Genomic DNA, 54,033 nt, shown 5'->3' on the forward strand with positions numbered 1-54,033 from the left:
TCGCGACAGGTGTGGGCTTCTTAATATCATCAATAAAAACGTTTTCAAAAGTCCCGTACTTTTTAAATAAGGCTGCTTTCATAATCGTATATCCTTAATTCTTGCAAAAAATCCATTAGTGGGGAAGCACCAACTGGTATTACATCGTGATTGATGTTACCGAAGGTGCACACACCTATAAGTGGGAAGTCGAAGCCACGCAAAGCGGTCGACCGTCGGTTTACTTGGATGACGTCTCGTTCAGTTACACCACACCGGTAAGCGGTCCGGGTCCTTATGGTTTTGAGGACGGCTTTCTGCCACCAGAATTTAGCGGCGACTGGGAAGTAGACAATATGGCTAAATTTTCCGGCAGCTTCAGTTTGCATCCCCCCCTGTTAGCTACTGCGGGAATCACTGCCACTGAACTGGTGTATAGCAACACACATACCCAAATCGCTTTCCGTTTGTACACGCGTTATAACAACACGACGTTGTATATCGATGGCGTGCCATATAACACCTACAGCGGCAGCACCAACTGGCACTACATCGTCATCAACGTCGACGCAGGTGCTCACACCTATAGATGGGAAGTCGAAGCCACGCAAAGTGGTCGGCCGTCGGTCTACTTGGATGACATCTCGTTCAGCAACACCGCACCGGTGAGTGGTCCGGGTCCTTATGGTTTTGAGGACGGCTTCCTGCCGCCAGAGTTTACCGGCGGCTGGGAAGTCGATAATCTAGCCAAATTCTCTGGCAGCTTCAGTCTGCATCCGCCCCTGTTAGCTACTGCGGGAACCACTGCTACGGAGTTAGTCTACAGCGGCACGCATACTCAGATCGCGTTCCGTTTGTACACGCGTTATAACAACACGACGCTGTATATCGATGGCGTGCCTTATAACACCTACAGCGGCAGCACCAACTGGCATTACATCGTGATTGATGTTACCGAAGGTGCACACACCTATGAGTGGGAAGTCGAAGCCACTCAAGGTGGTAGACCTTCTGTATATCTTGATGATGTAACTCTAAATTAAAAACGAATTGAGCGACTCGCGAAACGCGGGTCGCTCATTTTTCCAAGGAAACAAAACCTGACGCTATCAAATGAAAGCCGAAAGGCTACATTTATGGAGGAGAAAAAACTGCACCAAGAAATTCGAAAAGGTATTTTTCTAGTAAGCGTTCATGGCGTTGCGCGACAGCGGCAATCGATGCGCCGGGTTGGTTGAACTCTTCCAACACTTGGACCTTAAAGACAACAGAGTGATGGCAACGTTTAATCGATATTTTGGTCTCACTTATTTGGTCTATATTAGTGTCCACATAATTATAAGTGGACACCTAAAATATTGCGGACAGTGAATGGATCAAGATGGGTTTGCCGGACGTTTTCGTCTCTACGCTGTCGCACCACTAACAAAGCAGTTTTCTTGATAGGATGCACACTAAATTCCTTTCGATCCTTCTTCGAGATATTTCCGCCTTAAAAATACAATAAGAATAAAAATAACAAGGGTGTTCCAGCTAAAGCTAAGAAACCACGATTTTTTGTTTTTAGTTGTAGAGCTAGATGCATCGCCGACGCCTGATGGTTCAGAGTCAGTTACTTCTTCGTCCATCTCTACACTAGGACTCTCTACTGTTGCTGACAGACTAAAATCAAAGTCATTTGAAATAGCAAATTCACCATCACTAAGGTCTACTGTTACTCTCAGATTCCGAACATCACCACCTATCCCGGTTATGCGTACTTTTCTTTCGCTACCAATACCGTCTACGGTAGCGATGCCTTCTTTCGAATTTACTTGGACTAATAGGTCGTTCGAGTTGGTATCCAGGTCAACTAAGCGCAGATCAAACTCCGCGAATCCACTAGCTGAATCAAAGTCTGTCAACTTAAGTGATGCAATTTGTGGCGGTTCGTTTACGTTTAGCACGTCGATTAGAAAATGCTTGGTAACGTCTTCTTGGCCTGGAACGATTAGTTTTACATCGAACTCTAAATGCGACTGAGTTTCTGTATCGAGTTCAATTCCTGAAGACAGATAGAGCATATTCCCTTTTAAAAAAAGCAAGTCTGCATGGGAACCCGACACAACAAGTAGGTATTCATCATGTTCTTTAATACCAATTAGTACAAACTTACCGAGAACCTTTTCCGATTCACTGTATCCTTCGAAGATCGTTTCACTACTAAATTCAAAATTAGCCTCAACTGTTACTACTTCATCCAAAGTTAGCGTAATAACTTTTGTTACTGTAATACCACCTCGATCGACGATTTTTACGCTAACTTCATGTGATCGGGCCGTTTCAACGTCTAACAAATAGTCCTCTGCGAGTAATAATGTATTGTCTTCGATTGTGAACAAGGGGCCTGAGTAATCTTCGTTAGTGGAACTCTCGATATAGAACTGATGAGTATCCGCGTTATCTTGGTCAATGGCCGTTAGGTGCCCAATTACCGAAAATCTTGGATAAAATCCTTCAGGTAAATGGTTTGGGGAAAGTAGCAGACCAGTAGGAGCTTCGTTGACGTCGTCTACAAAAATTTCTAGTGTCTTGGAAAGAGATTGGTTATGTGAATCTGTAGCCGTAACCTCAATATGTAGTATCGGCGTTGTTTCGTAGTCGAACATAGCGTCCGCTTTGGCCCAAAGTAGATATTCCCCGTCAACGATACTCGTCAATTTGAAATATCCTAGATCTCCGCCTGTTAGCGCTAGCATAGGAACGTCGCCATACTCACTATCTATCCCGACTAGCTTGCCTAGGAGTCTCTCGCTATTGTTCCCTTCTATGTCGACAACATTTTCAGGAATTCGATTGTTCGATAAGTTGACATCGACTGGCGGACCATTTGATTCAATAGCCTTAATGGTGAAAGTAGTATTTGTACGTTTGCGAAGCTCATCGATAGACTCAATCGTCAAGGTAAATGAAGATAGCGAGTCCAAGGTGTTTGGATTGCCAATGAAACGCAACATATCTCCTTCAATTGCGAATTGCGTGCTATCAGTTCCTTCTAGTATTGAGTATGTATAAGTTCTCGCTGCAGCGCCTGCATTATCATCGTCATCCGTGGTCAATCGTCCTACATCAATATAGGAAGAATATCCCTCGCCGCCCCAGGTTTTTACTTCCGCGCCTTTCCAAAGGTTGAGATTGGATAGATTGATATCCAGTGGCTGACTGTTTACCACAACGTTAAAGACGAGTTCTGTCGATGAGATCCCATCGCTCGCTGTTATGACAATCTTACTGCATCCAAAATCGTCGGCACCAGGTGTACCATAGATGGTTTGCGTCTGTGATTCGTAATGCATCCAGACAGGCAACTCGCCAAGGGTATATTCGACCAAGTGACCATCCGGGTCTTCAGCGTTAAACGAGTAACTAAATAGTTGGTTCGGGGGAGTATCCACCAATGCGGCTGTATTTTCGCAACTAAACTTACTGATATGCTCTATATCACGTGGATGTGGCGTATCCCAAAAAACAGGCTTCGTCTGCCAAAGAGGAGCTTCGTTTAATCGTCCCGGCGATTTAGCAGGCACGCCGTTACCTAGCTGGCCGTGCATTCCGTTACCCCATGACCAAAGGCTACCATTGGACTTTATTGCAACAGAAAATTCATCACCCGCAGCGATTTTCACCCAATCGGCGTCGTTACTAATTTTTACGGGATTGTGATTATCAGTAATGTCGTTATCAACTTCTCCGTTACCAAGTTGCCCGACACTGTTATCCCCCCATGCCCACAACGTCTGGTCGCTCTTCCTGGCAAGCGTATGCTTTTTACCAAAAGCAAGACCATCCCAATCATTGTCTGTTCCAACCTGTCTTGGTTCCGGAATCATACTAAAGCTTTCAAACCCTAACTGACCGTGCGCATTTTCTCCCCATGTCCACAGCGTACCGTCCTGCTTTATCGCGGCGGACTGATTATATCCGGCAAACACGGTTTTCCAATTCGAATCCTGACCGACTTGTTGAACACTGAACACAAAATCCACATTGGAACCAGCGGCCACTTGACCATATTGATTATTGCCCCACGCCCAAAGTGTACCGTCATCCTTTACACCAAGAATATGCGTTTTAGACATCGCGAAGGAACGCCATTTGGTTCCCGCACTAATTTCAACCATTTCACTAAAATGCTGATCTAAATTTTCTTCACCGAGACCAAGATAGCCCTCTTTGTCTGGCCAGCCGTATCGCCCCCATCCCCATAGCGTATTGTCATTGCGCAAAGCGAAGAAATAGTGATCACCTGAATAGATCGCTTTCCAATCTGATGTGCCTGAGATAAGAAGGTTTCGTTTTAGGCCCTCATAATATACCGTCGTGTCATCTTGCCAGCGATAGGTCCCGTTTAGGCGAATATTATGGTTGTTATCAATGAAGACCACATGTTCAAATCCGACATCAATAGCACTAACGCCAGTAAAACTTTGCTTTGGTAAAGAGGTAAGCATAAATTCCGGGCTCCACACTAAGCCAGGGACAGTATAGTAGCCCCAACGCCAGACACTTTTGTCCGCCTTTCCTGCGAGAACTGACTCTTTAGTGGTAACAAGATATTGCCAATCGACGTCATTACCGATTTGTTGTGGTGAAGCTACTGGATAGGGAAGAGATGGGTAGTTGGCAGGAAATATTTCTGATATTCGAGGTGAGTCTGTATCGAATTGTTTAGCCCAAAGTGTATTGTCCCATCCGTAATAGAAGTCAGTTGACGTTTTAATGGTGCGCCAGTCTCCTATATACTGTGGTGCAATACTAGTTTGCGTTACTGCCCAACTTGTTTGGTCCTCTCTATGCATAAATAGAGTCTCTACTGAGAATCTCTTTATATATTCCGCGTAACTCCAGTTTCGATCGTTGCCTACCTGATGCGGTGTCGTCATAAAGCCGTCTTCACCGATGTTTTTACCCCAAACCCATAGCGTGCCATCATTTTTAATAGCCAAAGAACGTTGACTACCCGCATCTATAAATTGCCAGTCAGACTCATTGCCTATACGAACAGGCGCATTTCGTTGCAACGTATCTCCGTCTCCGATCGCACCAAACTCACCTTTACCCCATGCCCACAAATAACCATTTTCGTCTATTGCCAATGCATGATAGCTACCTGCTGAAATCATTTTCCATTTTGCTGTGGAGGGCAATTGGCGGGGCGCAATTGGCCTCACTTCGCCGTCATCAAATCCTAAAACACCAAATTCATTCGTACCCCACGTCCAAAGATTTCCGTCGTAGTCTAGGGCCATGGCATATGTCAGCCCGGCTTCAATTTCTTTAAACTTCTTATCTGTCGCGGTCACTATTCGAAAGTCTAAATAAGAACCCAAACCTCCTGCCGGATCGAGCAAACCGTATTTGTTATCTCCTCGGCCCCAAAGATATCCGTCATCAGATATCCCGATATATTCCCTGCCGGTAAAGGCAAGATCTCTCCACATACGGTCACCCATATTTTTGTGGTGCTTTTGAGCTTTTTCTGGATATTGATACGTACCATCTGATCGAAGGATCAGGCCGGAATTATCAAACCGTGGTTCTATTGCAAACGTGTTAACCGACATGCAGATCAACCCACTAATGCAAGAGAACTTAATGAAAAGTTTTACTAGGTCGCGAATAATTGGGACGGTACTCACTTAGTATACATTCCTTCTAGTTTGTCGCTGTCTACCCTTACGAACCAATATTCATGTTAACTGCGCGAATTCGAATACGGTGTTATTTGACTTTTCCGAACCATATTCTCTCATGGCTTAAACTACATGCTATCGGCTTCGTACCAATCTTACCGCCTGTTTCGAGTCTATCGAGCTGATTTTGGCTCCCAGACTCGGATGGGCGAAGGCCATCGCGTAGGCTGAATTGACATAAACAAAATTGCCTGAATCAGTTGGTAATTTGATTGCCTTACGGCTTGGTGTCGATGTCCAATATCGTGAGGGAGATGAATCGAAAATAGCAATGTCAATTGCCAGGAAAGAACTGGAATCTAAGCACGCTGGGTCATAAATCGAACCGATCTCTTTCACGTTTGGTAGTCGCCAATCATTATTCGAGGAAAAAGAATCTTGCTGTGCTCGCGCCAATGCTTCCTTCCACGTGAACATATCGACAATTCGGTATCCAAATTCGTTTATCTCCGCATCGCAGAGCCCTGTTTGTTCATTCCAGGTAGTACCAAGCGTACATTTTTGCCACATCAGATTGGTCATTTTATCCGTAATCGTGCCATTCTTATTGTCGATAAAGCGGTTTAAATAATGACCAGGTATTGCGCCATTGCAGGCGAACGTCGTGGTGTGTATGCAAACGGTAGCGATAAAAAAAAGCAAACCAATAAACTGTCTATTGTGTATCAATTTCGGGAAATGACTACGACTAGAATTTCTGTTTTTCATATTTAATTTTTAATCCTCGCCTATCTAGTCGTCGCTCGTCACGAAAGAAAGTGAAGATTTGACCGAACCACGCACAAGCATAACAGCATTGGTAAACCCCCTGTTAAGCTCGCACTTCTTCGGATGTGACTCGGAAGTACCTTCGGCAAAATGAAAGCCAAATGCTCTGTTGCTGGATATTCCATCGGTGATCGAAGTCCATTGATGGCGTCGAACAATATTCGGAAAATATTTTGGATCCAGCAAAAAGTAGACGCCTGAGACCTGCGTATCTATTCCGTAGTCGACAATTGATCTCAGCTCTTCAATTGTCGGTAATCGCCAATCGAAAAATCCACACCATTGTTCGCTATTCGCAAGTTGTATGTGTTGAAGAGTGTTACCTTCTAAATAGGGAATATCACATGCTGATGGATCCTCCATTCCGGAATCTCCCCCGTTGCTGATCTCCTTAGGATCGAACCAAGTGAAGAGCGAGGTGGATGATCTCGGTCCGGAAAGGGTTTTCACTTCCCAATGCAGGCCCGTATTATTATCACGTGTACAATTCCAAGTGCTTGTGTCCGTGTGAGTGTCTGGTAAGTCGGCGCCAGACGTATCCAGTTTTGTGAAGCTAAAGCTTGTACCTACCGCGTTCGATTGATTCGTGCCATCTTGTCCCTTATACGACCCGGGCTCCTCTGAAAATATTTTTACGCCTACCGTTCCGTCCTGTTTCGTAATTTGAGCGTCGGTAATAAAATATTTGACACCGGTTTTATTAAGAGGTGCTTCTACAGCCGGATGATAGAACGCCGACTGAACTTTGATTCCAACCGAGGGAGAACTGTCACCTTTGGAATTTGTCGCAACCAGGTAGTAATAGATATTCGACAGAGGAGTTACGTTTTGATGCGCGTAGGAGTCGCTTTCGGATTCACCGATCAATTCTGCCGATTCAAAGGAGTCGGAATCTTGAGACATATAAATCTTGTAAGACGTCACCGAATTATTTGATGTCCAGGTAACAACATTCTCACCGCTAAGTGTCTTGATTTCTTTGATTTCAGGCTTTTTAGGAAGTTCCGCGCTGTCGACGTCGAGTGCCTCTGACGGAAAACTGCTACCGGATTGATTCAATGCAACAAGATAATAACGAATCTTAGAAGATGCCTCTGCATTTGTATGAGTAAGGCTTCGCTCCTCAGTTTCACCCACCAGGCTTGCGTCTGCAAAAGTTTGATCGACTGATGATGAGAAGATTTGATAAGACGTCGATGACGCTACTGCGTTCCAGGAAAGTGTGTTTTCGTTTCCCGCGATATCCGCGTCTGCAAATTCCGGTTTGGCAGGGACAAACAAGACGGTTTTCTCGTCGGATATGGCGGTATGTTTTTTGTTCGACGCCTCAACAGAAATGGCGATGTTTTGACCGAAAATAGGTTCAAGCACAAAAGGCGATTTAACGCCGTCAATTCTATTTATCTCTGAATCGTCGCTTCGATGCCAGCGTATGGAATACCTTTCCGCACCACCCACTGCTCCCCACGACAACGACACACCCTTATCGTCCGTAAAGTCACCTACGACTAAGGTTGGTGAACTCAATACGTCGTCATGAATACACGCCGACACCAGGGAAAACAATATTATGCAGAAAAGAAGAACGACTAGCCCTTTGGTATTAGAATTCACAGCCATTATTAAAGTTATTTTGATAATAAGACCGTTATCTTAGCTCAACAGAGCGTGTTTGACTATTCTTTTGAATAATAAATGGAAACAGGTTGGCAAGAGGTGATGGCTGGACGCTTACTAGCAGACAGTGAATGGATCAAGATGGTTTTGCCGGACGGTTACTACTATTTTACAAGTCTCAAAGGCGTCACGAAATGAAGAGAATGTACACCATTCTGTGTAACTGCAGTTGTTAAACATAGTTGATCAACCGATCTTCGAACTCAATCGTAAACCGATTCAGCGCCGATTTCCAATTTCTAATTGGCATTGTCCATTTTGATGATGCCTGCTGTATCGCCAGGTAAACGACTTTTCTGGCGGAGTCATCTGATGGGAATTGTAATCCCCCCAAAACCAAGAGAGCCCACGAGTAGAATAGTCGTTTGAGACAAATTACCCAGAGTAATTAGAATACGTGACCATAAGATCAGAAAAAGCTAAGGGAGTAAGAAGTATGAAACTAAGCAGGACGCGCCTTTTAAAAATTGCCGCTATTATCTTTTCCGCTTTCGGGGTATGTAGCGCCGCCCGCTATTTTATTTCGACATCTCCGGGCATCGCTGATCTTGAACTTGACTTCACGTCCGCCTATCCATTTTTAGCCGGAGATGGCGTTACGCCACTAAGTGGTATAACGTTAACACCGGGGGTGGTACAAGTTGTTCCAGAAATGGAAACCTGGGCAATGATGATTGCGGAGTTAGGTTTTATTGGGTGGAAGTTGCGACGTCGTCAGCAAAGATCCTCCTGAACCGAAACTCACATAGTGATGCATGTCGCCGGGTAGCGCGGCTTGTGCTTTAGCGCATGAACATCAAATTATAACGGAAACTCGGTTTGGTCCAGGTGGTTGCCTGACCGCAACCAGTGCCAAGCACCTGCGTGAGATTGCAGCCGTGGTCGTCGAGTGCTCCGTCGCTATCAACCCAGCTCCAATAAACAGTATCATCTCTTGTAGCGGTACAACTTGACGTTGAAGCATTTGAAAAGGTCGCGCCGGTTCTACCGAAGTTGGTCCAGAAAGCACCATCGCCCGTTACTACTGCGCGGTCCCCCAAATCTCCACCACCATCAGATATCCCCAGGTTTTCACCATTCCGCCTATAGGTAATGATAGCGTTTACACCGCAAATACCTGTCCCGTCTTCATCGGCCTCAATATTCCATAAGTTGCCAGGATTGGCTTTTACTTCGGCAATGATATCGATAATTCTCCCTCTTCCCCAATTACTGTCACGATCGGTACCGGCACTGAGGATTTGCGTCGCGCCGTTAGCAATCAAGGTCCGACAATCCTGAGAGGCCTGAAAGTCAGTGAATTGTGATATCGATTTTAAATCACCAACATTAACCTGCGCCCTTGCAAAAGGACTTTCCAGCGCGGTCTTCGATACCGCGTTGTCTCTATCGAATTTACCGCACAGCGTCCAACCACCACCGTTGGTGTCCATATCACAATAGACCTTGAACGCATCCGCGTTGTCGCCGCCATTGGGATCGATAAAGTAACTACCGGAACCAAAGCTATCACCGGCATCCAGTATCGCCTTGCAACTTGCGGCGGCGGTGTGGCGGAACATGCCGAGGCGACTGCCAGTGCTGTTGTCCTCACACACGACTTTACCATCCGTGCCGATACCGGTTACCACCTGGCCCACACTACAGGTATTACTCGCGGTTAACCTACCAACGGCGGACTCGTTCTGCGTCATCCTACCTTGGAGGTTGGTAATTGTGTTCGCACTATCGCCGCTGCTGGATTCGAGCGCGGTAATACGGTTGTTATTGTCGTTAACCCCTTCCTTCAGCACATCGAAGTTTGCATTCACATCGGCGGCCTTGGCAGTCGTCTTCGCTTCGAACTGGTGGGGAATAGAAACCTCGCTGGCATCTATGGGGGAAGTAATCGCGAGAGTTACAATCGTGAACAGGCCAGACAGTTTAAGAAGCTTCATAAGATAATCCCTTTACTCTTTCATACTTGGATATTTTCTGGTTTTTCGCACTCCTATAGTCGAGCATAGCGAAAAACGGTAGAGGGTTATAGTAACGCAATACTGACCACAATCGAAAACTAAACTCTCACCCTAATTGACCAGCTAAATAGCGTAGCGTTGGAGCAAATTTTCGTACTGAATAAGTACAGCATTCCAAGTAAACTCCTGTTCAAACCTCTGCTGGGAAGCTTTCTTTAGTTCACTCACAAACTCGTCATCACTCAGCAGCCTATCTATCTGTGACTCACACTCGTTGGTGTCTTTAAAATAGACAGCCCCACCCTGGACCACCCATCGATTATATTTGTTATCGTGTGCAAGCACTGCTGAACCGGCTCCCATTGCTTCCACCAACGAAGGATTCGTACCACCTACTTGATGACCATGTATATAAAAACGTGCACCGTGGCGCAAGGCTTGTACGGTTGGCTTATCGTAAATAGCTCCAAGGAATACCACATCATCATTTGCGGCAGTTATCACTTGTTGATGGTAAGAATTGTCATCGTCAAAGCGACCTAATATGACTAACTTACATGCACGCTCCTTGCGAGAAAATGCCGTCACAATTTCGAGAATAGAATTCTCCGGCTCGGGTCGAGCAATTACTATAGCGTAAGGAATATTATCGAGCCCGCAGTGTCTGAGCACTTCTGGATCGCTTGTATTAATAGATTCCGCACCATAGGCAATAGTCGTAATCTTTGAAGCACTCACATTGCGCTGTAAGTGCCTATTGATTTCTGGATGGTCCGCAATCAAATGTGTACCAAACCAACTACCGAATTTCTCATTTAACCAGAACCATGTCTTAATCGGTGTCGACCACTTCGAACGCCGCCATTCGATGCCGTCCATATTGATAAGATTGGGAATCCCTTTGATGCGATAGAGGAGATTAAAAATGGCAGTGTTATAACCCAACGTCAGGACAAGTTGACTCTGTTTCAGACTATGCAAGACACATTTGAAATCAAATATCACCGTACCGAGCGCGCCACCTTGCTTTACGGGGATATGGATAAGATGGATGCCGTTCCATTCGGATTCCCGGTAATCGCCGCTGTCCTCTTGACAGTAGACGGTTACGGCCCACCCTTTGTTTACAAGATAGAGTGCGAGATATTCTGCGAAGGTTTCGAAGCCGCCGTGGGCAGCGGGGATGCCGCGGATTCCGCTGACAATTATAGTTCGTGACACGGACTCAGCGCCTTACTAATTCGCATAAGCCAATTAATTGTCATTTCTCTTGCCCCCCCCCAATCAACAACTCACACATTCTCGAAAATCTCTTTTCTATAAACGCCCATTAATTTTCTGTAAAACACTTCCTCGCTATAATTCTGTTCCACCTTTTCTATTGCCTTTTTCTCCATCACTTCTACCTCACTCTGATTATTAACAACCCATGTCATCTTTTCGAGAATTTCCTTAGAATTTCGGCCGTCAACAAGAAACCCATCCTCACCATCCGCCACTATCTCGGTAATACCGCCCCTTTTGCTAGCAATTGGAATTGTTCCTCTTGCCATCGACTCTACCACCGATAAGCCAAATGGTTCTTCCCAACGGCTGAGTATAATACTTGCCTTAGCGTTTCGAATAAGCTCGTCGAGATCATTACCAGACTTGAACCCCACTATCTCCAAATTATCAAGGACCTCTTTTTGCTTAACTTCTTCCATTTTTTTCTTTTCGCTTCCCTCTCCTACGACTAATATCCGATATCTACTTTCTCTAGCCAAATCGAGAATTTCACTGGTTCCCTTTTCCCTTTCTACCCGACCAAAAAATAGAAAATAGTCACTCTTTCTTCTTTCCTGCCTCCCCAATGAAGATGTAAAATTCGGCACGACAGTGATTCTCTCAGCCTCGATTCCTGCCTCAACATGTTTCATCTTTACATATTTGCTTATCGCAATAAATCGATCTATTCCAGTATTAGAACCTAAATATCTCGATATCATTGATTCAACCACTGAAAGAAGCGATCGTACAACCGATCCTCGATTACATCTATGATAGAGACAATAGAAATAATTCCCTGTTATACACTTATCGCAATAACTCTCATTTCTATATAAACGATACACCGGGCAAAGCAACTTGTATTCATGTAACGTCTGCACAATTGGTATTTTTCTACTTTTTACTTCTCTAATGATAGATGACGTCAGCTGGCCGTAGTAAATATTAAGATGAACTATGTCTATCTTTTCATCCCTAAGCAAACGGTTTATAGAGGTTCTCGCGGAAAAAGAATAGCAGTAGTTAACAACATCTCTTATACGAGGATTTTCAAAGTTAACTCTTTTTGGGAAATACTTTTCGTACTTCGTCTTCAGATTTTGCTCATGCTCAGCAACGAAAGGTATAGGATTATGACCGTTTTTTTTAAGTAATTCGCACAGCTCTACAAGATACCTATCAGACCCACCTACAATCCGATAATTTTGCCCCACCACTAACACGTTCATATGCTATTTTCTTATCCCTTTTTCAAACAACATTCACATCAATCTTTTGCTAACGGATTAAAATCACTCTTAATCTCACTCAAATGCAACTAAATATTAACTAGGGTGAATATCCAAGTCTTACCATAGTCCGCTCAAACAACGCTTCCACTTCACGATTTAGCTTTGGAATTGGTCTCGGATTGTTTAAGTAAACACTTTCGCTTGCATATTTCAACACATTTACATCCATTTCTAGCTCGCAAAATTCCATGATTTTGTTTAAAACCACCTCTGGGTTCAATGTCAATTCCTCATATCTAACCCTCATGATTAAACCGGGATACTTTTCAAAATAATTCAATCCCTCATTCATTGTAACTATCCACTCGATAGCGGCCTTATCTACATCTTTCAAGTCTTCATCCTTCAAGCTAGCCAGAGTTTTATACTCTATTCTTGAATCTATCAATTGACTTCTTAGATAGTTCCATTTTGCATCATTAACACCCCACCAATTTTCTTTCTTTTCACTCGTTAGACTACCCTTTTCTACGGACCATTTTTCAATTGACTTAATCGCATCAATTCCATTTCTCTCTATAAAAAGAAACTTCGCGTTCGGGAATATATTTAACAGGTATTCCACCCTAAATATCATTTCTGGATACTTATCTACTATCCTCGAGGAACGCACTATATATGAATACCATCCATATAGTCTTTTAGCCTTGATTCGCTTACTGTCAGTTAGATCGTCTTCACGTAGTACATATTTTGCACCACATGAAGAATAATTCGAATTTACGTCCTGTCTTTTATCCACCCTCTGCCAGATGGCTTTTGGCTCGTTCAAGAATCCCACATCGCGATGCAACGACAACATCACCCCTAGCAATGTTGTTCCTGATCTCCCTAACCCCGTTATGAAAATTGGATTTTCAATGTAATTAGATATTTCCTTTTTAGACAACACCCAGAGAACTAAATTGACAACAGGATTAAACCATCTTCCTTTTGTCGTGAGTGGCCGTCCCTCGAAAAAAGCATAGCTAACCAACCGTCGTAACACCGCCCGCCATCCATATTTAACATAATTTCTATCTACTTGTGCTACCATTTACTAATTTTCCATATTTATGAGCAATTCAATAGATAAGATTTGATGGGATAACTTATATCGATCACCAATCTAGAGTAACGCACTTAATTATTTACCGACTGCCCCTTAAACCTTATTATGGCTTTCAATGTCGCCAATTGTGCATTATCGAAATACTTCATTCTCCACAAAACCAACAGAGAAGAAATACTACACACGGCCGCAACAATTATGTCAATAATCATGTTCCCCTTTACTAACTCTATTGTCGTTAACACTAAGAATGTAACCAACACCAACTTTGAACTTCCACTCCAGTCACATCTATACTTCGTGCCGTAATTGGAAACCATCTTCATAGAAAAATAGTTGGATATCACAAGTCCCACAACATTAGCCACTACTACACTCATCGCCCCATACTTATTAATAAAAGGTATTGCTAATAAAATAGACAATGAAAGCGCAACATTGGTATACACAAATATCTTATAGCGCTCCAGAATCTGAGCAGCCATTTCAACTAAAATTCGTTTTGTTTCAAACAATAAAACCAATAGAAATAGTAAAAGCAAATTTATCGCGTCAGATCCGTATTTACCTTCCGTCAAACTATAGACAATTGATTCACCAATGGACGAAATCCAAATTGCCAGAATCAGCAGAACAATAGAATTAATTTTTAACAAAATATTAGAAGTATTCACTACATTACTCATATCTCTATCTTTTACATAGCACGCAATTGAATATGTGCGAATAACACCAAAGAGAAACTGCACCGGGAGATATCTTCGAAAAATATCAACTATCGCTTGCGAAAGCCCTAAACTTGCAACTGATTCACCATTGCTATAATGTGAGAAAACCAACCGGTTAGATGAACTTCCATACATCAAGACAAGTACATTCTGTAAGTATGCGGTTAACATAAAATAAAGCATTCTCTTAATGTTACTAAAAAACCAATAGAACTCCATTTTTTTGTTTCTATTTTTTGGATATAAAACGAAAGCCAGCCCTCCTATCATAACGATCATCGATATCGTATCACCTATGATATCAGCAACTATAACGTCTAGAAGACCTACTTCCCCAGACTTTAGAAAATACAAGAAACACAATATCTTTATTAACGCCCCTAAAAAATAGCCTAGCTGCGCTATACCTTGCGCTAAAAGTGTTTCAAGTATTTGAAACACCATCTGTTGAATTACACGCAAAACAATAACCAGTATATAGATTCTAAATTCTTCCTCAAAGGCACCAAACGTGAATTTTTCAGTAAATTCGCCCGCATAATAAAGAGCTACAAGAGCAAATGCGACAAGAGTTGTAATTCGAAAAACTCCGAGCAACAAAAGCACGCCTCGAAGTTCGCCGTCTTTTTTTATCGAATACAACTCAGGAACGTAACGCAGGAAGGCATGAGCTATACCGAATCCGGAAATAACAGCAATCACCTCGATCAACGCATTAAATACGGTATACGCGCCATATTCCGCCAGCGACAACTCTCTTACAAGCAGCAGAATTAACAACAAACCCAATGATGCGGACAAAACTCTACCGAATAAAAGGAATCTGGCACTTTTAAGCACATCGGATTTTTTATACCTATCGAAATCTTGCATTTGGAATGTATTTCGTGCCCTTACCGGATTTTTAATTAAACTTATTTGTATATATTTTCGTATATATTTTCCCACGTGAACTTGTTTACCCATTCGGATGCACGTTTACTCAACTTATCAAGTTCACTCGGGTCATCCATAAGATCGCTCAGATGTTGAGCAATATTCCTGGTAACTTCTTCCTCCGACATATTCTTTATGTCGATTAGTCTTCCTACACTCTCATTCACCGTCACTCCTGGCCCTCCTGAGTCAAACGCGATTACCGGCAATCCGTGAGACATACCCTCCAGAATTACAAGCCCCCCCGAATCTCTCAAGGCCGGGACAACCATGAGATGACTTTCCCTATAGATCTCATATAGCTCCCTTCTACTCTTCCATCCTAAAAACAAAACTTCTTTACTAAGGTCTCTTGATAACACCAACTCCTTCAGGCGATCCATAGACAATCCTTCACCGACAATATTTAGTACAAACGGCAAACCACTCTTCTTTAGCTGATACATGGCATCGATCAGCAGGTGAACTCCCTTACAATCAATTAATCTTCCTGCATAAATCAGTCGAAGGTTACCTCCGCTTCTATATCTCGACTCTCCAGAGTTCCGAGCATCCAGACCTTCAGAATTAATGGCCAACTGAATTTTTGCCTTTGAGCGATATCTCCTAGGTAATGCATCCATACACTCTTTCGATGTGACAATTATCTTATCTGCAGAAGCAAAAGTTAGATGCATAAGCGGATCAACTTTTACAGTGAATATTGCAATGTCTCGAAACGCTTCCAGTAATTTCTGCTTCATGCCGAAAGACAATCTAAGTTTTCTCGGTATTCGGTCCGCGCCACCAACTGGCCCGAAATAGAATGGTTTACCTAGCAACCCTAAGAAGCTTGGCTGCCTAAGCGAAACCCATGTAACGTGGTGAACGATATCGAAATCTCTCGTTTTGTCTATGCGATACGCATGTATCAGCGCAAGTAATTGCCAAAAGTAGTAGTATAGATGATTCCTTTTGCTTATCTTAGAGGTAACTTTTGCCACGAAGGGAAAATCTACATATTGAAAAATGAGTCTTTCTGATAGCGCTGGATCTATGAATCGGTCAATTCGACTACGTTCTGTAGTTCGCGTTAATACGACAACGTCATGACCTTGCTTTGCAAGATTCACGGCCCACTGCCATCCGACCTCCCTGTCAGAACCATAATTTGGCGCACATGCGAAGGCAGAGACCAGAACTTTCATTTGACTAGCCCTTCTCCGACCTTAAACAAATAGGTAGTAAACGAATTCGCAGGAAGAACTATTGACGCCTGACCTTGTGAGCCAAACTCCAATATTGATTGTTCATCTCGCATGATTACACGATTTTTCTTTTGAAAAGAATTCTCGTCATACGGATTTTTTGAACTTACAAAATATTTTTTTGCTTCCAGCTTCATTTTCACCAATTCAGGCATCACTAGAGATATTCTTGCCGGCGAGTTCTTTCGATTCACAAACATTACACTAATTTCGCCTAATTCGTTTCCCATTGATACAGCGTTTATATCGTACCCACCTTTGTATATTGGTATCGAATTTTGTTTAATACTTGTTTTGTGGAGTTTGACGAATAGACCCTTCTGAAAAACTCGATATACCCAATACACAACGTTTGGATAGATCTCATCGGATAATTCATCTAATGGAAAGAGCTGCCAAGGGCCTTCAGCACCGAGAGAATGCCACATCGCAGCTTTAATTCCTGCGATGGGGAGCAGTGAAAGCAGAAAGTCGGCCGTAGAAATACCACCTCTTAGATTACCTGTATTCGGCCAATACTTTTCCCAATTCTTAGTTTTTTCTCCTTCTGGATAACGTGCATGCTCGGTGATATATAGACTGGCCGGCACAATTCGTTCTTCTATTCTACTCATGGATGTAACAACCGAGTTAATCTCACGCATAATTATTGGAACAGTGAGCCCATCGTAATATGTGTGCAATGAAAAGTTTTTCGTTTCTTGATCAACTAACTTTCGCAGATTGTAATTGAACTCTTTTGCTCGGCTTTCACCTCGCAACATGTCGTTCCAAGGCGATGTAGCTGTATGCACAATTAAAGTTACTTCCCCGTATTTTTTGCTAATTGACTTTCTAATTCTGTTAACTCGAGAAGCATATTCATCTGCCCTCCATGCGTTTTCACCATGATCTGTTTCATTCCCTAATTCAAATAGCCTTGTTTTACCACAATATTCATTGTTGCAGTTGTACGGAGTTCTTGATTTGTGCAAATATTCTAAAAGTGACACATTAACGTTTTCCGCCTCCTCAGCGCTCCAATCCCTTTTTCTAGTTCCAGTGATATTTAGATTTATGATTGATTCGCCCCCAACTGTCGCCACAAACTCTTCGAATTCGCCTATTCCAAATAAACATTTTTCGTAGATATGAAATTTTGCATGTTGAAACTTTCTCTTTTTCCGATCACCAATTGCCAGATACCACTCATATGAATTATCTCCACCTGAATAGCGGTAGACAGCGCCGGGAAAATGACTAAGATAATCTATAAGCGACTGCCTTACCCTATCCTTTCTCCAGTATGCCTTTTGAAAATTGTACCAAGAAATGCTAAATCCGATAAATGCATTAGGGTTATCAACGGTTTGATAGTTTGCTCTAGATACTGCTACTATTGCATCGACAGAGCCACCAACTTCATTTGAAAAAACTGCTTTGGAGTGAAATATGCTTCCCAACAATATACCTAGCGCCGAAACAACAGAGACTATTCTTTTAACAAAATATTTCGCGCTGTTCATAAATGAACACCAACACCACCTGTTTGTTTAGCGTCCTTTTTGAAGGCAATTCCGAAAAGTATCCCAGGCAAAAAGAATAAACCTGGATCCTGAAACGATGGCGAAGTCGCAGACAAAACGAGCATGAACGTTAGTCCAAAAAATGACAAAAACCACCACATTTTCGATTCATCTTTTCTTTTGCTGGAAAATAGCCTTTTTGCAGAGTAGAAAGTTGGATAAAGAACTATGACCAACATTAATATAAACCCAACAAAACCTGTCTCAGCTACGAAATTCGGCCAGTATGTATCCATCGAGACATTGTCATCATAAAACCACGGATATGAAGTTATTCCTCTTTCTATATACATAGATATATCGTACTTCAGTGCACCGGCGCTACCGAATGTACCGAGCCCGCTCCCCAACGGGGAATATTCATTTGCAATATTGAATGATTCAATGTACATGACTGGTCTTGGGTGACTAATTTCTCCGTACCCCGAAAAGCCCCACATAACAGATTCCTTATCAAACATCTCAACGACTTGTTCCTCATAAATAGCCAGCATACCTAAAATGGGCACTAACAGTACTATAGTTGTAACAGCAAAATACCTTAAGCGGTGATAAACCAAAAAAGTAACTAGTAATGAGAAAACCGCCGCTATAATCTCCTGCCTTTCAGTTGATGCTACCAAAATTAAGAAATATATCGCTGATAAGTATATAAACTTTTTCATTCTGGCCAGAACATACCAAGCCAAACAAAAGCCTAAACAGACAGCCGCGAATAGTGCTAAAAAAGAGGGGTGTTGAAAGACACCCAGGGCTCTCGCAGGAAAGATTCCCATCGGATCAAATCCGGGCTTTGCATATGAAAACACTTCACTGTAGCTATCGGGAAAAACCCATTGCCACAAAATGAAAACAAGAATCGGCAACCAAAACCAACCAACAAATTTCATGAAATTCCGATTCGTTTTTTCTGACCACAACAAATAGAACCCCAACATAAAAACTATGAAAATTTTTAAATTTGTAAAAAACTGATAGATAGACGCCATAAAAGTAGACCGTCCAAAAACCGAACTAATTAACGACAGCACGATAAACACCACAATAATATATGTCCAGTGACGCAGAAAGCTAGATTCGTTGACGCAACGGTAATAATTCGCGATAAGGAAGGGAGAGATGACCAATAAAATAAATTCAAGAAAGAAAAAAACCGAAATCCCAAGAGTTTTTTGAATATTAGATGTAAGCAGCAATGAAATGAGAAAAACCCAAAAAACACCGTCCCTTAGTGACTCATTCCTGTTTGACATTAGCGCCATATACAAAACGAGAATAAAGCTAATTGCGATTAGAGAAATACTAACAAAGTAAACTCCGACTGCCAGCGATAATCCGCAAAGTACAGATAAAGCAACGACAACTAGGTAGCTCGCATTTTTTCTAATTTCTACCATACTATAGAAAACACATCACTCTATTTGAACTAGAAGAAACATCGGCTTTTCTGAACATGCTAAACACCTCCAAAAATTATACTCCTTTCAAAATCCCCCATATTGCTATACATGTCTTCAATAAACTTATCATGGATTGCATATTGTCCGCTCTGACTAACTTTACTGTTCGAAAAAGAAGAAACTCGAAAAAGCAGACCGTCTGGAATATCACCTTTTAGTCCGTTTTTGAAAATAGCAAGCTTCATCTTTACGCTATCATTTACTCTGTCGTTACCGATCCTAATAAAGTAGGTTACAGGCTCAATTCGAAGATTATTCTTTGTTAACATCTTTCTGACCGGCACGTTTATGCTATCGATAAGCAGGGATTCCTCCTCCATAGCTAATACTTTAAATCCTTGTGCTGTGTAGCATGATTCCGGCCTATGAATCAACAAATCGGGCGTTTGAAGTCGACCATATGCGATAGCGAGCGTAATTACTTGCCCGTCCTCATTGCTATAATTCCTAAAAAATGTTTGATCATATAGCTTATCTACATCCTTATTTTGATCGGTATTCAGTAGACCGATTGTCAAGTCATTAATCGTGATTTCTCGCCAGCCATCAAACTTACTCGGGATTAATTCCTCAAGCTTAAATGAATTACCGTAGTCTTTTGTGGAAGGGGTTGGCTTTAGTATAAAAGATGAAATTAAAGACAGAAGAAGAAATATTGAAACTGAATATATCCTTAAACGCAAGTTTCCACTATTCACTGTATGGCACTCCTCTCAGGGCAACATCTTTGCTAGAAAACGATCCACTAGAAAAATAAAAAATAATGCGGAGAAAAACTCTATAATAGCCGCAGCATCGTGGACCACCATTCCAGCGCCATCACCGAAGTGATAGGTAACCATCGCTAATACTAGTACCCTAATAATGTTAGCGGCGAATGCAACTGGAAGAATGCTAAGAAGGAGCAACAAAACATGAATGCGATTATTTATAGACGACATAGCAATATAGATGATTCCTAGGCCGCTCAACGCAAACATTGAATTCAACCCAGAACACGCGTCAGCAATTAGTAACTGATATCCTCCTAATTGCAATACAACCCCATTTCGGCTAATAGGATACCCAAAAGAATAAAGGATAGCGTCAACCAAATAAGAAACCGTTTCTTTTAACTCGGAAGTTAACGGATCGATCAAAAAGCTAGGAAGTGGTACAACAAATGCAAAAAACAGTGTTGGCCAAAACATTTTTTTTAGCGTTTGGTTGCCAAACACTATCAAATATATCCCAAACAGAATAGGGATTTGGGACCCGACATCAAACACATAAATCCCAAACATTCTACCCGGAAGATACAAGAGAAAACCTAAAAGCAGAAATATAGCGCCAACAACATAGTTCGGTTTTGAATCCTTAGGACTTTTCTCATGGATTTTTTTGTAGTAAAGCCATAGCACCATCACAAAAACAATTGGACCATGACTACCTTCTGGCTTGACCCACACATTTTCCAAAAGGTTTAAATACGTCGGAAAATACATAAGAAAAAGAGCAAGCATGATCGGCCAAAGTTCTCTTTTTCCCGGCCGGACACTTTCCACATTTCCTAAAATCGCCCCCACAGGTTCGCTCATAAATTTTCTTCTATGCCCTGAATACAAAACATAAATCGTCTGAAACATGCATGAAATTTGTCAGATGGGTAGAATGTGATCACAACAGTCTATTTGGGACGAAAAGGGCAAAAGACTTGTTCAATTCGCAAAAACAAATTTTCATGCGGATTTTTTATTACCTTTGTCGTCTCAGGGCCGTAGCTGCAACTCTCAACTCGGCTGAAAAAAGAAATTTTCCCAGCTGCTATTTGGCCAAACCACACCGGCCACGCATGCCTATACTGCTGCCATTCGTTGTTGTCGTTGTTGTTGTGGGCAATGGCTTCCATCATTACGGCCTAGATACGATTGAGCACGCCGCCAAGTATGTTGATGTCAACAGACTGGAGGTCTTCCTGCATTTCCTTGAGTTGTTCGATATTGGTTTTGTCTTTTCTGCCCACAACAATGGCATTGCGCGCCATCGAGGAAATAATCTTGGTTTCCGAAGAACCGACTGCATTCGGTGTATCGATAATGATGACATCGAAGTTCTTTTGATACTTGTCGAGGGTGTTACGGAAATTGGCGTTGCTGAACAACTCAATCGGATTCGGCGGTATTGGCCCCGCAGGCAGGAGTGACAGGTTGTCGATACATTCCATTTCGAATACGAGTTTGTTGAGGTGTTCATCAGTCAGCAAATTGGACAGGCCGAGGCGGTTGCCGATATTAAAAATCTGATGTTGACGCGGGTTGTGCAGATTGGCGTCGATGAGCAAGGTGTTCTTGCCGATTTGCGCGAGAGAAACCGCCAGATTCGCCGCGAGATAACTTTTGCCGTCACCTTGCGCGGGACTGACGATGGCCAGGGTTGGGTGTTCCATTTTGTCCCACTGGAATAACAACTGTGTACGGATGCCGCGTATGGCGTTCGCTTCCGCATCAAAGGGTTTGTGGGCGATCACCAGATCCGGGCCGAGGCCGTTCTTTTTGACATCGATATACGGGAAGGAAAACTGTGTCGACAGTGCCTGTTCCACATCGCTCTTGCTCACCAGCTTGAGCCTGACTGCCGCCTCACCAAACAGCATCGGTTTCTTTTGCTGAAACTCGCATATTTTGAAGGCGTCTGTTTCTTTCAGTTTGCCCTGTCGCACCAGTACAGAACCGAGTTTTTCGTTTTCGCCAAATGCGTTAAATGTGTTGTTAGGCGTGTCATGTGGTTGGTACATATCGTTTACCTTCTGATCATCCATAATGTTGTCATGCTGGTTTGGGTTGGTTCTTTCTCAGATCCTTGAGTGAAAACCGTTTCTTTTCGCGCTGACTGATTTCTCTATCATCCAGCACGACACCGAGCAGTTTAATCCCTAATGCCTCTTCCAGGTCTTTAACGGAACGTATGCGTCGGTCGAGCATTTCCAGCAAAAATGCCGCGCCCAGTCCGAGCAGACCGCCCATAAAAACGGCTAGCAAGATATTGAGCAACACCTTGGGACGCGAAGGCTCCAATGGTTGTGTTGCCTCTGTCAGTACGCTGATATTGGTCAGATTGAACTGACTTTCCATATTGATCTGATTGGAGCGTTGCAAGGCGGCGTCGTACACCCGTTGCGCGGTCTCCAGTTCGCGCGACAACACGTTGAGTTCATCACGCCCTTCCTTGATCGACATGACCTTGCGCTTTTGTTCAGCCAGGGCCTCAAGCGTACGCTCTTCACGCTCACGCGCCAGACGCGCGGCGTTGTTTATGCCATCGGCGATATTACGAATCTCGGATTTGTATTTTTTGCGCAGGCTTTGTATCTCGGTGACCGCGCTCTTGTATTGCGGATGATTCTCGCCAACCTTTTTCGATAATTCATCGAGCTTGGCCTGTTGCTTGAGGATCTCGGACTTGAGGTTTTGGATAAAGGCGTTGGAGATTACCTCAGGGATGGATTCCAGTTCTTTATTGCCTGATGTACGTAAACGGTTGGCCTGCATTAATCGGGAGTTGGCATCAACGGCTGCGGCTTCGGCGGCGACCAGTTCCTTGGTCAGGGCATTGAGTTTGGCGGTTTCACTGTCGATGCGCTCGTCGATGGTGACGATGCCGTGTTCCGATTGATATTGGGTGAGTCGGGTTTGTGCCTCTTCGACATTGGTGCGCAATACCTTGAGTTGTTCTTCAAACCAGGCGGTGCCGCGCTTGGCCGGGTCGAGACTCAATTCCAGATTGATATCGACATAGGCCTGGGCAAAGGCATTGGCAATAATCTTGGCAAAGCGCGGCTCGGGCGAGGAATACTCCAGGCGAATAATACGGCTGTCGCGCGAGGGAATCACATCGAGGCGTTTGGAAATCACTTCGCCCAACCAGTCACGGATATCGCCCGCGCCATCAGTATCGTCAATAAACTCGGTAATCGCGGTTTGATTCTTGTCGAGCTTGAGCATGTCGACGACTTTCAGCGCCACGCGATGACTCTTGAGGATGTCGACCTGGGTGGCCATATAGGTGGACGATAATTGCACCGGCAGATTATTGGCGCCGAAAGGATCACTGCCTTTGAAATCGACGACGAGTGAGGTGCTGGCGGTATAGGTTTTGGGAATAATGAGGCTGATGATTGTTGTGGTCAGGACGGTGATACTGAACACCACCAGGATGACCCACTTTCTTGCTTTTATTATGCTCAACAGCTGATCAATGTTCATAACTCGGTTCCCTGATGTTTTCGCCTGTGCAATCCCGTGCATTGGGCGTTTTTTGGCCAACCATTATATTGGAATTCAGGTGGCTTGGTAAGCGGCAAAACAGGCGTGTAAGGCCCGTCAATACTCGCACTTATGTACTAGTGACGGCCTTGTCTGGCATTACCCAACACTTTTGCCACACCGACTTCACTAAATTCAGATAACTTGCTGTGCTCGGTGTGATTCGGCAACTTATTTGCTTCGTCGTTCTTCTCAAACCTGATTTCGTCACGGAAGGACTACATGCGGCCCATACAAACTTCTTTCTTCAACAGCCTGTCGGTATCCATTTTTTGTTTGCTGTTGTCGGGCCTTAGCCTCGGCTTTGCATCAAGTGTCTTAGCTGCCGAGAGCGCGGCGGAGCGATCACACCGCGAAATGGATCGGGAAACCGGGCACGAAACCACGGATATTGAACGCGAAGAGGCGGAACAACGACGCCAGGCCGAACAAAGGCGGGCCGCCGGTCGGCGCCCTTCCCCTGCTCCCAGTCGCGCGCAAAACAGATCGAGCGACGAACCCGAAAGCTGGTACATGATGTGGGGCATGGGTGCGGCGTTGCCGCAATATCCTGCGGCAGACCAGGCGACCATCGATGGCTATAGTAATTCGGGTAGTCGCCAAGGGGTGAACATGGACATGTTAGGTTTTTACTGGCCGACGACAGACTGGATGATTACCGGTTTTATCGTCAATGCAGCAGCTGATAATTTTAAATTGGATAACGGTGATACCTTTTTGAGTTCCCGCGGCATCCTCGGCGCGAGCACCATGATTTTTCTCGGTGGCAAGATTGGCAGTGGCTTGTTTATTCGTGCAGACGCCGGTTTTGGCAGTATCGCTGAGAAATTGAACGGCATCGACCAAAAAACCGGCCAGGGCTTTGGCGCCCTGGGTGGCCTCGGTTGGGGTTTTCCCGTTTCAAACGAATCACGGGTGATGATTGGTTTGAACTATGCGAGTATTTACACCAGGAACACCTTGTACTCGGCGCCGTCTTTGAGTGTTTATGGCTTGTGGTGAGTTGGCTGAATAGCGACGGTAGCAACATAATGCTCCGCACGATCACGATATCGCCGCAGCAACAACTGGGCTGAAACATATCGTGACGTGCCAAACAATTTGAGTATCTATTGCACTTTGAACTAAGTCCTCGCAAACAAACAAGCACAGAGCGCCACACACCTTTCAGATAACACAAACATTCATATCACCGAAAAACAAACGCTGCATAGCAGAATGAAGAAAACTATCCTCCTGAATGTATAGAACAGTACCATCCGTCGTTTGGGCAATGCTGGGGCCGAGCGGCCAAACGCATAGCGCAACAGTACCTGCTAATTGTACCGTTTGGGCATATAGGTGGCTGTTAAATACCTGTTTCTACAATTGCTGTCAGGTGGCGCATTTGCATTAACGGTGCGCGTTCGCAGATAAAAAGTTAGACTAGTAACATCAAGTGGCTTCGTAAAAATTCGACTGGGAGATAAGTTTCCAACGGCCACAAACCCCCCTGCAACATCAACAACGGCATAGCCATCTCCCGCGCTGATACCACCAGTCGCACTGTCAGTTATATAGACTTGAAGGTATGCATCCCCGCCAACACTGTCATTGACTACACATAAAGCACTTGCATTGACCAGCACGTATCCTGCCTTGCTTGGCAACCCGTTCAGCGTAACACTACCTAAACTCATCACTTGCGCGCCAATAGTTACTTTATCACTGTTGGAAAAAATATTGGCTCCTGTGCTGTCATCGTCTCCGTCAGTAATATCAATCGGTTTTTCGGTAACTTCAGTCCATGAGACGCCGTCTTTGACACTCGCGAGAACGGTCGGATCAAGCTCGGACGTTAAACCGACATTATCTGTATTGTCTGCAAATCCGGGCGGGATGCCGGATAGTTCAGACCAGTCGACACCGTCCTTAATGCGAACGTCGGTTATCGTCGGATCGCTCTCAACAGTCAAACCGACATTATCTGTATTGTCTGCAAATCCGGGCGGGATGCCGGATAGTTCAGACCAGTCGACACCGTCCTTAATGCGATTGTCGGTTATCGTCGGATCGCTCTCCGCTACAATTCCATCATCCGTGCCATCAGCAAATCCAGCCGGCACATTACTCAGTTTCCCCCACGTTACATCAGATATCTTGGCATCATTGACACCGTTGTCTGCGATGGATATCGCGCCGGAATTGAGTGATATTCCGGCACCGGCTGTATACTGGTCACCATTATCAGTCTCACAGGTGACATTGCCATCGTCGTCTATGGCGCGAATACTTGAACCCACATCACACGATCCGACGCGAGCCTGCACTTCAGCCTTGTTAATTTTTGTTGCGCCGACTGCACCGTCGGCAAGTGCATTGGTTGTAACTCCACCGGCAACGATATTTGTGGCATTGTCTGCGTTCACTGCTCTATCAGCGTTATTCGCTTTCTCGGCGCGATAGGCATAGGGCACGCTCACCAGTTGGCGATCGTTTGTCAGTTGCTGTGAACCGTTAGTGCCATCATCAAACCAGGTACGCAGATAGGTAAATTCGTGACTGAAAACGCTAGCGGGAATGGCTGTCATAGTGCTCAAAGAGGTATCCCCCAGCTTGACCTGAAAATCGCCGTCGGAAACGACTATCTGTACCGCACCAGTAGGCTCGGCACCTTTAACCGACGAGCCATCGTTAGACCACAAGGTGACACACTGATCCTGCTCAGCGTTTACGGTACAACTACGATTGACAATGGCAAACTTGAATAAGCCAGTACCATCGAATTCTTCACCACCCACACTGACTTCACCTGCATAAGGGATCATGAGAGGTATGTCTTCGGCAGACGAGACGGTAGGTAGCAAAACCATACCGACCAAAAGAATGAAACTCTTGACGACCGTGTTTTTCATCGTTTCTCTCCTTGGTGTAAAGCTAATTTACTTCATATTATATTTAGGGCTGGCGACCGTACCGAGTACTGCATTATCACCAATCATCTTGTCTTTTATTGCATACAGAGACGAACCGTGCAGACCATGTGAGGCCGGTACGCTTAATGTATCCAGGTAATTTGTTCCCATCTCCAGTTCAGCAATATTGGTAATTCCATCGGCATCGTCATCGCTGTATATAAATGCTTGATAGTCTATGTCGAGCAATTCGCGATCCCCCACATCAATGAGAATTGTGCCACGCGCTATGCTTACATCGACGCCTTGTTCCACTATTAAATATTCAACGACCAGGGTATGCCGTCCTCTTGAGATAGAATTTATTTTCCCGGTTACGAGTTTTTGCTGCGGAAACACATTCAGCGCATATACATCACGATTATCAACCGTGAGATTCGCCTTGATCACCATTCCATCCGTCACGTGCTTACTCAGCGAAGCCGGAAAAAGAATGAGCAACTGACCACTGCCAACATTCAGTTGACTGGTACTGGTACCCCCACCGCAAGCGGATAACACGATCATTACACCGAGCGCTATTAGCGCACCGCCATTAGAGCTTAGCCACTTAATTAACGTTTTCATTTTCATATTCCAATTCATTTTCAGATTGAATTCCCTAACGCTGGATTAGAAAATTTTTGTGACGCCGATACTAAGTCCGGTATCAATGCTGTCCAATGCGCCACCGGTGAAGTAGTCTGCCCTGGTAAATTGCAAACGGTAACTCAGACTAAAATTGACACCGTCACGCCAGCGATAAAGTGTACCGAGGCTGGTGCCGCCACTATATCCGGAACCGCTGTTCGACAAGGTATCGCTTTCATAATAATTTGTCAGGTAATAGGCGAAAACATCTGCCCTGAGCAACCACTGCTTATCAAGTGGGTAATTTATTGAGCCGCCTATACCGTAGTGATTGAATTGCTCTGTTGCCGCCAACTGGTTTGCGCCCCTTCGCATAAAATCAAAATTGCGGAAGCGATAGCCCACGTAGGCTGACAACATGGGCGTGACACGATAACCGGAAATAATCTCGAAGCCATTGACATCCTGACTGGCGTCAGACGATCCGCTAAAGACTTCACCGCCAACGCCCAGTTTCAGGGATGTAAAAAAGCGATCCACACCATACCCCAACATCACGTCAGCGGATAATCCCTGAGCGTCACCCTGAGTTTTATCGCTCTCAAAAGAGTAGATAGCGTCGGCACTGATACCCGCGTAGTAATATGCGTAAACGGGATTTACGCCGACGAGTAATAACGCTATCAATATTCTGCCGCATGCTTTCACGATAACCTCCTTCAACGATGAAATCCCAGGCATCCAAACCTTTAGAAAATCGAGTGATCCTGGTTGAGTTTCTCGCGCATGTTTTGTCTTCCAAATCTGGAGCAGCCGCCTTGGCCAAGGTTTACATATCACACACCAACGCATGCGATTATGGCTTCAACGTAACTCGAAAAATCCTCTGCTCTCATATTAACTATAAGACAAATATCCTACGGATGAAATGTTGCATTAAAATTTTTGTCTCTACGTTTCTCTTACTTATACGCTTAGTTTTTTAGTATTACTTTTGCATTGAAAGCGCGAATGGATGTACGCATAGAATGATATTTCTTCCCCTGTTTTCTTCGCGGCAGCACAGCAATTCTTCACCGAACCATTCATGTATACGGACACAAGCGAAAGAAAACGATGAAAAGCAAGTTACCAATGCAGCTTGCTGGAGAACGGTGAATGACGTGAAATCACAAAGCGGAGGCTGCTCAAGAAATTTAAGACAAGACAGTCATTTGACATTGATACGATTTAAGGACGCCAGTAGGCGCCCCGCGACATCTAAAAGAAACTTTCCTTCACATAGATAACGTCATTCGCTTTCATGCGCGTTGTCGGTTCAGCGGCGTAATTTTTTACTTCGCCATTTTCGACGCGACGTTTGAGGATGATGCCGCTTTCGGTACCTTTTGGCGTGACGCCACCACCAACGGCGATGCCCTGCATCACCGTCATGTCACGTTCGAGACGATAGACACCAGGGCGGTGTACGTTGCCGTAGATGTAAAAACGATCCATGAGTGGGACATAGATAATGTCGTCGTTGCTGATTTCAACATTGAATTGACTCTGCCCTTCATTGAGCAAGCCGTAGACATCGATGACTTGTTGTTGTTCTTTACCGCCTTCCTGACGTACCAGACGCAGATAATCAGCGGCTTCATTACGCAGACCACCGGCCAAAGCCAATATGTCGATCAAGCGCGAGGGACCGTCGATGGAATATTTACCCGGCTTGTTCACCTGCCCCAATATCGATACCTGTCGGCTGCGATATTGTTCGACGATGAGGGTGACTTGTGGTGAACGTACAAAGCCGCCCTTCTTTAGCGCCTCAGCAATTGCGGCTTCGGCTTGGCTCGCCGTAAGACCGCCGATTTTTATTTCGCCGACGAGGGGGAAATTGATTTTGTCGATTTCATTGATACGTGCAACATTGTCGAGATCTTTTTGCCCGTACACAGACAGGCGCACGATATCGCCTGTGCCTAATACATATTCCGGCGCTGCATTGACGATCCCCATCGTCAGACACAGCCATACGATGACTATAAACTTCTTCATTGTTATTCGACCTTCCTTGATTGACTGCTGTTAACGCAAGACTCGCGCTACTTAAGCCCGGACACTCCTTTGTCCATAATATTGTCACCCGGCTCTTCGGTATTTTCTTCCGGTGCAACAACGCCATCGCGCAACAGACCTTCGTCGGCCGCCGCGCCAGTTGTGCCGGCAAAACTGCCGAGATACTGAACGTGTGCGGCCTTTCTCAGGGCGCTGATTTCTTCATTGGCGCGTTTGTCACGCACAGACTTCACCAGAAACTGTTGAATAAAGGGTTTGGCCTGTTCGAAATTCAGCGGCATGCTCTTCGATGCCAGTCGCCAGACAACCAACGTGCCTTGCGGACGCAACATGACGATCCCTTTGCCATCTTCTATCTTGGCCAGTACGGGCAGAAACGCCATCGGTATGCGTTCTGATGGACTGGTAAGCGATTGCGCGCGCACGGGCACTTTATCTTTCTTTAACCAGTCGGTGAATTCATTGATGTTCTTGCTGCCTTCAACCTTTTTTGTGATCAGGTCGCTGTCGGCATCTGAGGGGAAGGCAAATTGCTGCAATTGGAAAAAGCGGCGTTCGGTGAACAACAAGGGATTTTTTTCAAAAAAAGACGCAATCTGCTGATCTGACGGTGGCGTGAGCGTGTTGTATATGTTTTCGAGATAGGCCTGAGCCAATACCTGACGTTTCGCGCGCTCCATCGCCAGAATGATATTGGGATTGCGATCAAGTTTTTGTTCCTGCGCCTTTTGTAAAAGTAATTCCTGGTTGATGAGTTTCTCCAGTAATGGACGGGCGGCGTTGTCAGCGTTGACGCTGGGATTTTTTCCGGCGGCCACTCCCAGCTCATAGTTGACTTGATGCACGGTGACTTCACCACTATTGACCTTGGCCGCGACTTGCGTCGATCCATTCTGATTGCCACAGGCTGCCAACACCCATACCAGAGTCGCAGCAGAAAGCGTTGCAATTTGTCTGTTCATCAAACCATCCTTTACTTATAAATCAGTGAAACGTTCAAACCAGCAACAGCCGATTCATAGTTGTGATTCTGCGTATTCGTCGTCGTGGAAAACCGACGTTCAAACTTAATATAACTACCAAGCTGGAGATATGTCCGAAACACATATAATAGTTCAAACTGACCACTTCCCACAAAATCCTGGCGGTTTCCCGTCTGCGACGATGCGCCATCAAAACGATGCCAACGTGCGTTGCTCAGCAATCGCAGCTCGAAATTGTGTAGCATTTTGAGTTCGCTGACGAGTACTGTTTCATTTATGGTCGCATAATCCGCGTCGTGATACTCCACGGCATCCCGGTCGTGTCGGTAGACGGCAGAGAATCGGTATTTTTCCGTTGGGGCCCAGATGGCGCGAACTTCACCCACCAGTCCAAGCACATTTGCGCGCGTGCTGGCGGGAAATTCCCGGTAGCGTCCGCCCAGGCGCATGTCGATACCGGTATGTCCGGCTATCGCCCATTTAATACGCGTGTAGACGTCATAGACCTGGGAATCTCTATCCTTGTTCGTGTCTGTGTCTTGCTGAAACCGGAGGCTGCCCACGCTCGTTACCAGACTGATTTCCCGCTGTTCACCGCGAATAAAATCCAGTGAGATACTGGAGCTCAGAAATTGTCGATTAGACAACTGGCTGCCTGGCTTAACGTTGGGAATGTTAACACGATAGTCCTGCCGAAATGCGGTATCGCTACCACTGATGCGCGAGCCGAGGCGCCACGAACCGCCTAACTCCACCTGTAATTGCGCAGCGATATTGTTTTGTTGTCGCATGAAACGTATGTCGCGAAATTCATCCAATTCGGCGTAGTCCGCGAGTTCATCACGCAGGCTGTAGTCGATCTTGCCGACGAGCGGCCCGTATACCTGGCCGCGCCACCGCGTAGAGATTCGAAGCGCGTCATTGTCGAGAAAGGAAAATCGAGAATATTGCAGACGGTCCCAGCCCAGCTCAAATTGGGCGTTTTGCTGTTGATAATCGAGTTCTGCATCCAGACTGGCGCCCCGCATCCACAGATAGTCGTCCATGGTGTTTGCGCCAAGTATGTCTTGGGCTTCATTTTCGTCGGCCAGCTTAAAGACATTGTTGTGGTAGAAATACGCCGAATGCAGGTCTGAGCCCCACCGACTGACGGCATGAGCGGTAGGCAGGTATACCGATAAAAGCAACAAAACAGCGATGATTTTGTAGTTATTCTGCTCCATTTCCCCAAACACTTCCCGATGTTACCGTCCCCGATATTCCTTGCGAGGTGCCGGTTAGTCTACCATGATTACAGCGGGATGGAATTGCGCCCCTGATAACAGATTTGGGAGTTTACCTGTAACACCGGTTCCGCTTTCACGTCTGGAGGGTTCAACGCGTTTTTTTATGCAATAAAGGAGTTATCCATGACACACAGGCGTCTGGCAGTTGCCGCCTTTTTGACGTTTCTAAGCATGTCTTGTTTTTCTGTCGCGATGGCGCATGACAATGGCACGCATCGTATCGAGAGTAAGAACTCACCTGCAGACACCATGAACAAGCTGGAGGCCATGGTAAAAGAAAAAGGCTTTCACGTGTTTGCCCGTATCGATCATGCAGCCGGGGCGAAGTCGATAGATAAAGACTTACGTCCGACTGAGTTGTTGATATTCGGCAATCCAAAGGGTGGAACCGTTTTGATGAGCTGTGACCAGCAAATCGGCCTCGATCTGCCGCTGAAATTTCTGGTGTGGCAGGATGAGCAAGGTAAAACCTGGATTAGCTATAACGAAATGGAACATTTCGCCAAGCGCTATGGCTTGAAGGGCTGCGGCGCGCCGGTAGTTAAAAACGTGGAAAACATATTGGAGCTGATGGCGACTGTGGCATCAAAATAACCCGAAAGGGCATGTGTCACATGCCCTATTTGAGTTCGATTTCTTTCCATGTAACGGCAGTACCGTTGTCTTCACCTTTTAGTTCGACGGTATTGCCGATCTGGCCTTGAGCAAGTACCGCAGTTCCGCCCTCAATATCACTCGCATCGATTTGCAAACCGGCAATCGTGATTAGGGGATTGTTGATCGCATCGAGCTTGCCTTCGATAAGGACATCTTCTTCTGCGTAGCTGTTTTTGAAATCCAGACGGCTAATGACCAGATTGCCCGCGTTTTGCGCCAGTCGCACTTCCACATGATCGCCAACTGAGAGACTACTCAGATTCACTATGCCGTTATAGTCGGTCGCATCGGTGACAGCGTATTGTCCACCGTAGCTGAGTTTCAGCGTTTGCGCGACGGTATCGACTGCTGCAATATTGGCGCGCAGGCGCGCGACTTCACTTATACTCAAATTACTGTCGTTGTCCGATACTTCGCTGCCGCTATCCTCACTATTGTCGTCATTACCGTTGCTCTCACTACCGTCGCCACTTTCATCGGATTCATTTTCTGAACCCGATGATTGCTGAGATACACCGCTCTTGATTTCGACTTCCGACGCGACCAGCGCACCAGCGCTATCACGACGCGCATGTATCTGAACCTTTTTGCCCAGCGTCACATCAGCTTTATTGCCGTGTTCATAACGGGTGTTGGCATTGAGCTGTATCGTCACGCCATTGACCACAATTTGGGTTTCATTGATCGCGGAGACGATACCTTCCAGCTCCAGCTGTTCTTGCTGTTTGAGGTTGGTGTAGCGGTCTTCGATCTCGATCTTTTGCGCAGCCAACAGATTGAGCGTCGCGTCGAATACGCCCTCTACTTCCACCAGCAGGCCGTTTTGCAAATCCTGTTCGCTACCATGTTCGAAGCTCGCAGACTGATAATCAACGGCCAGTAAACCAAGATTGAAACGCTGTGTATTGCTGTCCAGATCTTTTATGAAACCTTTGACGTGGGTTTCGCCCGTACCGTTGTCATCATCGTTTTCGACATAGGTTGCGTAGATCTTGCCGTCTTCGCCGATGTATCCATTGATGACGATGATCTTGTCTTTAATAAAGCTGTCGTCTTTGACGGTGTTGAAAAACACGGTAGCGTCGTCAACATGAACACGCTGCCCCATGACGATGACGGTGTTACTGTCTTCGATGGCGGTGACCGGACCTGAAATCAGATCTTTGACCTGTACGCTACTGGCGGTACCGTTCGCGCCATCGTCGTTGACCTTGCCGGTAACCGTCGCAACCATGCCCACATTAAGCGCGTCATTGCTGACGCTGCTCTTGTTGCGCGTTATCGCTGCCTGAGCGGTATCGTACTTCACGTTGTTAACGGTTATCTGATTGGCACTGCGAGATTGAATCACACCGACAGAAACCGTTTCTGTCGCACCTGTTCCTATGACGCCTCCCTCTCCACACGCGCTTAACCACACTGCGCTGAAGAAAAACACGCCCAGCAATTTAATGGCGGATACTGTATTAGTCCTCATTTTCCACTTCCTGAAAATAAAATAGTGTTAGCCCTGCTGTTACGCGACCGGAGCCTTCCTGGTCGGGATTGTTGTCACGGTCATAACGGGAGATGTACTGATCGAGTGTCTCCAGTAATGACTGGCCGTTTTCGCGTACAAGCGCCTGAAACTTTGGGATCACTTCTACGGGCAAGTTGTCGTAATACACCTTGCGATGGAAGCGTGGCGCTTCTTCTTTCGCGTAAATGTTGTGATCTATGGTCTCCAACAGCAAAGTCGTATCGGTGCCAAGTATGGCGAGTTTTTCGTCTATGTTTTTTGAAGGAACGTAACCACGGCTGAGTAGTTTGACGGTATTACCGTCGCGTTCCACGACACCGGAATTCAGTAATTCGTCTAGCACTGCGCGTGGCGGTACATCGCCACTGTATGAGAACACCAGATCGGAAAAAGTGTGTTCTCCTTTGTCATAGGGTAACTCGGCCGGGTCGCCGTCTTTGTCGGTAAAGCGATAGTCTCTTACCCATCCGGATACGACGCGGGCTGCGCGATTAAAGCGGGTCACCAGTTCTTCATTGTCGTATTCGGAAACACCTTTGAGGCGCACCACTTCGCGGCGAGTCAAACCGGTAATGGTGGCGATGCGCGACTTGGTCTGCATTTTTCCTTCAACCGTGAATTCGCTTTCGGCAACGTCCACATAGGTTTTTTTAACCAATTCGGAAAAGGCGCCGTAGGGGACGCCGTTGCGCAACATGATGCGCACCAGTGGCCGAAGCAGGCGTAGGACCGCAGCAAAGAGTACTTGTTGTGACTGGCTCATCGGAATGTTAGCTCCCCCGGTTCTTACCCATGGGTTTTACCCTAAATTCATTGTCTTACGCTTTAGAACAAGACGCCATCCCTGCCCGAACACCGCTCCTTGTGGTCTCTCTTACACGTCGTCATATTATATTTTTGTGACGAATTTCTCAAATTACTATTGTGTAAGATAGACCAGACGGGTGAAAGTTCCAGCCGGTGTCCGCTGGATGGACAAATCTTCATGTTTTTCCGCGTGCGTTTTTACACAGATTTTATTTCTTTAAATCAATAAGATAAAGCTGTTGCACAAGAGTTTCATCCTCTCGCACTCCTTGCCATGATGTCGGAATTGCCCTCCGCATCATGGCTTTTTTAGTCTGTTTCAGGGCATAGGCGTGACGCGGTAAACCGATATACCGGGAAGCTTGACCAGATCAGGGAGTGGCTACCAGCGGGCAGGCAGTTTTTTTAACAGGCGTGTCGCGTTATCCGTAGTTTGTATGTACTCACCTTTGCTCAGGTCGCTCATGATGCGGCTAACCATTTCACGGCGACACCCGACCATAGAGGCCAGATCAGCGTGGGTGATTTTGGGCTTTATAGTCATGACGCCATCTACTGGTTCGGCCATGCGCAATAGTGTCAGCGCGACCCGCTCGTATACAGTCATCAATGCTAAACCGCGGGATTTGTCGGTAAGCTGACGCAACAGGCGCGACATACCCTGGATGATGCGCAGTGAAACTTCAGGGTGTTGCTTGAGAAATTGCTCAAAATACGGTTTGTGGATGATGAGTAATTTGCTTTCTTCGGTAGTAATTGCCGAGGAGGAACGGGGGCCGCCATCGATCAAGGCCAGTTCTCCAAAATAGTCACCTGGCCCGAGCAGGTTAAGGGTGAACTCCTTACCGTCTTCGTCACTGACAAAGATCTTCACCTTGCCCGATTCAATAATGTAGAGACTGTCCGACTCATCGCCTTCATTCATAATGAGGCTGTTTTTTTTGTAGTTCCTGGTCGTTGCGCGTTCGGTGAGCTTTGCGACCTCTTCGGCCGACAGACTTTCCAGTAATTTGATTTCTTCAACGTCTACAGTTTGTTCCATGCTGGTCTCTGACTCCCTGTTTAATACAACGACCTGTCGCGGCAAAGCAATATACCGCGATTGATCAGGTGAACTCAAGAATCCGGAAGTTTGTGAACGCTAATAAACCGCACAGCATCCGATTACATGCGGGTTCGTATGGCCGCTATTCGCTTTCAAGCAATAATTGAAACGCATTCACCTTCTGCTCTTTTCCTTTTAATTGTAGCTGGCCAGCGTGCTTGAACCGAAAATAACCCGAGAGCAGACGCGCGGTATCTTCGGCGACCAGTATCCGACAAGGGAAGTCCATGGGTTGGTCTTGCTCCGGAAGGTTAAAGCTCTCCAGTCGTGCAGCGATATTGACGACATCACCAACGGTTGTGTATTTCAGCCGCTGCGTACTACCGAGACAGCCCGCGACAACAGAGCCTGTTGCGATACCTATACGCATGCGTACCTGCGGCGCACCCTGGCTTTCCCAAAACCGGTTTAAGTCGGTCAGTTGCTTCCCCATTTCTATCGCGCACTGTGCAGCATTCAGGGCATCCTGGGCGATTTTTTCGCGCTCGGTGCGGGCAATCGGCACGCCAAAGTTTGCCTTGATGGCATCACCATAATAGTCATCAATCATAGCGCCATGCTCGATCAAGGTTCCCGCCATTACGTCCATGTACTGGTTGAGCCAGTCCATGAGTTGTTCGGCAGAGAGTCGTTCTGCGACCGGCGTAAAACCTTCGAGATCGGAAAACAGAATAGTCGCCGTCACCTGGCGGGCCTTAAGTCTGCCGTCGTTGACGTATTCGTTTCGATGCGTCCAGATTTCCTCCGCCACTTGCGGTGACACGTGACGCGAAAACAATTCCATCACTTGTTTGCGGTCACGCTTGACCTTGACGAAGATATAGCCGGTGACCAAAAGTGAAGAATCCAGAAAGGCCATGAGGGTTGAAGCATATGGCAGCCAGATGCCAGAGACGAACGTCCAGTATGAAGCGCCAATAATAATTAACACGCCGCTGGCAAGCATCAACAGGTAACGCGTTAGTGAAGACATGGCAAACGACAGCAACATGCCGAACAGCGACCACGCCAGTATCCACAGGACTTCCATCGCATGACTCAAACCCCGCATAGGGGCACGGCCGTATAATGCGGCATGTAAAATCTGTTGCGCGATCTGCGCGTGTATCACCACGCCCGGTATCGGCTCTGCGTCGAGGACACCTTTGTCCAGCGGTGTTGTGAAGTTGTCTTTTACGGTTTGCGAATCCACGCCGAGGATGACGATCTTGTCAGTAAAAAATCCTTTTTCGAATTGCCCGCTCAGCACGGTTTGAATGCTGACTTGCGCGTAACCCTGGTGCTTGATCGGATAGTTAAGAAGAAACTGGTAGCCCGCAGAATCCAGTCCAACATAGCCGCCTTCGCCTTTATCGATAGGCACAAATGTGGTTTTTCCCAGCCGTAAAAGTTGAGGATTGGATTTGTCCGCGCTGGCCTGCACACCTTTTTGTGACAAATAGTGCATTGCCAGTTTGAGCGAAAACGCCGTCGAAAAATGGTCTCCGTCATCGAGATACAATAGGCCACGCCTGACGATGCCATCGGTATCCATCAATAAATCTGAGAAGCCGACATTGTCTACCGTACTCAGCTGTGGGTGCGGACGTATTTGCTGCTGGTGGTCTACCGCGAATTTTTCCACCAGCAAAATGTTTGGGTTCTCGCGGATAGTGGTTTCAAGCTGTTCGCTACCTGGGGCAATCAGGCGGTCACGATAGATATCAACACCGATGGCAACTGGGCGCTCCGCCAACATGGCGACGAGTAATTGATTGAGTAGTCCATCGCTCAGCGGCCATTGTTTATAGCGCTTGATATCCGCTTCGGTTACTTTGACCAGCACGATATCCTGCGATGAACTGAGTCGAGGCGTTTTCTTTAACGCGAAGTCATAGCCTGCGAGATCCAGGCCCTGCAACATGCCGGCATTGCGGAGATACAATATGACGAAAAAAACTGCCAGGCATAAAACCAGGCCTATGCTTTTATCTGTAATGACTCTCTGAAACATGGTCTTACCCGACACAGGCATAACTTTCCATACATGTTGTCAGGTGTAACTATACCGGGCATGTGTCGTTCTTCCCAGCACGGATGTGGCAAAATGCCGAATTAACTAGTGTATTTTCGTTTTGGCGCTATAGGGTAAAGGCAACTGAAAAGTGAACGCCACTATCCTGCAAACTTTCACCTGTAGTAATTAGCGGCGTGATCAGCGATTTCGCCCAGAAGAGTTCGGTATTCAGGCCTCGCAGAATTTCCCAACGCAACCCCAGACCGACACTGGCGATGGTGTCTAATTCATCACCGAGCAATGTGCCATCCGCATAGAAGACGCCGCCAGCGTCGGCGTAGGCGGAGACCTGCAGACGGCGGTTACCAAAACCATCGAAGGTGACGGGTGTTGGGATTTGATATTCAACTGAGGCGACCGCGCCATTGTCGCGCAAATACAGACCTTCACGATAACCTCTTACACTGCTGCGTCCGCCAATCGAAAACTTTTCCAGGGGTAATAGTGGTCGGTGGGTGTATTGTCCGTTTAACCTGAAGATGAGTTGATCGCCCAGGCGTGTGAGACGTTGCGCGAATTGGGCCTGTCCCGCCAGGGAATAGAACAGACGTGACGGCGTCTTATTGGCTTCAACTGCGCCATAAGAATCCACGCCACTGTTCAATGTGAATCTCGCGGCGAATACGCGCGTCATTGATCGCATTACCCAATCGAGATTGACGCGACCGCCGAGTACGGCGCTTTCGCCGTTAGGACTAACACCGACATCAATGGGAATACCTTCCCCTTCCAGGGCGGTTTTGCTAAAGCGGTAATCAAGCCCCATGCTGAGTTGCAAGCTGTTCGTCCGTGTCCACCCTAAGGGAACCACCAGACGCGCACCACCACCCCGGTTTTCGCTGCTGAATTCCATATCGTTTTTCATCAGCAAAGCCGTATTGCCATATTCCAGAAAAGTCTCCAGACGCGTGTTGTTTGCCAATATAGGCAGACTGTAGCTAAAGGCGAAACTGTCGAGATTATCGGCGGATTCACTGCGCCCATTGGCGTAGTTTTTCAAGCCGTCAAAAAAGGCAAACGAGCCACGGAATTCATCGGCAATTCCTGCCAGACTATAAACAGAGGCGCTTAGACTTTCCCGAAAAGTACCTACTTCCGGAGAAAGATGGTTGCTGATACCTAGCGTGGCGTCGAAGCGACGGGATTCGTCGACGCTGGCCAACAAATCAGCTTCACCTGGACGACTGCCGGGAACCAGATTGGCATTGATACGATCAATCATCGGCGACTGCAACATGTATTGCACACGTTGCTGCAAAACATTGACGTTGAGAATCTCGTTCGGCTGGAAGGCTAGCCGTTGTGCGATGTAGCTTTGGCTGAGTGCATCATTCCCGGTGATTCGAATATCCGCCAGACGACCTTCAATAATGTGTATACGTATGGTGTTGCCGTCCACATCCTGATCAGGAATTTGCGCGCCTGAATTGATATAGCCCAGACGTACATAGTACTGGGTGATTTCCTGGCGCAAGGCCTCCAGCTGTTCGCTACTTAAAGAGCGCTGAGTATACGGCAATGCAATCTCGCGCAAAGTTTCTGTGCTAACGACGGTATTGCCGGTAAAGATAAAATCGTCCACAAGTACGCGTTGTTGCGAGCTATACGAAACCACCGGTGCGACCAGATTATCTACCGTCGGCAATTCGAAACCGGACTCTTCAGCATTAACCTGAGACGCGCAGAGTGCGATCATCAGAGCGGTGACAAGCGTATGTCTTATAACATGCATACGCTTTCTCCCGCGGGTAGGCTGGTGACTGAACTTATCTCGTTTTTCAGCTCGGTGTCTTTGGCAATAGGGTTATGCGATAAAGCGAAATCACCCGGAAAACTGGAGATAAAACTTTCAGGATCAGAAATCGGCATACTCGCCGTGTTGGCGATCAAGGTGCTGCGCTTACTCGCATCACGACAATGCTCACTGAGCAAACGCGATGCATCGAGAAAGTCTGTTGGCAGCGGCGTCAGGCTGGCTGCGACATCGACATTAGGCGCGACGATATCGATATCACCGTCAATACTTTTCTGTGACGAGGCACTGATCACGCTATCGCTGGAGGATACAAACTGGCCGGCGACTATACGGATATTCCCGCCAGGCCCGCCGAAAGCATTGGCACTGATATTCGCGTTTTGCACAACAATAACGCCTGACCTTGTTTCAGGGTCGCCATCTACCGCTTGCGCTCCAGCCAGTCCGTCGACATAGCCAATGCGCAATTGAATATTTCCGCCCTTCCCACGACCGTTGGCAACAGCGGTGTTGATGCGACCATCGCGTATGCGAAAACGATTAAGGGCGTTGATTCGAATATTTCCACCATCGGCCTCAGCGGCCGCGGTGCTGATTTCACCATCGTTGTTTTCGAAACCTTCGCGTGCGTTAATCGTGATATTGCCGGCTTCTCCAGTACCGCTGCTCACAGCGGAGATAACGCCGCCATTTTCTACTTCAACTTCATTGGCAGTAATGTTGATACTGCCACCATTACCACTGCCCTTGCTATTGGTGGATATCCGGCTGCCATTCCCTGTGACCTTGACTTCGTCTTCGGCCTGGATATTGATGATACCACCGTTGCCGCCGGTTTCGGCATTGCTGTCACTGCTGATCGAGGCACCAGTTTTTACGCTGACGTCCTTAGCGACAATTTCAATAATTCCAGCATCACCTGAACCATTGGTATCTGAGGCAATGCGGCCGCTCTCCGACAGATTCAACGCACCTGCGTCAAAATGAATACTGCCTCCCTCGCCACTGCCAAAGGTTTGCGTAAATACACCGCTGGCAACCCCGCCACGAGTTCCTGCGATATCCACAGCGCCGCTTATTTCGATGGTACCCGCATTTCCGCTACCAACAATCAGCTCACCGTTTTGTTCATTCACTTGTCCGCTCGCGCTACTGACCAAAGCACCTTGCAGAATCTTGAATTTTTCCGCAGAAATTACAATACTGCCGCCGTCACCATCGCCGAGCGTAGACGAATCGATAGTCGCCTGCGAGGACACGTTTATATCCTTCGCTTGAATATCGATGTTACCGCCTGCGCCTGCGCCACGAGTCATCGTGGAAATCGTTGTGCCTCTGTCACTTAACTGGACTGAGTTGCTGGCATTTATCTCGATCGTACCACCGCTACCAGCTCCCAGAAGATCGCGGCTATAGCCGTTACTTCCTGCGATAGTGATGCCGCTACTACTGCTGATTTTACTGACCGTGTTCAACAAGAGATTGGACGCTGTAATCGAAATATCTCCAGCGCTACTATTGCCGCCTGTATCGCTATTTATCTGCGCATGATTAACCAACGCCAGGTCGCCACTCACTGCCAGATTGATTTGTCCTCCAGCGCCATTACCCAGCGTTTTTACCTGTATACCAGTTTCCCGTTGACTCGCACCACCGTCGATAGCCAGGTTATTCGCTACCACTTCCACCAGGCCCGCTGCGCCTGTCCCGACAAGCAACTGATTGGCACTATTAAGTTCGCCGCTTTGGCTGCTAACAAAAGAACCGTTGCGTATGCTCACAACGTCACTAGCGATTTTGATGCTGCCAGCGTCTCCATTGCCGCTGGTTGACGCATCAACATCGGCGCTCGCGTTAAGCGCTAGAGTTTTGCTGGCTAACTGGATGTTTCCACCATGTCCATCACCTCGGCTTACCGTAGAAATACGGCTGTTATTCTCTACGCTAAGATTGCCGGTAGTGGAAATACTAATCTCGCCACCGTTTCCACTTCCGACGATGTCTTTCTTGTAACCGTTTTTTGCTGTATCGGTAAATCCGCTATCACTACTGATGGATGCGCTATCGGCTAATTTTAAAGTATTCGAATTTATGGCAATGGCACCTGCATGCCCATCACCACCGGTATCAGAGGAAATTTTTCCTGATTCAGATAGCAGTGTTGCGCCAGAAACATCGATGGCAATATTACCGCCGTTACCGATTCCACGCGTTTGCGTTGAAACATTGCTACCATCGCCATTAACAAACAAACTTTGCGCTGACAGTTTAATTTCACCTGCTGAGCCGTCACCAACAACAAGCGACTTTGATTCACCATCGAGTTTACCGCTTTGACTACGCACCGACGCCCCGTTGCGTATACTGACCGCACCGCTGTTAATCGTGATGTTTCCAGCGTTGCCGTTGCCGATAGTGGAGGAGTCGACAGACACGTCGCCATCCATAATCAGTGACCCGCTATTCAAGCTGATATTTCCACCGCTTCCTTCGCCTGCGCTGGCAGTTGAAATCAGACTTCCATCGCCGGAGATAAGCACTTCGTTGTCGGTGTCGATATTGATAAGGCCACCATCACCACTTCCGAGTAAATCCAGTGAGCCAACGCTTATGCCACTGTGACTACTGATAATACCTCCACCCTGAATTTCGAGGTGTTTTGCGTTTATCGCAACAGTCCCGGCATCACCGTCGCCCCCCGTGTCCGAACCTATGCGCGCACCATCGCTGACTTTTACACGGTCTTGCGCATCAATATCTATGCTTCCACCTTGGCCGCTACCACGCGTCTGCGTGAGTACGCTGCTCTCGCGGCGTGCGCTATTGCCGGTCACCTGAAGATTATCGACTTGTAGATTTATGGAACCTGCGTTTCCGGTTCCAACTTGCAATGAACCGTCGGATGCTAAAACACCACCGCTGACGCTACGAATGACAGAACCATTCAACAAATAGATATCGTCTGATTCGATGGAAATACTTCCCGCATTGCCATTACTTTGAGTTGATGTATCAATGGCGGTGAGGCCTTGCATAGAGAGCAACGGTGTTTTGACGTCGATGTTTCCACCATTTCCGCTAGAGGACAAATCCATCTCCGCATCACCCGGAAAAAAATATTTCATAGCAAATCTAAGTACGCCCTCGACGTCGACATCTGGTGCCAGCCATCCCTTGGAGACAAAGTATCCTCTAATAGTCGCGTAGTTTGCGCCTAGTTGACGTTGCAATAAAAAATCCAGTGCTTCAGGATTCTCCAAAGCAAGATGTGAGGAAAAAATACCACTATCATACGGTGCGTCGCGATTGTTTTGCTCAACTTCTATTGATTTTGAAACGTCTATTCGAATATCACCGGCTGTCGCTACACCACTTGCAGTTGAACTAATGATTGCGCCATTTTTTAACTTTAATGTGTCAGCGATTATGTTGATGTTTCCTGAGCTCTTCGAAATTCCACTACTCGCAGATCTAATCTGAGTTTCCCCGGGTGTCGAATTACCATCGGGTTGCGCATCCAGAACTACGCTTTTTGCATAGACATTAATATCACCGGCTGCATCCAAACCGTAACTGTCATTCCTGAGTAAACTGTGTGACGACAGTAAAATATTATCTGTTTGGATATCGATATTTCCCGCTTGCACGGATGCGAATGTATAGGAACTGATCTGCGTGGCAACGGATTGCGCATTTCCAACAAGGGTTATATCTTTAGCTTGAATTCCCAGGTAAGCACCAGGTGAAGTTGCATTCTTATCTGCATATGACTGTATGTGGGCACCGGAAGCCATATTCAGCGTATTAACATCTAATAACAAATCACCGGCGCCGGATGCGCCATTATTTCGGCTGCGTATTGTCGCCAGTCCCTGGATTGTCAAGTCCCGGGTTTGTATAGTAATTGGCGACACAGGATACAGGTCACTTGTGGACGAACCGGCCAAAATTCCATGTTCTAAAAATCCAAATAACTGACCGGAACCTGCGATATCAACATAATCACGAGTTTGGATATTTATCCATCCTTCATGATTTCTGACTGCAGGGTTGCTGCTTTCATCACTCAAGAAGCGTTGTCCTATGCCCGAGCCGATCACACTACTTCTCATTCTCAACCCACCGCCGAGAATCGTTACTCCTTCCGCTTCGACAATTGACGAACCCGAGACACTCACTTTTCCCAGGCTCTCAAAATCAAGCAAATCATCCAGACTTTCGACGTTTAGATTCACCTGGCCACTTGCTTTCACGCTAACCAATTTGACCTCGCCTCTCGGGGCAAGAACATAACCTGAGCTATTAAATGTTTGATTCGAAATTCTTGAGGTGCCTACGCCGATATAAATATCCCCAGCAAACAAATTGAACGACTTATCCGTACCGATAAACATTCCTGGCTCAACTGACGCTGCCACTTCAATTGGAGCGGGAGTGGATGAGAGAAATCCAAATTCTGAAGGCATTGCAATGCTTAATGTAGCGGGCGCGGATAGATCAGAACTGAAAACATCACCGTTCGAAAAAATCAACTGTTCAGCAGTGCTGACATACAAGGAACCGGAAAGGTCTAATTGAGCATTTGGCCCAAAAATCACTCCATGCGGATTTAAAAGAAAAAGACTTGCGTCAGAAATTGTCGTTTGGAGTGTGCCATCTATTAGGGAGTATCGGTTGCCGGTAACCCGGGCAATGATGTTGTTTATGGAGTCCGGCCCCCGAAAAGAGGCCGTTTCTCCATTATCAATATTGAAGCGATCGAAGCTATGAAAAAGATTGTTGCCGCGGATACTGCCGACATCCGCCTCTATCGCAACCAGTCCTGTGGCATCAGGCAACAATTCACCAGCCGTACCCATACTGCCATCAAGAACAACTTCGGCGGTATAAACAGGGCCAGTAAAAAAACAGCCTAAGAGGGAGGCACCTAATAACGATACGCGCTTTCCCTTTCGAATATTGTTTGCCACGTCGACTCCGTTAAGCCACCAACTTTCTGCGCCGTACTGCGCTAATTCCCAATCCTGCTAATCCGCTCACAAACAGCAATAGTGTCTCTGGCTCAGGAACATCGGTAATATCCACAATCGTCGACCCCATGGCAACTGTCATAGTGTGAACATCACAGGCATTGGGATCAACTACAGCCTCCCAATCGCCGCCATGACACAAAACACTCTTCACATCTAATCCTTGCCCTGCAATATCTCTCAACACGAGAGCATAACCGCCATCAAGATTACCATAGCGATAACCGTCCAAATCTACAGAATACACATTTGAAAACGCCATATTAAAATCACATGGATTATTCGGGCTGCAGATCGATTCGTCTCCGTTGTTATAGTTACTTATTGCCCCCCCAGTAAATGAGCCATTGGTTGTTAACAAATCATACGGCGTGTAAGTACCGGACTGAGAGTCATATAAGCCTTGATATGTCATGCGGGCGGACATTAGCGCAGTATCTCTTACATAGTACACCAGCTCACCGTTGTGCATAGTTGAGCCAACTTCATTACTTCCCGCGGTAACATCCTGAAAAATAAACTCAACTTCAAGAACAAAACTTTCCGGCGTAGTAGAATATGTAGCTGAGGGGAATGGATTCGAGTTTGCAGAATACGGATTTGAGGCGCGCGCAAGAACCAAACCTGTCCAACTGATCTGATTATCATCATAGTTCACCACAGAGCTAGGTAATGACTGATCTTCCAGGTCTATCGCCCAACTGACCGGATCAAATGCAAAGTCTAAAGTTCCACCATAGGCGGGAAAGTCAGCGGTACCATTGGTCCCATTATCAAAGAACGCGAACGCACTTGTAGCATATAACGCTCCAACTAGAGTTAATGCCTGAAAAATAGCCTTCATCAATTTTTTTCTCAAATACATTACTATCGCTCCTAACAGTAGTTGTCTTAGCAATAACGGATTTAGTCGAAAACAGAGAAAAAATGAATGAGGTTTGAAAACCATCCCTGTTATTGAAGCAAAAAATCCAATTTTTTATTGCCGGTAAGTGTTGACATTATTATTCGCCCGATAGGCAAGATGCAAGCCAAATCAAACTATACTTTTTATTTCATATCGTTATAAAATCCACTTGAAGACACTTCGCCTACACGTGTAAATTTTTTCGACTAAAAGAAAACAAATACGTTTTTATCCTTTACACTGCTCTGATTCAGTGCGTTACTTCACATAAAACTATAATTTAATTTCTCACTAAATTTGTCTGATTCAGAAGTAAACCATATGTGCTATAGATTTTTCTCAATGAAATGTGTTGAATTAGCAGCACTTAGTTTTTATTTTTAAATGCGCTACGTATAATCATGGATTGATCAATGTACCTACAACAGAAAGTCCGTTTCCGTTACTATCAAATATCACTGCTGTTTATAGCCCTGTTTAGCTACGACATCAATGTATTCGCCAATGATACCTACGAGTATTCCACACGCCTGTTACAAAAAGGCGAGTATCAAAAAGTCATTGATCTCATCGAACCTGTTGTCTACGGTGAATTGGCTTCAAAATCTGAATTACCCGCCATGCTGCGCCGTCTGGGCGAAGCGCACGGCGCTTTAGGCAACCAACGCAAAGCCTTCGACTCGCTCGGCAGCGCTTTAAAAGCCGCTGAATCCGCAGACGATCGTGCCGAAGCAGCGCGCATTATGTCTATTCTCGGTGCCATGTACTCTCATGCAGGGGTATATGAAAAAGCAATTACCATTTTGGTGCAAAGCGTTGAGGCAGCGGAATCACTGCAGCGCGACGATATAGCCCTACCCGCGAAAAATAATCTGGCCAATGTCTATGCGCGACTCACTGAATACGACAAGGCGCGGGAACTTTATGAGGATGTATTCGCTACGGCAAGTGCTGACGGCCAATACGGGCTGGCGGGGAAAGCGCTAATTAATCAGGCAAGAACGGCGATTAAGCAACAGCAAACAAGGGACGCGAGGAGCATCTTGCTTCAACTGCCTGCTATTACTGGCCGCATAACGAATTCCCAGGAAAAGGCCTTCGTAATGTTGAGCGCGGGTCGCCTGCACGCGGAAATGTCTGAGAATTCCGCCGACAAAGATAGCGCGCTCGCCTATCAGCTATTGGGTGATGCGTTAAAAATAGCAAAGGCAGAAGACAATTCCAGACTCATCAGCTTTGCGCTAGGTTATCTCGGTAATCTTTATGAAAAGGCGGGAAAACATGAAGACGCCCTCAAATTGACGCGCAATGCACTTGCCCACGCGCAAAAGCTTAACGCCAACGAGCTGTCGTATCGCTGGCTGTGGCAAGTCGGACGCCTGCATAAAGCGAGAAACAATAATCAGCTAGCGATTAGTGCCTATCGGCAGGCAATAGAATCTCTACGCCCGATACAACACCGATTGATACTGAGTAGCGCTCTAGGTGACAGTTTTCGCGAACACGTCGGACCTGTATATCTTGAATTGGTGGACATTTTATTGAAGGAAGCCAACATCTATTCTGTTGTTGAAAAACGACAAAACACATTGCGTGAGGCGTTGCTAGTCATGGAGGCGTTTAAAAACGCCGAACTTGAAGACTATTTCCAGGACGATTGCGTCGCGCGCATGAATGAGCGCACCAAAGGAATCGATTCATTAGACTCAAAAACAGCCGCACTTTATCCCATCATTTTGGAGAATAAAGTTTCAATGCTGATTTCCCTTTCAAACTGGATACAGCTAGTACCCATAGAAGCAGACACAGCGGAGTTTGCAGAGGAAATTCGGCTTTTTCGTTCTAAGCTGGAAAAACGAACCACACGTCAGTATCTACGTCATGCCAAAACACTTTATAACTGGATGATACGTCCCATCGAAACGTATTTGGCGGAAGATCAAATCGAAACACTGGTTGTTGTACCCGATGGAATATTGAGAACCATTCCGTTTAGCGCACTCCATGATGGAAAACAATTTCTAATCGAAAAATATGCCATCGCGACAACGCCTGGCCTAACATTGACCGACCCTCAACCCATGAATCCGGACAAAACACAAATCCTGGCTAGCGGCATAACTGAGGCCGTATTAGATTTTCCTGCGCTTCCTTTCGTTTCTGAAGAGATTCAAAACATCACCGATTTACACCAAAGCCGAACGTTGATGAACCAGGCTTTCACTGTAAGTAATATCGACAAGGCTCTGGCAAGTCGGCCATTCAATGTTATTCACATTGCCTCACATGGTGAGTTCAACCGTAAAAGTAGTGATTCCTTCTTACTTGCCTACAATGAGAAGTTGACGCTGAATAACCTGGAGCGATATGTGGCCGAATCAAGAATGAGAAATGCACCGGTCGAGCTGCTTACACTTAGCGCTTGCCAGACTGCTGCGGGTGACGAAAGAGCGGCCTTAGGGCTTGCGGGGGTAGCGCTAAAGGCCGGCGCGCGCACTGCGGTCGCTTCACTGTGGTTTGTTAGTGACGAGGCATCGTCCGCACTAATCTCGAATTTTTATTCCCACGTAGGAAAGAGAGACCATTCTAAGGCAAAGGCCCTGCAGTTAGCGCAAACTTCGCTTTTGCGAGACGAGAAATTCCAACACCCAAGCTATTGGGCACCGTTTCTGGTAATCGGTAACTGGCTGTAGTGACCTTGTGACTTTTTGCACACGATTAGCAAAAAGTCGGTGCTACGCTTAAAAGATAAACAACGGAAACCGGAGGTCTGTGCCATGAATATGTTTTATAAATCTGCGCTTTTCTTTTTGGCAATGCTTGCCAGTACCATGACATCTGCTTCAGATCAGTCGACCGGGCTATTTCGCTCCCCCATAATGCTCGCTGCAAACTCTCAGAACAATCATGCTATCGCAGACAACGTACAAAAGGCAGCAAATACACCACTAACTGCAAAAGAAGCGACTACCTTACCAACCTATATTCCGCCTATGCGCGGCGCGCCAAAACGTCGCGTTGGGGGCGGTACCAGAGGAACGGCTGTAGACCTCACTTTAAATGTCCTCGCCCCAGAACACACTGGTTTGACAAGCTCTCCTCAGCCAACGCTTTATTTCTATATTTCGAGTGTTAGCTCAACGCCCATGGAACTGGTTATCACTGAAGAACAATCTGAAGATCCGGTGTTTGAATCACGCTTCACAGTGAATCAAGCAGGAATCTATTCCATAGACATATCTCGCGCAAACATCAACTTGAAACCAGATACAGAATATCAGTGGTTTGTGGCAATTGTAATTGATCCTAAACACCGGTCTCGGGACATTATAAGTGGTGCAGCGATTAAATATATAAACCCCGAAACACCGATTACACAAAACAATATGAATGCCGAAAAATCGGCCGAAGCATATGCGGCTAGTGGTTATTGGTATGACGCGTTTTCAATTCTTAGTAAATCGTTATCAGGCGAAAACAGCGCTACTTTTACTGAGGCTCAAAAGTCTCTACTTCAACAAGTCGGTCTGGACATACTATTACAAAGCAACAATCAGATGTTTTCAGCGTTATAGTCATTTCGACACATAATCACTTCGAGAACCAAAAGCGCCTCTCATAGTAGGGGCGCTTTTCTTTTGTATAAAGCAATTCATTGTGGCATTTCTCACACAATTCTTGTGATCTAGCTCATCCGAAATATCGAACTCTCATGTTCAAATAACACTTAAGGAAACGACATAAACACAGGAGATAACTATCATGGATATTATGATTCAAGACACTGAAACCCAACTAGCGTACGCACTTCATCACGATGATGCCTTATACCTGGGAATGGACGACGAATTTGTAGAATTCGAAAACGAATACGATGACGAGTTGGTCAATTTTCTTACTCACATTGAAGGTGACTACGACTCATTCATGTTTTGATGAATCATTAGGGGCGCAAAAAGCGCCCCTTGAGCGCGTATACCAAAATGTCTTAAAGCGCCATTCACACCCTATGGCACTTTTCTTGTTAACAATACAAGGCAAGCTTCTTATCTCTCCAATGCTGCGCAAGAAGTATTTTTTTAAACATGCAGATACTTCAAGGACATTCATGCAACTGTAGTCTCTATTGTCGCAAGCGACATGTCATATTAGTGAGTCAAATAATTGGGAATCGAGATTTTCTCAGTTCAAACTTATATAGTTGTACTAGGAAAAATCCGCTAAATACTTTGCAAATGCCTCTGCGGCATCTGAACACAACAAAATAAAAAGCTGAAGATCTACAAACTACGCTTCCTCTACGACGTTGTTTTTCTTAAATCTTGCAGTTGAATCTGGCAACATTCTGACCAATCCATTGCTGTCCATATCAAATGGAAGATTACATTGAATATTAACGCCACCAATCGTAATTACATCCCCCGTGCATATAGGCACCATTTCAACCCGCTTGTGATTGACCCGAACGCCATTCATGCTCTCAAGGTCACGAACATACCAACGCCCATTTCTATCAACAATTTCTGCATGAAACCGACTTACGCGGGGATTATCAATAACTAAATCATTGTCCTTATGCCTGCCAATTCGACTGCTCCGTCGCACTGTATATTCATTTGTCTGCCCATTATCATTTATCAACAGTTTGAGCACAGGCGTACTATTCAAGATGGGTAGTAACCTCGTTTGGTCGTCATCGACCGAATCACTATAGTCATATGCGTCCCAACCGAGTTCATCAGTGCTAATTCGTATTGTGTCGGCGCTTACGCTCTGCAGATCTTCAGAAAAACAGTGGGTAAGCGCATAGTCACACAAAATATTGACCAGCCTCAGACAGCCTCCAGTAAAATAATATATTGGTTTAAATGACTCTTCTGAAAATATTTCGCGGCCCTCGGCGCCCGCAATGTTCAGCCGATGTTTAATATATTGCCTGGTATCCTCCAGCGATAATCGACCAAGATGTACTTTTAATCGAATACGTTGTTTCAACTGCTTCAACGCAGAATCATCGAGCGCTTCTCGTAGCTCCGGCTGTCCCGCCAAAATAATCGTGATCAGCGACTCACCATTTAGTTCGCTATCGGACAACAGTCTCAATTCTTCAAACATTGACAAGGAAAGATGCTGGGCCTCATCAATGATCAACACGCTGTGTTTTCCTCGGCGATATTGCGACGTTAGAAACTGATTTAACTGATTTAATAAGCTGACTTTGTCTGTATCTTGGATCTCTTGTCCAAACGCCACCATAACTGATTGCAGTAACTCTATATCTTTCAATTGCGTCTGAAAAACTTTTCCAATAACACACTCATGATTTACAGTACCGGCCAGCGCGTTCAATAAAGTGGTTTTACCCGCACCAATTTCTCCAGACAGCAAAACAAGACTATCCTTTACTTCAATGCCATATTTAAGATACGACAAAGCCTTTTGATGACTTTCGCTTAAATAAAGAAACTTTGGGTCCGCATTCAGGCGAAAAGGATATTCGAGTAGTTTAAAATGCACCAGATACATCACTTCCCCCCGCTCCAAATATGAATTTCCACATAGTTTTTAGTCTCACATAATTTCACTCGTGAACCTGTGAGTTATTTCACAGTCACACAGTGAAGCGTAGTCAACAATGTTTTTTCTGTATCTACCAAAAACCTACCCGCGAGAAAGGATCGTCCTACTAACATCGCATAATTAAACCCTTGACGATCTACCAGATTTACATCAACTTTTGCTTGCTGCTCGCCTAAACAAAGTAGCATTTCGATAATTGGTCTCTTCTGGATTTTGCCTTCATGCTTCCTAATATTTACAAAACGTTTAACCTTTGCTTCAACTAAAATTCGTCTATCTTCCTTATCTAGTTCGAAACGTACCCACGTTTTGCCGTCTCTCTGAAAATACTTGCATTGGCAATGCAATGATACACCATCGGAACCCGTATCGATTTTTGCGTGTAACACCACGTTATGATCAACCAAGTGTACTTTTTCGATCCAACCTATTACCTGAGGCTGTGGGCTACTTGCATAGCCAACCTTTGGATAAGTTAACGACAATATGAGCAAAAACAAATACGCCATGGTTGCTTGAAAAGATTTAAATGTAATACACACTATTCCGATACATAAATCGACGATTACGGTTTTTTACACTCTAGCTGAATTAATACGACAGGAATAGCTAATTAACCCATGTTAGACTTCTTCAAACAATCCGATAAAAACATGCATGAATTCAGAAACATATGGTCTCCTTTGCTTGCCCAGGCCGAAACGAATATGCCCCAGAATATACCTATGCTAGAAAAACGCTATGCGCGTTTTTTTATACAGGAGTGGTTAAATCTTTATCTTTCTGCACCTGATTCTGGAAAAGTCGGACTTGCTGTATTTGCTTATAGAGTGGACATCCATCGCTACGCAGCGGGAATGTTGATCGATAGCAACCCTGAAAACCGTATTCTTGGTATTAGAATATTGGGCTATATGCGAGATGAAAGCACATGGCCGATACTCGTGGGATTGCTGAAACACCCGGATCGTGAGGTTGCTGTTGCATCGCTTGGTGCTTTATTTCAAGTTAATGAACGTCGCGCGAGAGAAGAATTACAAACACTATTGGCAGGTTCGGCCAGTTTCCATCCAGAAAATGTTCGGTCGCATCTGTTACCTATCTTGGGCGACAACTTCAATTTTGACTGGTAGGTTAGGTCACACCTTAAATTCCCCAATCCATTCTCGCGCTCTAAAATCGATTTCAAGCCACTTTGCAGTCATTTTATTGGCTCCTTTAGAATCTAATTCCATTTTGATTGGATAATTATTTGCGAATAGAACGGGTTCACACGATTCGGGCTGAATTGTACGAAAACTTACGCGTAGCTTTTCATTAACCGGAACGCATGACTGCTCTGCCAAATTGCTAAAAACGAGACGTTTTTTAACAACACATGAAAAATACAATGACATTTCAGCGACTAGTGGTGTAGTCCTCTGGCTCAATTCCCTTTGCGCTCTTTTTGTCCACCTTACCTCTACTTCTCGTCCTCGCATTTCTATTTTTTTAATAAATTTATAAGGGTTTAGCCATCTATCCGCGAGGCGAAAAGGATTCCAATTTTCGTCGAAGTCGAAAAAAGTTTTGGAAAACACACAATTCTCCAGAAAAATGATCAGGAAGTTAGAGTATAGCTGGAAGGAAATATTACAAAAGAAAAACCCGTAACTCGATGAGTTACGGGTTTTTGAAATAAAAACCTGACGGTGTCCTACTTTCACATGGGGAGACCCCACACTATCATCGGCGCTAAGCAGTTTCACTTCCGAGTTCGGGATGGGATCGGGTGGTTCCCACTCGCTATTGCCGTCAGGCATAAACCGGTACATAAAACAATTCTGGAAGGCTGTAATGTAAGTTGTTTCTCAAATGGCTCAAACCTTTTGGGTGTTATATGGTCAAGCCTCACGGGCAATTAGTACTGGTTAGCTTCATGCGTTACCGCACTTCCACACCCAGCCTATCAACGTCGTAGTCTCCAACGGCCCTTTAGAGAGCTCGAAGCTCTAGTGAGATCTCATCTTCAGGTGGGTTTCCCGCTTAGATGCTTTCAGCGGTTATCCCGACCGTACATAGCTACCCGGCAATGCCACTGGCGTGACAACCGGAACACCAGAGGTACGTCCACTCCGGTCCTCTCGTACTAGGAGCAGATCCTGTCAAATCTCAAACGCCCACGGCAGATAGGGACCGAACTGTCTCACGACGTTCTAAACCCAGCTCGCGTACCACTTTAAATGGCGAACAGCCATACCCTTGGGACCGGCTACAGCCCCAGGATGTGATGAGCCGACATCGAGGTGCCAAACTCCCCCGTCGATATGAACTCTTGGGAGGAATCAGCCTGTTATCCCCGGAGTACCTTTTATCCGTTGAGCGATGGCCCTTCCATACAGAACCACCGGATCACTAAGACCAACTTTCGTTCCTGCTCGACGTGTCTGTCTCGCAGTCAAGCACCCTTATACCTTTGCGCTCATTGCTTGATTTCCGACCAAGCTGAGGGTACCTTCGCGCTCCTCCGTTACTCTTTGGGAGGAGACCGCCCCAGTCAAACTACCCACCATACACTGTCCCCGATCCGGATAACGGACCTAGGTTAGAACCTCAAACAAACCAGGGTGGTATTTCAAGGATGGCTCCACGATAACTGGCGTTACCGCTTCAAAGCCTCCCACCTATCCTACACAAGCATATTCAAAGTCCAGTGCAAAGCTATAGTAAAGGTTCACGGGGTCTTTCCGTCTAGCCGCGGGTACACTGCATCTTCACAGCGATTTCAATTTCACTGAGTCTCGGGTGGAGACAGTG

General features: G+C 45.8%; 39 protein-coding genes, 2 rRNA genes and 1 pseudogene. 8 read left to right on the plus strand and 34 right to left on the minus strand.

Going from position 1 to position 54,033, the window contains the following annotated elements; all coding sequences use genetic code 11:
• Positions 1-146: 146 nt before the first annotated feature.
• A complete protein-coding gene (locus OEZ43_20010) occupies positions 147-1,022 on the plus strand; it encodes a hypothetical protein (GenBank protein MDH5547870.1) in 876 nt (291 codons plus the stop codon).
• A gap of 411 nt (positions 1,023-1,433) precedes the next feature.
• Here the strand turns inward: OEZ43_20010 and OEZ43_20015 are convergent, their stop codons facing one another.
• From OEZ43_20015 to OEZ43_20030, 4 genes and pseudogenes are all read right to left on the minus strand, one after another.
• Positions 1,434-5,582, minus strand: a complete 4,149-nt coding sequence (locus OEZ43_20015) for a putative Ig domain-containing protein (GenBank protein ID MDH5547871.1) — start codon at positions 5,580-5,582, stop codon at positions 1,434-1,436.
• A 204-nt stretch (positions 5,583-5,786) separates the two neighbouring features.
• Positions 5,787-6,419 (minus strand): DUF1566 domain-containing protein, encoded by a 633-nt coding sequence (locus tag OEZ43_20020; protein MDH5547872.1) that lies wholly within the window; start codon positions 6,417-6,419, stop codon positions 5,787-5,789.
• Between the two features lie 24 nt (positions 6,420-6,443).
• Entirely contained in the window at positions 6,444-8,099 is a 1,656-nt protein-coding gene (locus OEZ43_20025; protein ID MDH5547873.1) for a DUF1566 domain-containing protein, read from the minus strand.
• Positions 8,100-8,328: 229 nt separating this feature from the next.
• A pseudogene (locus OEZ43_20030) lies at positions 8,329-8,475 on the minus strand (IS256 family transposase).
• A gap of 117 nt (positions 8,476-8,592) precedes the next feature.
• Here OEZ43_20030 and OEZ43_20035 point away from each other — a divergent pair.
• Positions 8,593-8,889: a hypothetical protein gene (locus OEZ43_20035; GenBank protein ID MDH5547874.1), complete on the plus strand. Its 297-nt coding sequence runs from the start codon at positions 8,593-8,595 to the stop codon at positions 8,887-8,889.
• A 49-nt stretch (positions 8,890-8,938) separates the two neighbouring features.
• Here OEZ43_20035 and OEZ43_20040 read toward each other — a convergent pair whose 3' ends face one another.
• The 12 genes from OEZ43_20040 to epsF form a co-directional block, all read right to left on the minus strand.
• Positions 8,939-10,093 carry a fibrinogen-like YCDxxxxGGGW domain-containing protein gene (locus OEZ43_20040; protein MDH5547875.1) on the minus strand — a complete coding sequence of 385 codons (1,155 nt, stop codon included), beginning with the start codon at positions 10,091-10,093 and terminating at the stop codon, positions 8,939-8,941.
• A gap of 144 nt (positions 10,094-10,237) precedes the next feature.
• Positions 10,238-11,335, minus strand: a complete 1,098-nt coding sequence (locus OEZ43_20045) for a DUF1972 domain-containing protein (protein MDH5547876.1) — start codon at positions 11,333-11,335, stop codon at positions 10,238-10,240.
• 71 nt (positions 11,336-11,406) lie between these two features.
• Complete coding sequence (locus tag OEZ43_20050; protein MDH5547877.1) at positions 11,407-12,612, minus strand: glycosyltransferase family 4 protein; 1,206 nt, start codon at positions 12,610-12,612, stop codon at positions 11,407-11,409.
• A 100-nt stretch (positions 12,613-12,712) separates the two neighbouring features.
• Positions 12,713-13,711 carry a sulfotransferase gene (locus OEZ43_20055; GenBank protein ID MDH5547878.1) on the minus strand — a complete coding sequence of 333 codons (999 nt, stop codon included), beginning with the start codon at positions 13,709-13,711 and terminating at the stop codon, positions 12,713-12,715.
• Between the two features lie 86 nt (positions 13,712-13,797).
• On the minus strand, positions 13,798-15,420 hold the full coding sequence (locus OEZ43_20060) for a hypothetical protein (GenBank protein MDH5547879.1): 1,623 nt from the start codon (positions 15,418-15,420) through the stop codon (positions 13,798-13,800).
• Entirely contained in the window at positions 15,369-16,577 is a 1,209-nt protein-coding gene (locus OEZ43_20065; GenBank protein MDH5547880.1) for a glycosyltransferase family 4 protein, read from the minus strand. The genes OEZ43_20060 and OEZ43_20065 overlap by 52 nt, the downstream gene beginning before the upstream one ends.
• Positions 16,574-18,142: a hypothetical protein gene (locus OEZ43_20070; GenBank protein ID MDH5547881.1), complete on the minus strand. Its 1,569-nt coding sequence runs from the start codon at positions 18,140-18,142 to the stop codon at positions 16,574-16,576. Before OEZ43_20070 ends, OEZ43_20065 begins: the two co-directional genes overlap by 4 nt.
• Positions 18,139-19,599: an O-antigen ligase family protein gene (locus OEZ43_20075; GenBank protein MDH5547882.1), complete on the minus strand. Its 1,461-nt coding sequence runs from the start codon at positions 19,597-19,599 to the stop codon at positions 18,139-18,141. The genes OEZ43_20070 and OEZ43_20075 overlap by 4 nt, the downstream gene beginning before the upstream one ends.
• A 59-nt stretch (positions 19,600-19,658) precedes the next feature.
• On the minus strand, positions 19,659-20,360 hold the full coding sequence (locus OEZ43_20080; GenBank protein MDH5547883.1) for an EpsI family protein: 702 nt from the start codon (positions 20,358-20,360) through the stop codon (positions 19,659-19,661).
• Positions 20,361-20,375: 15 nt separating this feature from the next.
• Complete coding sequence (gene xrt, locus OEZ43_20085; protein MDH5547884.1) at positions 20,376-21,239, minus strand: exosortase; 864 nt, start codon at positions 21,237-21,239, stop codon at positions 20,376-20,378.
• A gap of 320 nt (positions 21,240-21,559) precedes the next feature.
• Entirely contained in the window at positions 21,560-22,459 is a 900-nt protein-coding gene (locus tag OEZ43_20090) for a polysaccharide biosynthesis tyrosine autokinase (protein MDH5547885.1), read from the minus strand.
• Positions 22,460-22,466: 7 nt separating this feature from the next.
• A complete protein-coding gene (epsF, locus tag OEZ43_20095) occupies positions 22,467-23,903 on the minus strand; it encodes a chain length determinant protein EpsF (protein ID MDH5547886.1) in 1,437 nt (478 codons plus the stop codon).
• A gap of 282 nt (positions 23,904-24,185) precedes the next feature.
• Between epsF and OEZ43_20100 the strand changes: the two genes are divergently transcribed.
• Positions 24,186-24,965, plus strand: a complete 780-nt coding sequence (locus OEZ43_20100) for a hypothetical protein (GenBank protein MDH5547887.1) — start codon at positions 24,186-24,188, stop codon at positions 24,963-24,965.
• A gap of 314 nt (positions 24,966-25,279) precedes the next feature.
• Here the strand turns inward: OEZ43_20100 and OEZ43_20105 are convergent, their stop codons facing one another.
• The 6 genes from OEZ43_20105 to OEZ43_20130 form a co-directional block, all read right to left on the minus strand.
• Positions 25,280-26,857 carry a hypothetical protein gene (locus OEZ43_20105; GenBank protein MDH5547888.1) on the minus strand — a complete coding sequence of 526 codons (1,578 nt, stop codon included), beginning with the start codon at positions 26,855-26,857 and terminating at the stop codon, positions 25,280-25,282.
• A 27-nt stretch (positions 26,858-26,884) separates the two neighbouring features.
• Complete coding sequence (locus tag OEZ43_20110; protein ID MDH5547889.1) at positions 26,885-27,484, minus strand: hypothetical protein; 600 nt, start codon at positions 27,482-27,484, stop codon at positions 26,885-26,887.
• Between the two features lie 45 nt (positions 27,485-27,529).
• Positions 27,530-28,195 (minus strand): hypothetical protein, encoded by a 666-nt coding sequence (locus OEZ43_20115; protein ID MDH5547890.1) that lies wholly within the window; start codon positions 28,193-28,195, stop codon positions 27,530-27,532.
• 552 nt (positions 28,196-28,747) lie between these two features.
• Positions 28,748-29,530, minus strand: coding sequence for a polysaccharide export protein EpsE (gene epsE / locus OEZ43_20120; GenBank protein ID MDH5547891.1), 783 nt, complete (start codon positions 29,528-29,530; stop codon positions 28,748-28,750).
• Between the two features lie 47 nt (positions 29,531-29,577).
• On the minus strand, positions 29,578-30,513 hold the full coding sequence (locus OEZ43_20125; protein MDH5547892.1) for an EpsD family peptidyl-prolyl cis-trans isomerase: 936 nt from the start codon (positions 30,511-30,513) through the stop codon (positions 29,578-29,580).
• Positions 30,514-30,524: 11 nt separating this feature from the next.
• The gene (locus OEZ43_20130; GenBank protein MDH5547893.1) at positions 30,525-31,757 is read right to left on the minus strand and encodes a hypothetical protein; all 1,233 of its coding nucleotides are present in this window, start codon (positions 31,755-31,757) and stop codon (positions 30,525-30,527) included.
• Between the two features lie 186 nt (positions 31,758-31,943).
• Here OEZ43_20130 and OEZ43_20135 point away from each other — a divergent pair, with 186 nt between their 5' ends.
• Positions 31,944-32,414, plus strand: a complete 471-nt coding sequence (locus tag OEZ43_20135; GenBank protein MDH5547894.1) for a DUF302 domain-containing protein — start codon at positions 31,944-31,946, stop codon at positions 32,412-32,414.
• Between the two features lie 25 nt (positions 32,415-32,439).
• Here OEZ43_20135 and OEZ43_20140 read toward each other — a convergent pair whose 3' ends face one another.
• From OEZ43_20140 to OEZ43_20170, 7 genes are all read right to left on the minus strand, one after another.
• A complete protein-coding gene (locus OEZ43_20140; protein MDH5547895.1) occupies positions 32,440-33,954 on the minus strand; it encodes a DUF5666 domain-containing protein in 1,515 nt (504 codons plus the stop codon).
• Positions 33,944-34,759 (minus strand): DUF6502 family protein, encoded by an 816-nt coding sequence (locus OEZ43_20145; GenBank protein ID MDH5547896.1) that lies wholly within the window; start codon positions 34,757-34,759, stop codon positions 33,944-33,946. Before OEZ43_20145 ends, OEZ43_20140 begins: the two co-directional genes overlap by 11 nt.
• A 426-nt stretch (positions 34,760-35,185) precedes the next feature.
• Entirely contained in the window at positions 35,186-35,845 is a 660-nt protein-coding gene (locus tag OEZ43_20150) for a Crp/Fnr family transcriptional regulator (protein ID MDH5547897.1), read from the minus strand.
• A gap of 145 nt (positions 35,846-35,990) precedes the next feature.
• The gene (locus OEZ43_20155) at positions 35,991-37,901 is read right to left on the minus strand and encodes an adenylate/guanylate cyclase domain-containing protein (protein MDH5547898.1); all 1,911 of its coding nucleotides are present in this window, start codon (positions 37,899-37,901) and stop codon (positions 35,991-35,993) included.
• A gap of 127 nt (positions 37,902-38,028) precedes the next feature.
• Complete coding sequence (locus OEZ43_20160; GenBank protein MDH5547899.1) at positions 38,029-39,696, minus strand: BamA/TamA family outer membrane protein; 1,668 nt, start codon at positions 39,694-39,696, stop codon at positions 38,029-38,031.
• The gene (locus OEZ43_20165) at positions 39,684-44,690 is read right to left on the minus strand and encodes a filamentous hemagglutinin N-terminal domain-containing protein (protein ID MDH5547900.1); all 5,007 of its coding nucleotides are present in this window, start codon (positions 44,688-44,690) and stop codon (positions 39,684-39,686) included. Before OEZ43_20165 ends, OEZ43_20160 begins: the two co-directional genes overlap by 13 nt.
• A gap of 10 nt (positions 44,691-44,700) precedes the next feature.
• Positions 44,701-45,615 (minus strand): PEP-CTERM sorting domain-containing protein, encoded by a 915-nt coding sequence (locus tag OEZ43_20170; GenBank protein MDH5547901.1) that lies wholly within the window; start codon positions 45,613-45,615, stop codon positions 44,701-44,703.
• Positions 45,616-46,070: 455 nt separating this feature from the next.
• Here OEZ43_20170 and OEZ43_20175 point away from each other — a divergent pair, with 455 nt between their 5' ends.
• The 3 genes from OEZ43_20175 to OEZ43_20185 all read left to right on the plus strand — a co-directional run bounded on the left by OEZ43_20175 (position 46,071) and on the right by OEZ43_20185 (position 49,593).
• Positions 46,071-48,350: a CHAT domain-containing protein gene (locus OEZ43_20175; GenBank protein ID MDH5547902.1), complete on the plus strand. Its 2,280-nt coding sequence runs from the start codon at positions 46,071-46,073 to the stop codon at positions 48,348-48,350.
• Positions 48,351-48,434: 84 nt separating this feature from the next.
• Positions 48,435-49,232, plus strand: a complete 798-nt coding sequence (locus tag OEZ43_20180; GenBank protein MDH5547903.1) for a DUF928 domain-containing protein — start codon at positions 48,435-48,437, stop codon at positions 49,230-49,232.
• A 187-nt stretch (positions 49,233-49,419) separates the two neighbouring features.
• On the plus strand, positions 49,420-49,593 hold the full coding sequence (locus OEZ43_20185) for a hypothetical protein (GenBank protein MDH5547904.1): 174 nt from the start codon (positions 49,420-49,422) through the stop codon (positions 49,591-49,593).
• Between the two features lie 351 nt (positions 49,594-49,944).
• Here OEZ43_20185 and OEZ43_20190 read toward each other — a convergent pair whose 3' ends face one another.
• Together OEZ43_20190 and OEZ43_20195 are read right to left on the minus strand one after the other, a co-directional pair.
• Positions 49,945-51,183, minus strand: a complete 1,239-nt coding sequence (locus OEZ43_20190; protein MDH5547905.1) for an AAA family ATPase — start codon at positions 51,181-51,183, stop codon at positions 49,945-49,947.
• Positions 51,184-51,257: 74 nt separating this feature from the next.
• Entirely contained in the window at positions 51,258-51,779 is a 522-nt protein-coding gene (locus tag OEZ43_20195) for a RimK/LysX family protein (protein MDH5547906.1), read from the minus strand.
• Positions 51,780-51,857: 78 nt separating this feature from the next.
• Here OEZ43_20195 and OEZ43_20200 point away from each other — a divergent pair, with 78 nt between their 5' ends.
• Positions 51,858-52,370, plus strand: a complete 513-nt coding sequence (locus OEZ43_20200; GenBank protein ID MDH5547907.1) for a HEAT repeat domain-containing protein — start codon at positions 51,858-51,860, stop codon at positions 52,368-52,370.
• 6 nt (positions 52,371-52,376) lie between these two features.
• Here the strand turns inward: OEZ43_20200 and OEZ43_20205 are convergent, their stop codons facing one another.
• From OEZ43_20205 to OEZ43_20215, 3 genes are all read right to left on the minus strand, one after another.
• Positions 52,377-52,817, minus strand: coding sequence for a hypothetical protein (locus OEZ43_20205; protein MDH5547908.1), 441 nt, complete (start codon positions 52,815-52,817; stop codon positions 52,377-52,379).
• A gap of 103 nt (positions 52,818-52,920) precedes the next feature.
• Positions 52,921-53,036, minus strand: a 5S ribosomal RNA gene (gene rrf, locus OEZ43_20210).
• An 80-nt stretch (positions 53,037-53,116) separates the two neighbouring features.
• Positions 53,117-54,033, minus strand: a 23S ribosomal RNA gene (locus OEZ43_20215); the annotation flags it as partial.

Source organism: Gammaproteobacteria bacterium, assembly GCA_029881255.1.
GTDB lineage: Bacteria > Pseudomonadota > Gammaproteobacteria > S012-40 > S012-40 > JAOUMY01.

Bases quoted from the DNA above. Each gene is read 5' to 3' on its own strand.
- OEZ43_20015 (MDH5547871.1), bottom strand. From the start codon at position 5,582: ATGTCGGTTAACACGTTTGCAATAGAACCACGGTTTGATAATTCCGGC.
- OEZ43_20020 (MDH5547872.1), bottom strand. From the start codon at position 6,419: ATGAAAAACAGAAATTCTAGTCGTAGTCATTTCCCGAAATTGATACAC.
- OEZ43_20025 (MDH5547873.1), bottom strand. From the start codon at position 8,099: ATGGCTGTGAATTCTAATACCAAAGGGCTAGTCGTTCTTCTTTTCTGC.
- OEZ43_20035 (MDH5547874.1), top strand. From the start codon at position 8,593: ATGAAACTAAGCAGGACGCGCCTTTTAAAAATTGCCGCTATTATCTTT.
- OEZ43_20040 (MDH5547875.1), bottom strand. From the start codon at position 10,093: ATGAAGCTTCTTAAACTGTCTGGCCTGTTCACGATTGTAACTCTCGCG.
- OEZ43_20050 (MDH5547877.1), bottom strand. From the start codon at position 12,612: ATGAACGTGTTAGTGGTGGGGCAAAATTATCGGATTGTAGGTGGGTCT.
- OEZ43_20055 (MDH5547878.1), bottom strand. From the start codon at position 13,711: ATGGTAGCACAAGTAGATAGAAATTATGTTAAATATGGATGGCGGGCG.
- OEZ43_20060 (MDH5547879.1), bottom strand. From the start codon at position 15,420: ATGGGTAAACAAGTTCACGTGGGAAAATATATACGAAAATATATACAA.
- OEZ43_20065 (MDH5547880.1), bottom strand. From the start codon at position 16,577: ATGAAAGTTCTGGTCTCTGCCTTCGCATGTGCGCCAAATTATGGTTCT.
- OEZ43_20070 (MDH5547881.1), bottom strand. From the start codon at position 18,142: ATGAACAGCGCGAAATATTTTGTTAAAAGAATAGTCTCTGTTGTTTCG.
- OEZ43_20075 (MDH5547882.1), bottom strand. From the start codon at position 19,599: ATGGTAGAAATTAGAAAAAATGCGAGCTACCTAGTTGTCGTTGCTTTA.
- xrt (MDH5547884.1), bottom strand. From the start codon at position 21,239: ATGAGCGAACCTGTGGGGGCGATTTTAGGAAATGTGGAAAGTGTCCGG.
- OEZ43_20090 (MDH5547885.1), bottom strand. From the start codon at position 22,459: ATGGATGATCAGAAGGTAAACGATATGTACCAACCACATGACACGCCT.
- epsF (MDH5547886.1), bottom strand. From the start codon at position 23,903: ATGAACATTGATCAGCTGTTGAGCATAATAAAAGCAAGAAAGTGGGTC.
- OEZ43_20100 (MDH5547887.1), top strand. From the start codon at position 24,186: ATGCGGCCCATACAAACTTCTTTCTTCAACAGCCTGTCGGTATCCATT.
- OEZ43_20105 (MDH5547888.1), bottom strand. From the start codon at position 26,857: ATGAAAAACACGGTCGTCAAGAGTTTCATTCTTTTGGTCGGTATGGTT.
- OEZ43_20110 (MDH5547889.1), bottom strand. From the start codon at position 27,484: ATGAAAACGTTAATTAAGTGGCTAAGCTCTAATGGCGGTGCGCTAATA.
- epsE (MDH5547891.1), bottom strand. From the start codon at position 29,530: ATGAAGAAGTTTATAGTCATCGTATGGCTGTGTCTGACGATGGGGATC.
- OEZ43_20125 (MDH5547892.1), bottom strand. From the start codon at position 30,513: ATGAACAGACAAATTGCAACGCTTTCTGCTGCGACTCTGGTATGGGTG.
- OEZ43_20130 (MDH5547893.1), bottom strand. From the start codon at position 31,757: ATGGAGCAGAATAACTACAAAATCATCGCTGTTTTGTTGCTTTTATCG.
- OEZ43_20135 (MDH5547894.1), top strand. From the start codon at position 31,944: ATGACACACAGGCGTCTGGCAGTTGCCGCCTTTTTGACGTTTCTAAGC.
- OEZ43_20140 (MDH5547895.1), bottom strand. From the start codon at position 33,954: ATGAGGACTAATACAGTATCCGCCATTAAATTGCTGGGCGTGTTTTTC.
- OEZ43_20145 (MDH5547896.1), bottom strand. From the start codon at position 34,759: ATGAGCCAGTCACAACAAGTACTCTTTGCTGCGGTCCTACGCCTGCTT.
- OEZ43_20150 (MDH5547897.1), bottom strand. From the start codon at position 35,845: ATGGAACAAACTGTAGACGTTGAAGAAATCAAATTACTGGAAAGTCTG.
- OEZ43_20155 (MDH5547898.1), bottom strand. From the start codon at position 37,901: ATGTTTCAGAGAGTCATTACAGATAAAAGCATAGGCCTGGTTTTATGC.
- OEZ43_20160 (MDH5547899.1), bottom strand. From the start codon at position 39,696: ATGCATGTTATAAGACATACGCTTGTCACCGCTCTGATGATCGCACTC.
- OEZ43_20170 (MDH5547901.1), bottom strand. From the start codon at position 45,615: ATGTATTTGAGAAAAAAATTGATGAAGGCTATTTTTCAGGCATTAACT.
- OEZ43_20175 (MDH5547902.1), top strand. From the start codon at position 46,071: ATGTACCTACAACAGAAAGTCCGTTTCCGTTACTATCAAATATCACTG.
- OEZ43_20180 (MDH5547903.1), top strand. From the start codon at position 48,435: ATGAATATGTTTTATAAATCTGCGCTTTTCTTTTTGGCAATGCTTGCC.
- OEZ43_20185 (MDH5547904.1), top strand. From the start codon at position 49,420: ATGGATATTATGATTCAAGACACTGAAACCCAACTAGCGTACGCACTT.
- OEZ43_20190 (MDH5547905.1), bottom strand. From the start codon at position 51,183: ATGTATCTGGTGCATTTTAAACTACTCGAATATCCTTTTCGCCTGAAT.
- OEZ43_20200 (MDH5547907.1), top strand. From the start codon at position 51,858: ATGTTAGACTTCTTCAAACAATCCGATAAAAACATGCATGAATTCAGA.